Origin of the sequence: Nostoc sp. T09, from assembly GCF_002154695.1 — a bacterium.
In the GTDB taxonomy this organism is placed as follows: domain Bacteria; phylum Cyanobacteriota; class Cyanobacteriia; order Cyanobacteriales; family Nostocaceae; genus Aulosira.
This window is the reverse complement of record NZ_MTAV01000147.1, coordinates 1-48,569: the sequence shown is the minus strand read 5'-3', so window position 1 is coordinate 48,569 and position 48,569 is coordinate 1. Positions and strand designations below refer to the sequence as shown.

Here is a 48,569-nt window from a genome sequence, read left to right as displayed (position 1 = left end):
AGCGAAAAGTCAAAAACAAGGGTAACGCTGTTATTGTAAGTTAAATGTGGAACAGCTTATCTATCCTCGGAGAAGCTGCCTTGAAGGATTCTATGCGCCTTGGTGTTAAAAAATCTTGAACCACCCTTCGGATGATAATCGATGACTCGCTAATATCAGTCGCCTACAGTATTGATTCACTAAGATACACAAAAAATAGACTTTTAATTCGTGCTAGTGTACGCAATTCATTATTGCTACTCAATATTTTGTTTATACGAAACTTATCATATTGAAATAGGATTACCGAAATTTATGGGAAAAAACTGATACAGATTTTTCTCTAAGTTCATCCAGAGTTTTTTCAAACAGCCTCACATTAAAGATTTCATCATTGCCAAATTTTCAATTAGGGTATCCAGAATGTAAAAATTAGTCAGCAAGCAGATAAAGATTATCAATTCATTTTGTAAGGAAATCTTAGAAGTAACTCCCATTACATTTTTAGGACCGCTGAATATGAACTATATAATGAAGCCTTCACTTTCCGTGAAACCCTAAAAATGAACTTTAACTTGCAGAATGTTAGCTCAAACCGTAAGCCTAAAACTTTTAATAATCCAGAGCGTTTTATCGAGGGATGGTATTGGGCAATACCATCTGATAATCTGCGGATAGGTGAAGTTAAGTCTATCACTTTATTAGGCAGGGATCTAGTAATTTATCGGGGTAAAGATAGAAAAGCTGTTACTATTGATGCCTACTGTCCACATATGGGTGCCCATCTTGGTGAAGGTAAAGTTGAGGGTAATGAACTACGCTGTTTTTTCCACCAATGGAAATTTGATCATGAAGGATTTTGTGTTGATATTCCCTGTTTAGATGAACCGCTTCCTATAAAGTTAAAAGCTTGGCCTACCGCAGAGAAATACGGGATGATTTGGGTTTGGACTGGGGAAATTCCATTACAACCTCTACCCTTTGTACCAGAGTTAGAGCAAAAAGAATGTCATGTCGCTATTGTTTCTCATTTTGTAACTAACTGCCATCCCAATGTAGTAATTATTAATGCCATAGATACCCAACATTTCAATACAGTTCATAGATTGCCATTAGAAATTATCTTTGAAAAACAAGAACTGAATCAAAATGCTATTACCTTTAGCAACACTACACGAGGTAGAGAAAGTTCTTTTTTAATCAAGATCATTCGTCCGTTCTACAAAAATGCTGTTACTTATAGTGTTTGTTATTGGTACGGCAGCACTAGCATGGTAACATTGGGTCCCGATTTTCTCCATTTGCATATTATGTTTATCCTCCGCCTCATAGAAGGAGGAAAGACAGAAGGAAGTACTCTATTGATGATGAAAAAACATCACGGAATCCTTGGTTGGTTATGCAATCAAATTGTGCTATGGCTAGCTAATCTTTTAGGTCAACGTTTTCTCAAAGGTGATGCAAAGCTGTTTGAGAAAATGCAGTTTAATTTGAAAACTCCTATCAAAGCAGATCAGCCAATCATGCAGTTTATCAACCATCTTGAAAGACAAACAGCCCTATGTTGGGGAACTTGGCAACAAACGCGTTCTTCCAAGGAGTTGTCGTTCGCGCAGCGTCTCGAAGAGAAGACATCGCTCCATGATGAAGAAAGCAGAGATAATCGAGATAAATGGCGAGATGCACTGAATGACTAATAACAACTCTCTGTAACAATATTGCTATCCTTGAGTACGGTTTTTCAGATACAGCAGATAAAAGCTGAAATTTAAATAAATTTATGGTGAAATTCTTGTATTTTGTTTTTAATTATTTTTTGGGCTACCATTGACATAAAAAGAAGTGGCAAAGCCACTTCGTAATTCCCAGGTAGAACCTAGAAACGAGTATAACCATTCTAAAAACCGGAAATCGTATAAATCGTCACTGATTAACTGTATCTAATCATTTCAGTGCCGATCATTGCAATACCGACTCAAGGCGATCGAGTTCATCGCCTAGATGAGCCAATTTTGCCTCTTCCTGAAGTAGCTGCTGTTCTAATTGAAACTTAATTGCTGTGCCAGCTTCAATTGCTAAACCTTGCCGCATCTGCTTTACTTTCTCAGTACGGGTATTCCATTCAGCTTGTAGTGTATATAATTTCTGCTGCGATCGCCTGCGTTGTCCAGCCGTTAAACCCAGAGAAATTAGGCTAGTTTGTAGACTTGCAGCTTCCCCAGGTAAAAATTTGCTCCCACCAGCATAGTAACTTAGGGGAAAATTATCGCCCAAATCCAGCACCTTATTCACAAATGGGTGTTGTGGACCGGAAGCTCTTTTGGGTACTTGGTCAAATAAGTACACTAAAATATCAAGAATCCGAGCATAGCCATCTTTATTCACCGCAGCTTTCCCTTGCAAGGCTTCCAGCAAGCAATCGGTAAAAGCGCTATAAGGCTGACCTGTATAAGAATATTCATCTTCTCGTGAAGAAGCAACTACAACTCTACCGCTTCCCGTTTCCAGCACATTCAACAATTCCGGCGGTAGGGGTGATTTCACAAACGTTTCCCCTGGTTCCTTCAAAGCCGGAATGCCGCCAGCATGACAGCAATCTAATAAAACTACCAGCTTGCGCGCTGTAATGGCTGCAATTTTTTGGGTAAATTCTAAACCTGATAAAGCAGTATTTGCGCGTTGGCTGGGGTCGTAACCATAGGGGACAAGGAAGTATTCATTGGTGCGCTTGATGCGTCCACCGTGACCAGAGTAATAAATGATGACAGTTGCATCAGGATTTTGATTGACTTGGCTGATGATTTGGTCAAAAGCTGCGAGGATATTTTGCCGAGTTGCAACGGTTTCGGTTAGCAGCGTCACCTGTGCTGGTGGATAAGCCGCACGATTTGGATCAATCAGTACATCTCTTACAGCGGTTGCATCTTTGACAGTGACAGCTAAATCTGCACCTACGCCAATGAGTAATGCATAACCGTTGGAGAAAGTTGCGTTTGTCATACCCTGTTTGATGGTGGTGTTGAATGCGTAGCTGCTTCGCAGCTTGTCGTTAGAGATCGCTCTTTATACTCTATATCTTGTGGCTAAGTGCGATCGCGCTTGTGTTGGTTGATGTGTTTATTGCCAGCGATCGCCTTTCCATACTCTACAACTTGTGGGCTTTCCAGACACAAGTATTACGGAATACGGACAAGATTCCCCATTTATTCATGAAGTTGGGAATCTGGGTATTTCCATTTTACTAAGTTTAAGCTTGCATAAATCCTTGATCCCCGACCGATAAATATACAGGTTGGATGATTTAACTTTCTTACAAAGTACTAATAACTTGGGTTTGATCGCAATCATCTGGAAAGCAATCGCCTTTAGCATTTAACTAATTCCAGCCTAATCAAGTTTATCTATATACAAAGAGAATATTATGTTAGCCAACAACACCGATGAAGTTATCCAATATCTAGATGCTATTATTGCCGAAGCTATAGAAGAACGTAGTCGCAGAGGATTTTTTGCTGCACTCTATCGTCAAGTAACTTTAAAAGTGAAGATAGGCATTAAACATGGCTTTTTTGACGATGCAGCCAGAATGGAGGAATTCACTACGCAATTTGCTAATCGATACTTGCGTGCTTGGGATAATTACCAAAAAAATATAAAATCAACCCGAAGCTGGCAGATGACATTCGACGCAGTGCAAAAACCAGAGTTACTAATTGTGCAACACTTACTATTAGCAATTAATGCTCACATTAATTTAGATTTAGGTATTGTAGGTGCCGAACTTTGCCCTGGTGATAAGCTACAAACTCTACAAGATGACTTTATTAAAATTAACGCCATCCTCAGTGATTTGCTTGAGCCTGTTGAGTTAGTTCTTGGGCAACTGTCACCGCTAATTGAGATATTGGATAAGTTTGGCGGCAGAAAAGATGAAATTATCTTCAATTTTAGCATTCGGAAAGCTCGCCAGGAAGCTTGGAATAATGCGAAAATTCTAGCTTATCAAACCCCCGATCTACAACAAGCTATCATCAAATTAATTGATAGCAAAGTGGCATTTCTCAGTCGCGCGATCGCTAATCCTAGCCGTAGTTTTGATAAAGCGCTTGACCTGATAAAAAAATCTGAGAGTGATGATATTGTTGTTATTATCAATGCTCTAAATAGTATTGTTAATTGAAAATATTACAAACAAAAGTAGGGTGGGCATTGCCCACCACATCTAGATTCTCGGTAGGAATTTTTACTCTATATAATTATTACTTTTACAGAATATTTGAGGATTGCTGTAATACACTACCATTCATATAGTGCATTAATAAACTTGGTATCAAGCTGACTAGATAAAATGTCTGCTTGTATAAAAAGATATTTAAATACTGCAAATAGCTCTGAAAAAAGCTTTTATTTGAATGTCAGTAAACATTAACACACTTGATCGTTAATGCAGGGGTTATCTTGGCGCAAGCATAGCCTAGCAAAGGGTTTGCAGTGCTTAAATTTATTATCTCACTAGAGTGATATTAAGAGCGATACCTACGGTAAGGTACGCTAATGCTTGACAAACATTTATTGAAAATACTTTGCTGTTTCATCAGACAATAAACTAAGAAAATTAAAAAAAAAGTATTGATACGCATTTTGCTCTTAATTACCTGTATGTTTGTTGTGTTTAACAATGCACAACTAAAAAATTTATGAATTTTAATCAAATTGGCCTAGTTACCGTTCAACTGTTAACGCAGTTTGGGCTGAAGCTTATAGGCGCTATTCTCCTGTGGCTTGTCGTCCAACGATTGATTGATTTTGGGCTGAAGTTATTACGACGCAGTTTTCGCAGCCAACACGTCGAGCCAACACTCATTAACTATCTTCTGAATATCATTTCTGTAACATTAAGAATTGTTCTAATAGTGGCAATTCTCGGTTTCTTCGGCGTAGAAACTACCTCTTTTGCAGCGTTATTAGCAGCAGCTGGTATAGCAATTGGTGCCGCCTGGGGTGGACTGTTGGCAAACTTTGCAGCAGGTGCATTCTTAATTGTTTTTCGGCCATTCAAAGTTGGTGACTTCATCACCGCAGCAGGCGTCACAGGAACTGTTACAGAAATAGGACTGTTCACAACTAATATCACTACACCTGATAACGTGTTAACAATTGTTGCGAATAACAAGATCTTTTCTGACAATATCCAGAATTTTTCTGCCAATCCTTACCGTCGGGTTGACCTAGTAGCCCAACTCCACCATGAAGTTAATCATAATGATGCGATCGCACGCTTGAAAGCCAAAATCAGCAAAATTCCTAACGTTCTCCAAAGCCCAGCACCAGATGTAGAAATTATCGAGTTTAACTTTGCAGGGCCAGTACTAGCAGTACGTCCTTATTGCAGCAATGAACATTACTGGCAAGTGTACTTCGACACTAATAAAGCTATACGTGAAACCTTTGGCGAAGCAGGGTATCCAGTTCCAGAACATCGTTATTCAGTTAGCAGTTTATCGCCCAATGGAATTGATCCCATAATCCCAGCATCTCTTAATAGTTGAGACTGCGGTAAAAAGCCAAATAATACAAATTAAAAAGTAGGTAAGGTAGATGCCTTACCTATTTTGCTATTTTATACGCTGTTCCAAGCTTTGATGAAGGCAATCACTGAATATCCACAAGCATTCATCATTACTCCATTTACAGTACCACTGACCGCAGAGCCAACAAAAGGCATCATTTTTGCGACGTTCACTAAAGTTTGCTCACCTGCTTTGGAGATTAACTTGATTCCTAATGCTTTATTAATCTCAGCAAATGTTTTACCAGGGATGGACATCAAAGCTTTTTGAATAGTTTGTGACCCTACTTTAGTCCCTAATTCGTTAGCAAGTTCAGCTAAAGTAATCCCCGCAGCCGCAGCTAAAACTAAGGGACGTGTAGATTGGCTTCTTGTATCAATTCCATAAATAGTAAAAAGAGCAGACGCTAGCTTTACTTGAGAATACAAGGTAATTGCAATTTCAGTTGGTATTCCGGCTAGCCCCAAAAGTCCATTAAAAATACCGTTGCCGACTGACCAGACGGTTGACTCTAAGATCATCAAGTTTGCAATATTATCTTTGTTACCTGTCCAATAGAAATTGTTGGCAAAAGATTGTCCCCACTGCCTACCATCTTCGATAGCATAAGCAATAGTTTCCCCGATGACTGGCATCTGGATGAGCGAGTCAAAATCCATAAGCTTTGCGCCTGATTTACTCTGCAAAATTAGAGGTTAGTAAATTTATTATTCCCAGTATTTACAAAAATATAGCGTTAAATAATACTTTCCCTTAAGTATTAACCGTAATAAAATTAAGTTTGTGTAAACCTGGTTTCCATTTCTGAAACGAACCTGACAAATGCTGTAGAGAAAGGTTAGCTTAACTGTAAATCACAAGCCGCACCAAAGCAGCTATGGTCAAAGAATTAGCAATTCGCACCTCTGGACTGACTAAGCAATTTGATCGGCACGTTGCCGTCAATGATGTTGATTTGGAGATCCAAGCAGGTGAAGTATACGGACTTATTGGGCCGAATGGCGCAGGTAAAACAACTCTCATCCGCATGTTAGCAGCTACTGAGGAGCCAACTACGGGTGAGATTTATATTAATGGCGATCGCTTGCTACGTGACAAAAGCAATCCCACCCTCAAGCGGCGTCTTGGCTATTTACCTGATGATTATCCCCTGTATGAAGATCTGACAGTCTGGGACTACCTAGATTATTTTGCGCGGCTATATCGCTTGCGGGAACCTCGGCGCACTCAACGTCTGCATGAAGTGTTGGAACTGATACAACTTGGAAATAAGCGAAATAGCTTAATTTCTACACTGTCGCGGGGGATGAAGCAGCGCTTGAGTTTAGCGCGCACCATTATTCACGAACCGATTTTACTGCTATTGGATGAACCTGTGTCCGGTCTTGACCCGATCGCCAGGATGCAGTTCCGTGAAATCATCAAGGCTTTGCAAGAAGCTGGAATGACTATATTGATTTCCTCCCACGTCCTCAGTGACTTAGCAGAACTTTGCACTTCTGTGGGAATTATGGAACTTGGCTTCTTAGTAGAAAGTGCCTCACTGCAACAACTTTACCAGCGGCTATCTAAGCAACAAATAGTGTTATCAACTTTGGGGAAACTAGAAGCACTTTTGAGTGAATTAAAAAATCATCCTTTGGTGGAAGAGTGGGAGGTAATACCAGGAAAGAATAGCGCACGAGTGAATTTTTCTGGCAAACAGGAAGATTGTGCCGAGTTATTGCGATCGCTTATTCAAGCTGGTATTCCAGTAACTGATTTTCACTGCACCCAAGAAGACTTAGAAACTATCTTCCTGAAATTAGGGCACAAACAAGCATCTTGATTTAATATCACTTCCCCTCTTTGGATAATTTTTCCTATGACACTCAATTTTATAGACAAACTTGGTGACTGGAATCCCCAACTATTCCGGGAACTTAAAGGACGCCTTAAAGTTTTTAATGTATTAATTGCATTAACAATATCAGTAGTTACTCAACTGGGAATTTTTTTATATCAGCTTGCCGATTTTCCTGGTAAGAAATATCCAATGTTTGGGACATATTGTAATCTCAGTAAAGGTTATCAACAACAACTAAATTTTCTCAATCAAAGCATTTACCAAGTTCAGCAACAAATCAATTTATATAGTGGAAATAAAAATTATGATCTAACAAGAATTCAGGAATTCAAAGCCAAACTTTCATCCCTGACTGATCAACAGTCTAGTCTTGCTAATACTTTACATCAATGGCCTTGCCCACCAGAGCAAGTAAATACGCAACTGTGGTGGCAAGACCACTGGAAGTATATATTTATAACGTTGAGTGTGATGTTTGTATTCACACTTTTAGTTTCTGGTACTTATTTGCTAGTTAATAACTTAGCTCAAGAAGAACATCGTGGTACGTTGAATTTTTTGCGTCTCACCCCCCAATCAGAAGCCAGCATTTTAACAGGCAAGATGCTAGGAGTTCCAGTTGTCATCTACCTGATGGTTTTAGCTGCATTGCCTCTAAATTTATGGGCTGGTATTTCTGCCAATATCTCTGTGATCTCCATTTTTAGCTTCTATATAGTTCTGCTTGCTAGTTGTATATTTTTCTACAGTAATGCAGTTTTATTTAGCTTAATTAATCGTGAGTATAGCGGTCTGAAACCTTGGGTAGCTAGCGGCTTAATTCTGGTATTTTTGTTAATCAATATACAGACGTTATCTGTTAGTGCAGACTTTCACAATATAGGTACTTGGTTGAGACTGTTAAGCCCTTTGGAGATGTTGAATTATATTGTACCTCGAAATAATAATTCATCACTAGAGCAAGTACAGTTTTTCTATATACCGCTTGGCAAAACCAATTTTGGTCTGGTTGGTTTACATTTATTAAATTATGGTGTAGGCATCTACTGGGCTAGGCAAGCAATGAAACGCCGCTTTCATAATCCTAATAGTCCGATTATCAATAAAGTTCAGAGTTATCTGGTAGTCGCCAGTTATCAAGTAATATTTTGGGGCTTTACGTTGCAATACTATAAAAATTATTGCCCCTATTCCAGGAATTATATTGCTAATGCTTGTTATTATGATTTGAATTATCAAATTGGGCAAAGTTGGGGGGTTATAGCACTATTTAACATAGTGCTATTATTGATTTTAATTGGAATTATTTCACCCCACCGACAAACTATACAAGATTGGGCAAGGTATCGACACCAAAAAATTTCTAATTTCCAGAGTTTTTGGCGTAACTCTTGGTTGCAAGCTTGGATTTTAGAAGAAAAAAGTCCAGCATTAATAGCAATTTTCATAAATTTGGCGATCGCAACTACACCACTCATAGTTTGGATCGTACTTGCACCTGTTTTGAATACTCACCATAACAACAGCATATATTGGGTTAATAACCTTGGAAGATTAAAAGCCATTTTAGCTGTGGCTTTATTTATTAGTTTAATGATGATTTACGCCACTTTAGCTCAACTAATGCTGTTGATGAAAACTCCCAAGCGTGCTTTTTGGGCAGTTGGCACTATCAGCGCAGCCATCTTCTTACCACCAATGTTCCTCGGATTACTGGGAATTAGCCCCAAACTGAATGCTGTAGCCTGGCTGTTTTCTACTTTTCCTTGGGCTGGTTTAGAATATGCAGCAACCTTCACAATTTTTAAGGCACTCATATTTGAATTGGGCGTCATAATATTGTTAAACATCCAATTAACAAAGCAGGTGAAGTTAGCAGGGGAGTCTGCAACAAAAGCATTGTTGGCAGGGCGCTAGTAGTAGGGTGGGCATTGCCCACCTCAAGAGGCTTTTACTACATAATCTGCGAGGTTCAAATTCCCAAATATTTCAAGTTAAAGGTGTGTAATTCTTATCCACAACAGCGAATACATAGAGAGTTTTAGCTATGAATATTAACTGGATGAATCAAGTAGGAGAATGGAATCCGCAACTGTTTCGTGAACTCAAAGGAAGACTGAAAACGCGCAACTTATTACTTTCTGCCGCAACCTCGTTGCTGGGTCAATTTCTACTATTTATGTATTTTCAAACCCAGCTACCAACTAAGTTCAATCTGGCATACAGTTCCCCTCACAAATATTGCACAGGAAGATTTGTATATAATGCGCGAGAATGCCTTGCTGATGGATTTGGTAATGTTAGTATCGACTGGCAAGTGTGGTCTTTGGATTTATTCACCTGGCTGAGCATTATTGGCTGTTTTACTCTTTTAGCCGCAGGAAGTTATCTCATAATTAATGATTTAACTGCTGAAGAACGACGTGAGACACTCAATTTTATTCGCCTGAGTCCTCAATCACCTCAAACTATTTTATCGGGCAAAATGTTGGGCGTGCCAATTTTGCTATATATTGGGTTACTGTTAGCTGTTCCTTTGCATTTATGGTCAGCTTTAGCTGGTCAAATTCCATTACATGAGATTTTCAGCTTTTACATAGTTGTGGTTGCTGCCTGCTTTCTCTATTATAGTGCTGCACTGCTATTTGGCTTAGTTGGTTCTTGGCTAGGAGGTTTTCAAACTTGGTTAGGTAGTGGCGTAGTGCTAGGTTTTCTGATAGTAACTATGCGAGTAGCCCTCACAGAAATAACAGATGATTATCCCTTGGTTTTTGCTAGGCTGATTAATCCTTTGTACTTAATTCCAGATATTGCCATTAGCGCCACATTCACATCTGCTAGTTCTAGACTTACTAATTTTCACTGGTTTGCATTTCCTCTGGGAGATAGCTTATTTACAACGCTTGGCTTTGCTCTGTTGATTTACGGGCTAGGAACGTACTTTATTTGGCAATCTTTACAACGTTGCTTTCGCGATCCTAATACCACTATGTTAAGCAAGCGTCAGAGTTATTTATTAACAGCTTGCTTTGCATTGATTACTTTAGGATGTGCAAATTGGCAAAGATTAGTTTTAGAGACTAATCCTGGTTCGTATATGCTAGCCGAAAATATTGTGTGTCTGTTGTTCTTAGATTTTTGGCTGTTTCTATATTTAATTGCTGCTCTTAATCCTCATCGTCAAGCGCTGCAAGATTGGGCACGTTACCGCCGAACCTCTCGTGCTAAAGGATTAGCTGATAACAAGCTAGTTCAGGATTTAATTTGGAGCGAAAAAAGTCCAGGCTTGTTAGCGATCGCCATTAATGCGGCAATTGCTATCATTGCCATCAGCGGATTAATATTACTTTCTCAATGCCCACTTGAGAGCAAAATCAATGCTCTTTTTGCTCTAGCTCTATCTGGTAGTTTAGCTCTGCTTTATGCAGCTTTAGCTCAACTACTTTTATTCACCAAAAATCAGCATAGAGTATTTTGGTCTGCGGCTACTGTCGGAGCAGCAATGGTATTACCAGTGATAATTGTAGCCATATTTGCCTCTTCTTCTAGAAACAACAATGTTCTCTGGTTATTCTCAATAGTCGGACCAATTTTCGCAATCTCTCCAGAAGGAAAGACACTATCGCCGATAACAGCGTTGCTCCCAATTCTAAGTTACTGGAGTTTTATGAGCTTTTTAGTATTTCAATTGCGGCGGAAGTTGCTCAAAGCTGGGGAGTCTGCTACAAAAGCCATGCTCGCAGGCAATTAACTCAGTTCTAGAAATATTCTGATAAATTTTTGTGAAGTCTGGCCAGATTGGCCAGACTTTTTTAACGTCAGTTCGGGTTAAGGAGGTTTATTAAACGTAAAATGCCTGAAACAGCGCAAGCACGTTGACAGATCCTAGAATCAAGCAACGGAGTAATGAGGGTTTCAGATTATCCCGAACTCAGGTTTTTTATGAGCATTTGTGCAGCGAATTGTCGAGGATTTACCTGGTGTAGTACAAATCCGTTCTAGCTGCCGTTGGTGGCAACAGGAAGGCAAAGCAGCATGTATGCGTTGTCCGCAAATCGGGATACTTAAGCTTTTTCTGAGCAACTCCGGCAAGCGGCAGATCCTTTTACGTTTAAGAAAAAGCGGCATTTCAATGTTTCACACTTACTAAATTACTCACATCCTTAGGCATCGTGATTTATCTGAGGTTTTTTATGCGCCCAAGAAATTAATCGCTTTTTGGTGGTTGATTTCACAGATAATGATTTGCGATCGCACTCAAACTCAAAAACCCAGTCATTGTACCTGGGTTTGAGTTGGGGTATGTCCCCGCACTTTAAGTTATAGAAGTTAGCTATAGTTTGCTTGTCTAGTAATGATTACAACGGTGCGCTGGGTGATTTCGGAAAACTCTTAAAATTACTGATGCCCCTTGCAGAAGAAAGGTGTTGACAAAGCTAAATAATCAATTGAGGAATGCGATCGCCTTTGTTGAAGATTTGATAGGTTGGTGGTAATCACTAAAAGTGCTTAAAATCAAAGACTAAAGTCCTAACTATGGCGGAATTTATTAATCATCCTCCTTGTCCCTTTTCCTAGGGGACTGCCTTCTGCCTCCTACAAAGTGAACCATGCAACAAAATAACCAAATCGCTGTTGAATTTCGCGATGTCACCTTTAGCCGCAACCAGCGTCCTTTGGTATCGCATCTCAATTTTTCCATTTCCCAAGGAGAAGCATTAGTACTACTCGGACGTAGTGGTAGTGGCAAAACTACGACGATGAAACTAATTAATCGTCTGTTTACGCCTACACAAGGAGAAGTGTTATTTAATGGCGTTCCTACAACTCAATGGGATGAAATTAAACTGCGGCGCAAGATTGGTTATGTAATTCAAGAAACTGGTTTATTTCCTCACTTCACAGTGGAACGCAATGTTGGCTTAGTCCCAGCTTTGGAAAGTTGGAAACCAAAACAAATAAAAATGCGGGTTTATGAGTTGTTGCACTTGGTAGGGTTAGATCCTGAACAATTTGCTAGGCGTTATCCCCATGAACTGTCGGGAGGGCAAAGACAACGGGTTGGTGTAGCCAGGGCCTTAGCAGCCGATCCGCCTGTATTATTGATGGATGAACCTTTTGGCGCACTCGATCCGATTACACGGTTAGAACTTCAACAGGAATTTCGGCGTTTGCAACAAAACTTAGGCAAAACCGTTGTGTTTGTCACCCACGATATTCAAGAAGCTTTTGTTTTGGCTTCGAGAATTGGTTTAATGTATGACGGAGAATTGGTAGTATTAGGGACAAAGGATGAATTTATGCGATCGCAACATCCCGAAAGCCTTGCTTTTCTGCAATGTCTGCGTTCTCTGCAAGACAGCTTATGAAAGACTTCTTTCTCATCAAGTATGCCCCAGAAATTTTTCAGCATACGCTGGAACATTTATTTATGGTGGGCATTGCAATTGGCATTGCCATCTTAATAGGCATTCCTTTAGGGATTTTAATTACACGCCAAACTCAACTGCGCCAACCAATTCTCGGTATTGCCAATATTCTGCAAACTATTCCTAGTTTGGCTTTGTTTGGTTTATTAATTCCTGTACCGATAATTGGCGGTATTGGCGTAGTCCCAGCAATTGTCGCTTTAACTTTATATTCTTTATTACCGATCATTCGCAATACTTATACAGGAATTACTGGCGTCGATCCAGCGATTCGGGAAGCTGGGCGAGGTATGGGGATGACAGATAAACAATTGTTATTCCAAGTAGAAATTCCCTTAGCGATGGGAGTAATTTTAGCAGGGGTGCGAGTAGCAACTGTAATTGCCATTGGGATTGCAACTATTGCTGCTGCGATTGGTGCTGGTGGTTTAGGTGTATTTATTTTTAGGGGAATTGCGGTAGTGAATAATCAGTTAATTTTGGCTGGGGCAGTTCCTGCGGCAGTAATCGCATTAATTGCTGATTTAGTAATTGGTTGGATTGAAGGAAAATTGCAGCAAGGCAGAAAGCAGAAAGCAGATTGAAAACCCTGAAAATCCCCGAAGATTAATATGAAAAGATTTGTGGTTTTTTGCCTAGTAACATTTGCTTTAGTAGTTGCGATCGCTAGTTGTAGCCCCAATGCAACTAACAGTAGCAGTGGTGATATTATTGTGGCTTCTAAAGATTTTACTGAACAAGATATTTTAGGTGAGATTTTAGCACAACAAATCGAAGCTACTACTAACTTAAAAGTAGCTCGTCGCCCTCGCCTGGGTGGCTCCTTCGTCTGCCATAGTGCAATTACAGCTGGCAAAATCGATGCTTATATTGAGTATACAGGTACAGCCTTTACAGGAATATTAAAACAGAAGGTAGTTAACAACCCAAACATAGTTTATGAGGAATTAAAACAAGCATACGCCCAAAAATTCAACTTAGAAGTAATGCCCAGCTTGGGTTTTGAAAACACTTTTGCAATCATAATCCGAGGTGAAGATGCTAAACGCTACAATCTGCAAACTCTCTCGGAAGCTACTAAATATACACCACAGTGGCGTGGCGGTTTTGGCTATGAATTTTTGGAACGAGAAGATGGGTTTCCGGGTTTGGCGAAAACTTACGACTTACAATTTGCTAAACCACCTCAAATTATGGATTTGGGTTTAATTTATCGGGCTTTAATTCAAAAACAGGTAGATATGGTAGCAGGAAATTCTACTGATGGGCAGATTTCTCGTTTGGGTTTAGTAGTGCTGAAAGATGATAAACAATATTTTCCTCCTTATGAAGCTACGCCAATTGTGCGGCAAGCCACTTTAGAGAAATATCCACAATTAAAAAAAGCGATCGCTCAGCTTGCTGGACGAATTACCGCAGATGAAATGCGGCAATTAAACTATTTAGTGGAAGGTGAATTACGTGATATTAAAGAGGTTGTAAAAGAGTTTCGTAAATTCAAGGGTTTATAGTAATATAAATTCTCTCTGAAAGGTTGTACTTGCTACTAATGCTTGGATTGAATTACTCTTAAAATTTAAATTAACTATTGTCTAAATTTAATATATTTGATACTCACATTTTCTTAATTAGGGCGTTTAGATAATTTTATCAATGTTTATTTGACTTGTTTAAATAGAATTTGAAAAAAGAATGAGACGATACTTTGTAGAGTCGTTACAGGTACTCTATAACCTATCTATGTCCCATATAAATTTTTTAAATAATTATTAACTAAAATTTTATACAAATCATAATTTATATGCCAGAATATACGCTGTGTTGAAGATGAGTTTATCACCTTCTGGCCTAGTACATTTACTGGTAAGTATAAATATTAAAAGTAGCGAGCAAGTATTGACTGATGACAGACAGTTATAAACATTCTCTATCCGCTTTTCGGCAAACTATACAAGTTAAGTTTATTTTAAGTTGGCGATCGCTCCCAATAGGTATAATCGGTAGTTTGATGATTTGGACTGTATCCCTAGCAAAATTACAGGCTGCTGAAACAGATGACAACTGGAATTCGGCTTCACAATTGACACCATCAGTTACCTCAGTTATAAATTGGGAAAATCTGCAAGAAATTCAAAAGATACAGCCTTTTATTTCTAGTCAAATCGATTATAGCTGGAAATCTTTCTCTCAATATACTGAACCAATGGTAACTGTTGCTAGCCTAGACACAATGGACACAGTTATTAACAGCAACATCGAAACTTTTGTGGGTGGATTTTCATATCGATTAGAGCCAAAACCTATTTTGATTGCTGCACCCGAAAATTTTAATCCTGTTCTTCAATTACCACCGCCGCCACCGCCGCCACCAAAATCACCCACACAAGAATCGCCACCAATATCAAAAGAACCTCAGCAACCAGCGTTAGTTTTAGAAAGTATTCAAACAGATTGGCGCGATGAGCATAGTAATTTCCAACAGCATAATCAAATTATTGAACCCAAATTTCAATTTCGGATGCCAAATGGAGAGAAAATTACGTTCAAGACGGGATTTAATACATTTGAACAACCATCAATTGCTACGGTCACTAATATTCCTCTCCAGTTTGGATGGCAAGGCAAAACAGGTCAATATACTATACAAGCATCTGGTGGTATTGATGTCTTCAATCGATTGCCAATAGCATTCAATTTTAATGCTCAGATAGATAGACCTATTTTCATGAATTTAACTACCGATTATAAATTAAAATCAGCTTTATTTTTATCATTAGTTGTAGAGCATGGCCCTTACAAAACGAGTGCCAGAACATTAGAAAGTCAAATTACATCTTGGCGTTCTGGACTAAATGCATATTGGCAGATTGATCCAAATACAAGCTTGTTTTCGTCGTATCGCTTGGGCTTATATAACGATGGTAACTTTGAACAACAGTCTTTTAGTAGGTTAGAGCATAAATTTGGTCAGTTTTGGGCAGCTGCTAATTTATTCGCGTGGAAATATGCAAGCGATCAACAAGAAATCAGCGGCTATTTTTCACCCCTAGGTTTTTTAGTTTATAACGCTGAAGTCGGTTGGGAAGGAAATATATTTTCTTTTTTGCGCTGTCGAGTAAATGCAAATTTAGGACGACAGCAACTTAATGGAAAAGTTACTGGAGGTAATAGCTATCAAACTCGTTGCACAACTCAAATAACACCAAATATAGATTTTGATTTTGGTTATAGTTTCAGTAACGTCCGTAATTTAGATACTGGGGATAGTCCTTATAATAATCAGAATTTTACAGGTCAACTACGAATGAAATTCTAACGAATTTGCACAGATTTTGATGTCAATAAAATTATCTAAACAAAAAGAGAAATTTTGCAAAAAATGATTCTTGCTAACAAAGTTGAGATATGGTATAAATGAGCCTCTAAGATTTTAACAACTTTCTCCTGGTTGCTCACAAGCACCAATACTCACCCAGCTACTCGAACCGTCTTGCCAATGTTCTTTCTTCCAAATGGGAGCATTGTGTTTTAGGGTATCAATAGCATAACGACAAGCTTCAAAAGCCTCACTGCGATGGGGACAACCTACTGCTACCAAAACGCTAATTTCCCCAACTTGCAAACGTCCAATGCGATGATGAATCACCACGCGATTTACATCAGGACAAAGGGAGCGAATATCTGCTGCAATTTGCAAAAATACCCGTAATGCCATTGGTTCGTAGGCTTGATACTCTAAGGAAACCACAGGTTTACCATCAGTTTGATTACGAACCATACCACTCATCACCACAACAGCACCATTTGCCGGATCGTTAGCTTTGGTGTAGATTTCTTCAATAGACAATGGTGCAAGAGTAATAGCAAAGCTATCTTCGTCTCTTTGTTTTAAGAGAGGGTCTAGTGTATTGGTCACAAAAGAGTTCATATAAATATTCTTTGTTGATCCTATCGCTTGAGTGCTGGAAAACTACTACACACTAACGAAGTAAATCTTAACTAGGGATTGAGAAATAGAGAATGAGGGTAATAAAAAATACCATGTCCTCTGTATACTCAACCGGATTTGGGCATCTATTTTGAAAATAAGGCAATCTGAGGTATTAATTCTCGCATAGTAGACACGAGGAAAAAACTATTCTCAGGTGTGCTGATGTAGATAGTTCATAATTGCTAATTAGAATTGATAAACTTTTGCTCCTGTTCTCCTCAAGAGGTAGATAAAAATTTACTTTATGGGATTAATTCTTGAAAATCAATAGCAAATTTGAGGTTAAGAAGCTTAATCTTACGTAAATTTACGTCAAGCTTCAATTCTACAATCATCTTTATAAAGGCAGATTACTATAATTAAAGGTAATTAAAGTTATTTGCTGAATTTTTGAGACAATTCCATAATCAGTGGCTTCATCTAGATTAAATGTATTGCAAGGCTAACTAGCATAAAACTTGCTAATGGAGGCTATCAATTAACAAATTTATATATCTCATTTGGAACCAGAGTCACAAAAGCTTATTACATACTTGTGACAGTTTCTGATACACGATTTGTCATTCCTAACAAAATATTAGATTCAATGTTTGAACCATTTATTATAACCAAAGAATTTGGTAGTGGTACTGGACTTAGTTTGTCTACAGTTATGCGAATTATCAAAGAATATGGTGGTTTTATTAACGTATCAAGTTGTGTAAATAAAGGAACATAATTTAAAGTTTACTTGCCAGCAGTTTATACAGTTGTAACTCAGATGTCAGATGATCAGGAAATGCCGAATGGAAACGGCGAATTACTTTTAGTTGTAGATGACGAAGCTGCCATTAGGGAAATTACTACAACATCTCTTGAAAGCTATAATTATCAAATTATCTCTGCTAGTGATGGCATTGAAGCAATAGCACTTTATGCCCAAAATCAAGATAAAATTAAAGTGGTAATTATCGATATGATGATGCCAAAAATGGATGGAGCAACCACCATTCACACTTTGCAAAAGATGAATCCAAAGTTACCTATTATTGCTGTCAGTGGATTAACTACAAGTAAACAAGTGTTTATAGATAAAACATCTCAGCACACGACATTTTTGTCTAAACCATATACTGTGCAGGAATTATTAAAAACTCTACAATTAGTTCTACGTCAAAAGTAATTAGTTATGTGTTCATAAGTAAATCACTAATAATTGGTATTCTCCATGACATCTGAAGTTTTAGCCGTTAATACAGCCTTTTACCGAGCCTTTGAAAAGAAAGATATCGAGGCAATGAGTGCCTTATGGTCAAAAGGAACAGGTAGTACTTGTATTCATCCTGGACGCAGTGTAATACGGGGTTGGAAGGAGGTTCATTCTTCTTGGGAACAGATATTTAAAAATACCGCTTACATAGAAATTAACTTAGATATCATGGCTACAGAAGTTGCTGATAATACAGCTTATGTTGTGCTGATAGAAAATGTTCTTCAAGTCGTTAGTGGTAAAAGACTAGAAGCACAATCAATAGCTACAAATGTGTTTCAATTTCTCGGTGGAAAGTGGTATTTAGTGCATCATCACGGTAGTCCTATTATGCGCTAAACGACGAAATCAGCAATTCAAAACCTGCCGGAATTAAAACCCCGTTAGACTTACTTTAAACGGGGTTTTATTGCAACTTAATTTGCTTTGTATGGTGAGCATAAAAACTGAATGTAATCATCAGTGCCCACCTTACAGAAAATCGAGTTATTACAACTAGTACAAGCTATGAATTTACCGTTGTTAACCGATTACAAGTCAGGCGGTAAAATGACTTGATCGATCGCATGAATGACACCATTCGAGCCTGTAATATCTGTCTGAGTTACATTGGCTTCATTGACTTTCACACCAGTTGCAGGATCAACTTTGACATTGATCGCACCACCTTCAACGCTTTTAACTTCACCAGATTTCAAATCGCTGGCTAATACCTTACCAGGTACTACATGGTAAGTTAATATTTTGACCAAAACTTCTTTATTCTCAGGCTTCAATAAATCTCTAACTGCATCTTGTGGCAATTTAGAAAACGCAGCATCGGTGGGTGCGAAAATAGTAAAATTATCTTTGCCTTCTAAAGTTGCTGTCAATCCAGCTGCTTTCAATGCCTTAGTTAGAGTTGTAAAGGAAGCATTTGACTCAGCCAGTGCTACCAAGTTCTTGCTTTGAGTATTGCTTGAACCTGCTGGTTGAGTTTGGGTAGGTACGGTTGTTGAAGGTTTTACAGGTGTTGCAGGTGTGGTGGGTGTGGTTTCGGGGACAACGGTTGGAGAGGGTGTAACTTCACCGCCTGTAGTGCGACTACCACGGTTATAAGGAGGCTCATTAAAAATACTTGGGCTAGGATTGACCGTTCTCTTTCTAGGCTTCTGTGCTACAACATTTCTCTTTGAAGTTGTGCCTTTTGCTGCATCTTGTGTAGGCTGAACAGGTACATATTCAGTGTTAGCCTCTATACGTTGACTACGGTTATAGGGCGCTTCGCTAAAAATGGTGGGGTTAGGATTGGTTGCCTCTTTTGCTCCAGAAGGTAATGTAATCAAGAGGCTGCATCCTGCTATTCCGATTATACCTGCCAGATTGGTTAGCAATTGGCTGTAATTTGCCTTCATAAATTTTGTTTGTTTTTATTTTGCACAGGTTACATAAAGACTTATAACATTTTGCTATGCTCAAAATCTAACCTAAGAAGTAAGAAATTTCCCCCAAAATTATCCAACATCATGCTGCGTGGGGATGATGGATTTAATCAAAAATTATGGTAGCAAAAATAGCAAGGTAGCTTTGAAATTCAGGTAATGTCTATTAAGTTAACTTACCTAGTTGACTTTCTTATAGTGCTGAGTGTGTTTTAAATTAGTCAGGGGCAACGCTAATATCTAGAAAGTGCCAGTTAGTTGTGCGAGAAATTTTCCAAACAAAAATCTTGCGACTCTCTGCCGCTAATCACATTCAAAACCCAAAAAATTGTATTTTATTATACTAAATTTTTGTGAGAGTTAAGACAGCTAAAACTTGAAGCCTTACTATAGCGCTTCTCATTTGGATGCAATACATGGTAAAGAAAATTGTTTTTTGGTGACAACTTAAGCTTGGACTCTCAACAAATTTTACTTCCTGTTTCTACCAGGAAATGCATACTTGGCGGCTCTGCTGCTATTCAAAAAGTCAGATTTCTCAATCACTCTTCCTAGCCAGAGACTAGGGAAGAGGTAAAAATGACTATACAATGTGTGTTTATTCCATAAAATCCTAAAAATAAAGATATGTGATATTCTATACTCAACATTTAAAAGATTTAAGCATATTAAAAGTATGAAAGATGAAAACAATATATGCAAATTCAGGAATAAGATGTTAGTTTAAGTTATGCATAACTACTGAAACAATTTAATTATTTGATAATTGCATCCATCAGAAAATATTTTTTTGCTAAGCTAACAAGTTGCTCAAAAAAAGCCTAAAAATTTAACTCTATTGGCAGTTAAGTGAGTACTCAATCAATTAGATTATCAAAACGATTACTGAAACTGAAGATACAATTAGTAAAATTGCTCAATTCACTATTTATAAGGTATGCAAGATGCTGGAATTATACCAATGGGAGTTATCTCAATATTCAGAAAAAGTGCGATTGATTTTGGATTATAAAGGGCTAGATTATCGCAAAATAGAGGTTACACCCGGAATTGGACAGGTAGAACTGTTTCGCCTGACTGGTCAAAAGCAAGTGCCAGTCTTGAAAGATGGTAGTAGATATATTGTTGATTCTACAGAAATCGCTAAGTATTTAGACTTGGAATATCCCGAACGTCCACTCATACCGACAGATCCGAAGAAAAGGGGTGCATGTTTATTGATAGAAGAATTGGCAGATGAGTCGATAGGTGTTAAAGGTCGCAAAGCACTGTTTGCTGCTATTAGTCAAGATCAAAATTTTCGTAAGTCCTTATTACCCACCTCTACACCAGATATACTCAAAAATTTAGTTGAGGGAGTACCGCGAGATCTATTAACAGTGTTAGGTTTTGGGGTAGGTTATAGTCCCGATGTTATTAAGTCTGCGATCGCAGATTTAAAACAAGACTTAGAAGCGTTGACGCTGCTGTTAGCAGATAGTCCTTATTTATTAGGAGATGAACCTAGCTTAGCTGACTTAGCTGTGGCTGGTTTATCGATATTACTGAAGTTTCCTGATGGTCCTTATTTAGATCTACCAGTAAGTCTTCAAGGTAAAGGAGTGCCTGGTTTAGCAGACAATCCAGATTATGCACTATTCTTTGAGTGGCGCGATCGCCTTTATGCCCAATTTCGTAAACCGTTAATTGGAACTTCTCCATCAGCAAGCAGACCAACATCAATTCAAATTGAATAATTAGTCAAAGGTCAGTGGAAAAACAACTGACCACTGACCACTGACTACTAACAATTAATTAACAATTTGTGCTAGAATTTCGTCGCAAGCTTGAACTCTACAACTAAAATGCAACATAAGCTCAGCCCAACATTGATGTAACTAATCAAATGAATTCTGGACAACCTTTAGGTTCAGTTACCCAAGGCTCTCTGACTGGGGGGTTAGAAGTAAGATTACACCCTGATATTTCTGTTGAAGATATGCGGGTGGGTAAGTTTTTAGTTGTGCAAGGAATGCGATCGCGCTTTTTCTGTATGCTGACAGATGTGGCGCTAGGAACTGCTAATGCACGAATTATTGCCGATCCTCCCAATTGGGAAGACACTTTTTTACGTGAAGTTTTAGCTGGAAGTGGTACATACGGCACGATTAATCTCGCGCCCATGTTAATGTTTACCCCAGAAGTAGAGGAATCTTTTTCACTTACAAATGGTAAATCTGTAAATCCTTTCGTACCATCAATGACTGGTTTGGCATCATTTCAACCACAAACCAGTACCACAATGGAATTGCTCCCGGTTAAAACTATTCCCAGCCACTTTAGCCAAGTTTATGAAGCGAGTGAAGAAGATTTTCGCAGAGTATTTGGTTGGGAAGATGATATCCACAGAAAAAACTTCTCCATCGGCAAACCTTTGGATATGGACGTGCCGGTGTGTATTGATTTAGACAGATTTGTAGAACGGAGTAACGGAGTTTTTGGGAAATCGGGAACAGGGAAATCCTTCCTTACACGCTTAGTCTTAGCTGGGATAGTCCGGAAAAACGCGGCGGTAAATTTGATTTTTGATATGCACTCCGAGTATGGCTGGCAAGCTGTCTGTGAAGGAAAGCAATATAGTACAGTTAAAGGTTTAAAACAGCTATTTCCCGGTAAAGTGGAAGTTTACACCCTCGACCCAGAATCAACAAAGCGCCGGGGTGTGCGGGATGCACAAGAACTATATCTCAGTTACGAACAAATAGAAGTTGAAGACGTTAAATTATGCTCTCGCGATTTAGGGTTATCGGAAGCCGCCCTAGATAATGCGAATATCCTTTACGCTGAGTATGGTAAGGCTTGGATTCTTCAGTTGTTGAACATGACTAACGAAGAAATCAAGCTGTTTTGCGAAGAGAAGCGGGGACACCAAGGCTCGATTATGTCTTTGCAGCGGAAACTTTTGCGGTTGGATAACTTGAAGTATATGCGAGCTGCTTGTCCGCAGAACTACATCAATCAAATTTTGCGATCGCTGGAAGCTGGTAAGCATGTAGTTATCGAGTTTGGTTCCCAGTCAGATATGCTGTCTTATATGCTGGTGACTAATATGATCACCAGAAGAATTCACGGGCATTACGTCAGCAAAGCCGAAAGATTCCTGCACAGTGGTAATGTCAGCGATCGCCCCACGCAATTGGTAATTACTATTGAAGAAGCTCACCGTTTTCTTGACCCGGCGATCGTTCAAAGTACGATCTTTGGGACGATCGCTAGAGAGATGCGAAAATATTTCGTAACACTTCTAGTAGTTGATCAACGCCCGTCGGGTATAGATAATGAAGTTATGTCCCAGATTGGAACTCGCATCACAGCTTTGCTCAACGATGAAAAAGACATTGACGCGATTTTTACAGGAGTCTCTGGTGCTAGCAGTCTGCGATCGGTATTAGCGAAGCTGGACTCTAAGCAACAAGCCTTGATTTTGGGTCACGCCGTTCCTATGCCAGTGGTAGTCCGTACCCGTCCCTATGATGCAACTTTCTATGCAGAAATTGGCGACCCAGCTTGGGAAGAAAAGCCAGACGAAGAATTATTCGCTGCGGCTGAACTAGCCAGAGCCGATTTAGGGTTTTAGCTATTTGTCATTAGTCATTTGTCCTTTGTTATTTCTCCCCACCTCTCCCACACTCCCCACACTCCTTCATCTCCTCCTGCCTCTATTTCGTAACATCCCACCATCACAACAAAAAATCAGTTCGGTTATCTCGCTATTCCTTGGCAACTGAAGCGGAGGTTTTCGCGTCACTATAGATATAGTTAGCACTCAAAGGAATTCATTTTTTTTGCCAAACAAACCACTTTGCCCTATAATTAGAAGATTTATCTGGGCTACTTTACTATCCACTAGATTTGTCGTATCATAATAAAAGTAGAACTCATACTGACTTCATATTTTTACAGTTACCATCAGTGACTGACGACAAGAAGAATTCTTGACAACCAGCCAGTGTATTTCTAAAAAACTGCAAAATTTAGGAAGGGTAGGGGAACCTATCTCAGGGATGCACCGTCTTTTCAACGGCTGTATAAATTGATTGCTTATGTTAGCTTCCTATGTTCCGTGATAGATGTACTTCCTTTCCGAATCCGACTTAATTATTAAAGATTCATTGTGTTTACGGAGTAGAGGATAACGCACCAATGCCTACTGTTAACACCCAAACCGAAAACCTAAACACCAAGTTCACGGCTGATATGGTGCGAACCTATCTGCGAGAAATTGGTCGTGTGCCACTTTTAACCCGTGAGCAAGAGATTGTTTTCGGGAAGCAGGTGCAACAAATGATGACGCTACTGGACGCTAAAGAGGCTTTGGCGAAAAAACTGCACCGCGAGCCGAGTTCATCAGAGTGGGCTGACCATGTTCGCCAATCAGAAACTGAGGTGAAACAGACAGTCGCCCAAGGTAAACGGGCAAAGCAAAAGATGATTGAAGCGAATCTTCGCTTAGTAGTCGCTATTGCGAAAAAATACCAAAAGCGGAACATGGAGTTTCTGGATTTGATCCAAGAAGGAACTCTAGGATTAGAACGGGGTGTAGAGAAATTTGACCCGACACGGGGATATAAGTTTTCTACCTATGCCTACTGGTGGATTCGCCAAGCAATTACCAGAGCGATCGCTCAACAAGGGCGTACAATCCGTTTACCGATCCACATTACCGAGAAGCTGAACAAAATTAAGAAAGTACAGCGAGAACTGGCACAAAAATTAGGGCGATCGCCAAATCCTGCGGAAATTGCCCAAGAACTAGAGCTAGAGCCTGTTCAAATTCGCGAGTACCTGAATATGGCACGTCAGCCAGTTTCTTTGGATGTGCGAGTGGGTGACAATCAGGACACCGAACTGCAAGAAATGCTAGAAGATGACGGCCCTTCACCAGAGTATTACACTACCCAAGAATTCTTGCGCCAAGACCTGAACACCTTGTTGGCAGAACTAACTCCCCAACAGCGCGAAGTTTTAGCCCTGCGTTTTGGTTTAGAAGATGGCAATGAAATGTCATTGGCAAAAGTAGGTGAGAGATTAAATCTCAGCCGCGAACGTGTCCGCCAGTTAGAGCATCAAGCGCTAGCTCATCTACGTCGTCGTCGAGCCAATGTCAAAGAGTATGTTGCCAGCTAAAAGCCAACTGCTTTTAATTAAAAATAAGCCTCCTGATTTCAGGGGGCAATTTTTTTATTAATTGTCAGTTATCTTTTGTCTTCCTCATCTCCCTCATCTCACCTATTCTGAGGGAAAAGATTACTCGGCGTTATTGATAATCAAGTTGGTCATGGTATTAATCAGGCGATCGCTTTCCATTGGTAAAATTTCCTTACCATGCATCACATCTTGAGTGATATGGAAATAAACCAACGATCCGAGCATAATCCTGGCTGTAGCCTCTGGGTCAGATATATTAAGTTCTGGATGCGATGCTAGATATTGGCTGAGGGTTTCGAGTACAGGCTTGGTCATTGAACGCACACAAATCTGCGCTAACTCCGGAAAACGACCAGACTCCCCGATGATCACTCGCATAAAAGCAGAGTGTTCATGGTCTTTAACCATTAAATCTAAAGCTCTTGTTCCTAACTCACGCAATACAACTTTTGGTTCTCCTTGGAGGGGTACTGTACCAAAAATTAAGTTGAACTTCTTGCGTGTCAGTTGTTCAATTAAGACTTTAAATAGTCCTTCTTTATCCTGAAAGTGGCTGTAGACAGTTGCTTTAGAAACACCCGCAGCTACCGCTACCTTATCCATGCTTGTGCCAGCATAGCCATGTTTGAGGAACTCCTGCATCGCTCCTTGCAGAATTTGTTCCACTTTATCAACGGAACTATCTCGATCTACTTCGTCAACTTTTATGCGTGCCATTTATTATTAACCTTTCTTATAAACAATTCTATAGATAATTCCAAATACTCTACGCCATTTTGGTTTTGTGGGGAATGAATGGAGGATGAAGGGGTGAAAGAGATTAGGAGATGCGGGGACAGGGAGAAGTAGAGAAATAATCAAGGACAAATGACCCTTGACTAAACTAGTCAGTTTAGTTTAGCATAAATTGAACTGGACGGTTTAGTTTATAGAATCGCCAACTAAGGGGAATACTATGGCGCAAAACTGGAATTTAGCAGCTTTTCGAGCTTCCCAAACTGTTTTTAAGTCACCTGCTATCTTGGCAATAATTACAGCTTTAGTTACAGCAGGAGCTAGTGCTTATACGGTAAATAAGTTTCAGGCTGATTCTGGGAATAAGGCAGAAGTAGCAACGCCTATTCAGCCGGTAGTAAAAACTGTAACTGCCTTGGGGCGCTTAGAACCTAATGGCGAAGTGATCAAACTGTCTGCGCCAACTGCTAATGAAGGAAATCGGGTAGAGCAACTGTTGGTAAAAGAAGGCGATCGCGTTAAAACTGGACAAGTAATTGCGATTATGGATAGTCGCGATCGCTTGCAAGCGAGTTTGGGCGAAGCGCAAAGACAAGTACAAGTAGCTAAATCCCGCCTCGATCAGGTAAAAGCTGGCGCAAAGCAAGGAGAAATTGCAGCGCGTCAAGCTACCGTTAACCGTCTGCAAGTAGAACTAGAAGGAAGCATCAGAACCCAGCAAGCGACAATTAATCGCTTAGAAGCAGAACTGCAAGGACAACAACAAAGTTTACAAGCAACCGTGGCACGGGTAGCCGCTGAGAAGCGCAACGCACAAGCTGACGTGCAACGCTACGAAACTTTATACAAAGAAGGGGCAATTTCCAGCCAAGAAGTTGATCGTAGACGGCTGAGTGCGGAAACCTCTACACAGCAATTTATTGAAAGTCAAGCCACCAAAGTCAGAACTGTTGCCACACTGGAACAGCAAATTAACGAAGCCAAAGCCAACCGCGACAAAACGATCGCAACTTTGCAACAACAAATTAACGAAGCCAAAGCTACCCTCAATCAAACTGCGGAAGTTCGTCCCACAGATGTAGCCAACGCCCAAGCCGAAGTAGACAGCGCTCAAGCTAACGTTGAAAAAATTCAAGCTCAACTAAATCAAGCATATATTCGCGCTCCCAAAACAGGACAAATTCTCAAGATTCATACACGGGCTGGGGAAACCGTTGGCAATGATGGGATTGTGGAATTAGGTCAAACAGACCAGATGTATGCGGTAGCAGAAGTATACCAAAGTGATATTAGTAAAGTGCGGCCGGGGCAAAGGGTAAGAGTCAGCAGCGATTCTCTCCCTGGTGAATTACTAGGAAGCGTCGATTGGATCGGGATGCAAGTACAACGGCAAAACGTGGTTAATGCCGATCCTTCTAGCAATATTGACGCCAGAGTTGTAGAAGTTCATGTAAAGCTAGATCAACCATCCAGCGACAAAGCAGCCCAGTTTACCAATTTGCAAGTTAAGGCGGTGATTGAGCAATGATTGGATTTATCTCTCAACTACAGCGCCGGACGCCTCTAGGATGGTTGCAACTAAATAAGCAAAAAAGTCGTTTTTTAGTAGCACTATCAGGCGTTGCTTTTGCAGATTTACTGATGTTCATGCAGCTGGGTTTTCAGTCAGCATTATTTGACAGCGCCACCAGGCTGCATCAAGTATTACGTGCAGATGTAGTAATTATTAGTAACCAAGCCCGCAACATCTCCTTTATGTCTTCCTTTCCTAGAAGAAGACTGTACCAGGCTGCTGATGTACCTGGTGTAAAATCAGCAGAAGCTTTGTATACCAACAACGTTACGTGGAAAAATCCCCAAACTCACCGTGAGACAGGGATGCTAATTATCGGGTTTAATCCTGACCAGCCTGCGTTTAACCTACCGGAAGTTAACAGCCAATTGCCAACAATTAAACTACCGGATACCGTTTTATTTGATGATGCTTCAAGAGGAGATTATAAACAGGCGATCGCTCAAGTTACTCAAGGTAAACCTGTCACCACAGAAATAGATCGGCGGACGATTAGCATTAATGGCTTATTCACAGTTGGAGCATCTTTTGGTGCTGACGGTAGCTTGCTCACCAGCGACCAGAACTTTTTGCAACTATTTCCCAAACGGCAAGCAGGTAGTGTCAGTATCGGCTTGATTCAGTTACAACCAGGCTATGACCCCAAGGAAGTAGCGAGTGCTTTAAAGTCTTACTTGCCTAAAGATGATATTAAAGTTCTCACCCACGAAGAATTTATTGCATTTGAGAAAAATTACTGGCAAACAAACACTGCGATCGGGTTTATCTTTACCTTAGGTGTATCGATGGGGTTTGTGGTGGGAGTGATTATCGTCTATCAAGTCCTTTCCACAGATGTCAATGCTCATATGAAAGAATACGCCACATTTAAAGCGATGGGGTATAACAATCTCTATTTGCTAGGTGTGGTATTTGAAGAAGCGTTAATTTTGGCAATATTAGGTTTTATCCCAGGGATGACAGTATCTTTAGGGCTGTATGCCTTAACCCGTGGCGCTACAAATTTACCACTGTATATGACCTTGGCAAGAGCGATTCAAGTGCTGACGCTAACTTTTGTAATGTGTATGATTTCCGGCGCGATCGCAACTCGTAAAGTTCAATCTGCCGACCCTGCGGATATGTTTTAAATGTCATTTGTCAGTTGTCATTTGTCCTTTGTTACTACTATGAATAGCAAACCAGTTATTTCCATCCAAAATCTCGACCATTACTTTGGTCAAGGTCAACTTAAAAAGCAAGTTCTCTTTGATATCTCGTTAGAAATTAACGCTGGCGAAATTATCATTATGACTGGGCCATCGGGTTCTGGGAAAACCACATTATTAACTTTGGTAGGCGGATTGCGTTCTGCTCAATCTGGTAGTTTGCAAATATTAGGAAGAGAACTTTGCGGTGCGAATGCAGCACAACTAACCGAAGCACGGCGCAGTCACGGCTATATTTTCCAAGCACACAACTTGCATGGTAGTTTGACAGCAATTCAGAATGTGAGAATGGGATTAGAACTGCACAAGCAGATTTCACCGCAGGAAATGAAAACTCGTTCAGCCGAAATGCTAGAGCAAGTAGGATTAGGAAATCGCCTCAATTACTATCCTGATGATTTATCAGGAGGACAAAAACAACGAGTTGCGATCGCTCGTGCTTTAGTTGGTCGTCCTAAAATTGTCTTAGCAGATGAACCGACTGCGGCGCTTGATAGTAAATCAGGGCGAGATGTAGTTAACCTGATGCAAAAACTAGCTAAAGAGCAAGGTTGTACTATCCTCATGGTGACTCATGACAACCGGATTTTGGATATTGCCGATCGCATCGTTCACATGGAAGATGGTAAGCTGGCAAAGGATTTAGCTGTCGCCGCAGCTTGAACCCAGTACTAAGCAACGAATAGAATGGGCATGATGGTTTCGTGGAAAGTAGAGAACCAAGAAAAAAAAATGCAATCATGAGAATTATGACTGAGTGAAGCGATATTCACATGATTGACCATGACCGATTATTTAAAGAATTAATTTCTACATTCTTCTTAGAATTTCTAGAATTATTTTTCCCCCAAGTAATTGCCTATTTAGAACCAGAATCATTAAAATTTTTAGACAAAGAAGTATTTACCGATGTTACTGCGGGCGAACAATACGAAGTAGATTTAGTCGCCCAAATACGATTTCGAGAGCAAGATACATTTTTTCTCGTCCATATCGAAAATCAGTCATACCCTCAAGCTGATTTTGGACGGAGAATGTTTCGTTACTTTGCGCGGTTGTTTGAGAAACACGCATTACCCATATATCCAATTGTCGTTTTTTCTTACGACACACCGCGCACACCCCAAACCAATATTTACCGTGTAGAGTTTCCCGACAAAACGGTTTTGGAATTTAACTATGGAGTAGTACAACTCAATCAATTAAACTGGCGCGACTTTTTACAGCAAGAAAACCCAGTTGCCAGTGCGCTTATGGCTAAAATGAACATAGCACCTTCAGAACGTCCACGCGTCAAGTCTGAATGTTTGCGTTTATTAGCGACTTTACGGCTCGATCCAGCAAGAATGAAAATGATTTCTGGGTTTGTTGACACCTATCTCAAGCTAAATGCAGCAGAGGAAGAGATTTTTCAAACTGAGATTGCTAAATTTGAATCAGCCAAACAAGAGGTAGTGATGGAAATCGTGACTAGTTGGCAGTTACAAGGAAGACTGGAAATAGTTATGCGTCAGCTTAATAAAAAATTCGGTGCGGTTACACCTAAGTTAGAAGAACGAATTCGACAATTATCGCCTAGTCAATTAGAAGATTTGGCAGAAGCATTGTTAGATTTTACCAATGCAGGGGATTTGGTCGCTTGGTTGAATGGAGTGCAAGGGTAGAATAAGCGATCGCCTGACCAAAAGCGGCATTAGAACCAGCATCTCTGCTAGCATCACTAATCATGTTATGGAGTCTGCCAAACAATCAGACTTTGTTGCTCAAGAATTTGATTTTAACTGCGATCGCACTTATCTATCTGTAGTCTATCCGTAGGGTGGGCACTGCCCACATGATAAAAGCCCTCAAAATCTTGCCTCTTCGCTTTCGTTCGGGAATCGATTTCCAAGCTAATCACATCAGTCTAATTTAGTAGAGTAAAAATTTTGCTTGAAGCTGAAAACTTGAACTTCTAAACTTGGAGGTTGCACCTTTGAACTCGGCGGTTGAGCCTTTGAACTCGGCGGTTGCACCTTTAAACTCGGAAGTTGAGCCTTTGAGCCTGGAAGTTGCGCCTTTGAGCCTGGAAGTTGCACCTTTGAGCCTGAAAGTTGAGCCTTTGAACTCGGAGGTTGCGCCTTTGAACCTGGAAGTTGCACCTTTGAACTCGGAGGTTGCGCCTTTGAGCCTGAACCTTGAGCCTTTGAACCTGGAAGTTGCACCTTTGAACTCGGAGATTGCGCCTTTGAACCTGGAAGTTGCACCTTTGAGCCTGGAAGTTGCACCTTTGAGCCTGAACTTTGAGCCTTTGAGCCTGAAAGCTATTCAAATGAGCATGAACAATCGCACTTTTATCACGGGCGATGAGTTATTTATCAAAAGTCATTGCGAGTGGAATGAAGTTAAAAGAGGCGATCGCACAATTCGAGAATTGCTTTGCAAGGCTTGCAATGACAGTTATATAGCCAGACTCGATATTATCCCAATTCTCCATAAGTAGCTACAGACACCACCCCCGCAACCCAAAGCAAATCCGACTTTCTTTAATTACGAATTAGTATTTGTAGCTTGCAAGCGCAAAAAATGCACCCGTCCGAATTCATCTCCAGCAACAACTCTCTCCCCATCAGGTACAACAGCACAGCAGTATATTGTACTTTCCCCTGTGAAACTGACAATTACTTCCCCGGTTTGCCAATTCCACACTTTCAGGGTGTGGTCACGGGAACCAGAAATCACGTAGTTGCCATCTGGGGTGAAGGCGACTGCTTCTACCACGTGACTATGACCCACCAGGGTACGCACTTTTTCCCCAGTTTGCCAATTCCACACTTTCAGGGTGTGGTCAGAATAACCAGAAATCACGTAGTTGTCATCTGGGGTGAGGGCGACTGCATTTACTAAGGAACTGTGATCCTTGAGGGTACGCACTTCTTCCCCAGTTTGCCAATTCCACACTTTCAGGGTTTTGTCATCAGAGCTAGAAATCACGTAGTTGCCATCTGGGGTGAGGGCGACTGCATTTACTAAGGAACTATGACCTTTGAGGGTACGCACTTCTTCCCCAGTTTGCCAATTCCACACTTTCAGGGTCTTGTCAAAGCAACCAGAAATTATGTACTTGCCATCTGGGGTGAGGGCGACTGTTTTTACTGAGTCAGTATGGCCCACCAGGGTACGCACTTCTTCACCAGTTTGCCAATTCCACACTTTCAGGGTGTGGTCATTAGAACCAGAAATCACGTAGTTGCCATCTGGGGTGAGGGCGACTGCTTTTACCAAGGAACTGTGACCCGCCAGAGTACGCACTTTTTCCCCAGTTTGCCAATTCCAAACTTTCAGGGTGCAGTCAGAGGAACCAGAAATCACGTACTTGCCATCTAGGGTAAAGGCGACTGCATTTACCAAGCAACTGTGACCCGCCAGAGTACGCACTTTTTCCCCAGTTTGCCAATTCCAAACTTTCAGGGTGCAGTCAGAGGAACCAGAAATCACGTACTTGCCATCCGGGGCGAAGGCGACTGCATATACCCCGTCAGTATGACCTGCCAGGGTACGCAGTTGTTCTTCGGTTTGCCAATTCCAGACTTTCAGGGTGTTGTCAGAATAACCAGAAATCACATACTTGCCATCTGGGGTAAAGGCGACTGCATAAATCGAGTAACTATAACCCGCCAGAGTACGCAGTTGTTCTCCGGTTTGCCAATTCCAGACTTTCAAGGTTGAGTCCCAAGAACTAGAAATTACGTACTTGCCATCCGAGGTGAGGGCGGTTGCACTTATCGAAGCGCTATGTTCCGCCAGGATACGCATAAATTCCCCAGTTTGCCAATTCCAGACTTTCAAGGTCTTATCACCGGAACTAGAAATCACGTACTTACCATCCGGAGTAAGGGTTATTGCTGTTATCCAGCCACGATGACCCGCTAAGGTACGTAGATGTTCTCCGGTTTGCCAATTCCAGACTTTCAGGGTCTTGTCAGTGGAACCAGAAATCACGTACTTACCATCCAGGGTGAAGGTGACTGCATCTACTGAGTCAGTATGACCCACTAAGGTATGCACAAGTTGCCCAGTTTCCAAATTCCAGACTTTCAGGTTCTTGTCACGGGAGCCAGAAATCACGTACTTGCCATCTGGGGTAAGGGCTAGTGAATATACCGAGTCACTATGACCAACTAAGGTACGCAGTTGTTCTCCTGTTTGCCAATCCCAGACTTTGAGGGTGCTGTCATCAGAACCAGAAATCACGTACTTGCTATCTGGGGTGAAGGCTACTGCATTTACCGCGCCAGTATGACCCATCAGAGTACGTACTAAAGGGCCACCAGGTACAGTTAAGCTTGCTGTTTGCGGAAGCAAGCAAGAGATTTTACTTTGGTGCGCTTGGGTTAACAATGTCTGAATTTTAGAACTTTCAAAACACAGCAACCGCCCTAATAATTGCCCTGGCAATTGCTGTTTATCTTCATTTAAAATATGTGCCGACAGTCGCAATACACCTTGAATTAACTGTAAATTCTCATCTTGGGGCAAAAAATCATAATCTGCGATCAAAGCATTAATATTGATGTTCTCCAACTTCGTCTGCAACCAGCGAAAATCACACAGCAGTTGTTTTAATTCTCTTTCCCTTCCCCCCAACCGCAAGTGATAGGCTAAATTTTGCCAAATATAGCCGTCATTTTCTAAACTATGCCAGCCTTCAAGGTATTTTTCGCTGTAAGCATTTAAGAGGCGATTGTGTAAACACCCTATCCCCTCACTTTCCTTCGCTAAGGTCGTGTATTGCTTTCTGACATAATCAAACTGCAAGTCATGCAACCGCAAATTTCCCACTTCATCCCGCAAAGCCAGAGATTTACTCACAAATTCATCAATGACATCTTGGGTATCAAACTCATCCAAGCCCAAGGGTTGCCAAAATGTCTGCAAAACTGCTTCCGGTATGGGTTTATCTTCAGGAAATACCGCAAAATCTAAATATCGCTGTTGGCAATTCTCATCCAAAGCCTCCACACTTACCGCGATCGCCTTGAGTAAATCGGGATATGGATAATCGGGAAACTGTTGTTTGATTTTCTCTAAATCAGCACTACGCAGTTTTTCTAAAATATTCTGCCAGCGATTTGGCAATTTCCCCCGCATCATCGCGCCTACCATCGCCAATGCTAAAGGTAAATACCCACATTCGCGCGCTACCTGCAAGGCGACATCATTTTGCAAGGTGGGGTGCAATATCTGGGGTTGATTTGCCCAATCTGCCAAAAGTGCTAACGCCTGTTGTGCATCTAAAACCGCAAGCTGATATTCTTCCCCTCCCAACCCCGTGACTATCGCTGCATCACGGGTGGTAACTAACATTTGACAGCGTTCCCCTAACACATCAAACGGTGTTGCATCATCCAAACGCCAAATATCATCCAAAATCAGCAAGCAAGCTTTCTCGGCAAACAACTCCCGCAACCGCGCTTTCCCCAATCCAATCTCGGTAAAAGCCGCTTGCTTGTCGCCCAACGCAGAGGCAAGATAGGATTGCCAAGTTAAAATCTGGGGCGTTTGCCCAAATGTCACCCAAAACACCCCATCAGGAAACGCCTTTCTGACATCTTCATCCCGCGCCAGTGCTGTAGCTAAGACTGTTTTGCCAATTCCACCCATGCCTTGCACACCCAAACGGCGACTTTTCCCTGTAATCCCCAGAGTTTGCTTTGTTGGCGATAATACTTTGTGTTTTAAGGGTGCAAGTTCTTCGGAACGGGGTAAAAAGTGTGGTGGTAATTCTGGGACGTTGGTAAGATTGCCTAAAGGTTGGTGATGGGGTGTTAAATTGGTTTTTTTTTACTTGAGGAATCAACTCGCCAGATACGCCAGCTAATGCGATCGCACTCCGCGCGATATTAAAAGCAAACTCTACAGGCGAACCAGAATCATATTCGGGATTGTAAGCTAGAAGCGCATCGTAAAATCCCACAACAAACTCAATCGCTGCTTTGTCTTGGATTTGATCGTTCATCCCAATCACATAATTAATCTGTTGGGCGATCGCATCTGCTTGCACTTCTGAGTAACAAGCATTCAACAGCACACATTCTACTTGCTTAGAAAACTGTCCAAACAGCCCAGCTAATGCTTCTCCCGTAACTAGCTGTTCAATTCCTGTTTCATCCTCAAAAGCTAATCCTTGTATCCCTGCACCATGTCCAGAAAAGTGGATAATATTTGGTCGATAATCCAAAATAGCGCGGCGAATATCCCTCGGACGTACTGCCAAATCATACCGCAGGTCAAAATTCTCCCGATTTTGCGCCCTTTGCAAACCTTCCTTAATATCACGCAATTCTTCATCGAGGCGCAATCGTGCCGTTAGCTTGGGATTTGCGGCTAATATCAGGATCTTCTGCGGTTTAATGGTCATTGCCGAAGTTGGGAGTTGCTGTTTTTAAGTATACAGGGCGGGGATTAGGGATGAGAGGATACTCTTTAGCTTTCTTCTCTGCGTCTCTGCGCCTCTGCGTGAGTTAAAAAACCAATCACAGAGAACGCAGAGTTTGAATTATGCAGTCAGTTGTCTGACTTGTTCGGCGGAATCTAGTTGTAATGCCGAAGCCGCGATCGCCTCACACTCACCTATACTTAATTGGGCGATCGCTTGTTTCAATATCGGTATCGCTTGAGGATTCACGCTTAATTCATCCAATCCCAAACCCAATAAAATCGCCGTAGCTGCGGAATCTGCTGCGAGTTCGCCACATAATCCTACCCAAATACCCGCCCCATGACCGGCTTGGACTGTTTGCTGTACCATCCGCAACACTGCTGGATGCAGTGCATCTGTTAAATTTGCGACTCTGGGGTTGTTGCGATCGCCTGCCATGACATACTGGCTAAGGTCATTTGTGCCGATACTAAAAAAGTCTACTTCAGCTGCTAATTGATCGGCGATCGCCACAGCTGATGGCACTTCGACCATAATCCCTACTTCCATCGCTGCATCAAAAGGAATACCAGCTTGGCTAAGTTCCCTTTGTGCTTCGTTTAAAATCGCCTTAGCTGCCCGTACCTCGGTGATAGTGGCAATCATCGGCAACATAATCTTAATATTGTGTCCGGTGCTGGCTCGCAAAATCGCCCGCAACTGCGTTTTAAATAAGTCTGGATGTTCCAAACAGAAGCGAATTCCGCGACAGCCGAGGAAGGGGTTAGTTTCTGGAACTCCTGGCTTGATATAAGGCAGTGGCTTATCACCACCGACATCTAAGGTACGGATAATTAACGGCTGTTGATCTAAAACTTGTGCGATCGCCTGGTATACTTCTAATTGCTCCTCTTCCGTCGGAGCACTTGTCTTACCTATATAAAGGAACTCTGTACGCAGTAGTCCTACTCCTTCTGCACCACTAGCTAAAGCCAATTGAACATCAGCTATGCTACCGATATTGGCAAACACATTTACTTGCCGACCATCACGGGTAATTGCTGGTTGATGTGCTTTGGCTAGTGCTTCCTGTTGAGTAGTTTGCCACGCTTCTCGCTTCGCTTCCAAGACAGTCAAAGTATCTGCTTCTGGTTGTACCCAAGCTTTACCACTCTCACCATCGAGTGCCATTATCGTTCCATCTTCGAGATACAATATCCCTGCATCTACGCCCAAGACGGCAGGAATTCCTAATGTCCGGGCAATAATTGCACTGTGAGATGTGGCACTACCGGAGGTTGTACAAATACCTAAGACTTTGCTGGGATCTAACCCAATCGTGTCCGAGGGAGTTAAATCAGTCGCCACTAAAATAGCTGGTTCAGCTAGTTCTAAGAAATTTCCTGCTGTCCCCGTTAACAAGCGCAGCACCCGTTGTCCCACATCGACAACATCCTCTACTCGTTCTTGCAAGTAAGAATCTTCTAGTTTGTGGTAGCTAGAAGCCACCTCATCCACAACAGCTTGCCAAGCAACTTCTGCATTAAGATGATGTTCGTAAATGCGCTGACGAACTGCTTCTAGGAGTACAGGATCTTCTAAAAACAGCAGATGAGCAACAAAAATCGTGGCTTCTGCATCACCAATTTGAATAGATGCTTGCGAAAATAATGTCTGAATTTGCTGTCTAGCAGTTTCTATCGCTGTTTGTAAGCGTTGCCACTCAGTTTCAACGCTTTCTACCTGGTATTCTGTAGGCGTAACAGAGGCAGGTTGATAATGAACCACAGGTGCGATCGCCACTCCTGGGGAAGCTGCAATTCCTGAAAGTTCGCCAGAAGTTACTGGGGTAAGGTTCTCTATGGCTGGTGCTAATTCTAAAATAGAATCATCTTCGCCAAAGTTATTGGCAATTAATGCTTCCAAAGCAGCCAAAGCTTGATCGGCATCAGCACCAGTAGCAGTAATGACTAACTCGTGTCCTTGACGTACCCCTAAAGTTGCTACTTGGTTAATACTGTCACCCCTGACTTTATTTGTACCTTTGGTAATATTCTGTACCTGGATTTTGGCTTGAAATTTAGCGGCTGTAGTGACAAATTGAGCCGCAGGACGGGCGTGCAATCCCAAGCGATTGCTTACAGTTAGGCGAATTTCTTTGGTTGATGATTCAGTATGAGTTGGGGTAGTAACTGATGGTTGACTATTATCTACTCCGAGTAAAGTAGCTTTTGCAACTAATGCCGACCGTGCTTCCGCCATAACTTGCTGAATATTATGACCTGCTGCGGCTGCAACTACAGCTGCGATCGCACCTTCTACCAGAGGTGCTTCACACAAATGGACTTTTTCCCTTTGTTCTAGCGAAAGGAACTCTAAGGCCATTTCTGCACTCATTAAGGCACTACCCAGATCCATTAACACCAAAACACCATCATTACTAAAAATAGAGGCGATCGCCTCATAAACCTGCATTGGATCTGTACCTAATGGATTTTCAGGATCTTCAATCCCTGCTGCAACAGCCAAGGAGACTTTACCCTGAACCATTTGTGCCGCAAGTTCTTGTATACCAAGCGCTAGTTGTTTACTGTGAGAAACAATAACAATTCCGATCACGGCAGCACCATCAACTCTGTTGAGAGGCCATTGCTGAGCTATTTACCATTTCATACTTTCATTTTGTACCACTAAAAACAGCCTTGATTTCAAAATTGCAATTTTACTATGGACAAGTCGGATTCTGTCGTGAATGAGACAGTTAAAGGAATTCTCAAGATTAAGAATAAAAACTGCGTAGAAGCTCTGCTTCTTGTCACCAGTCATCACAGTTGATGTACACTCTTTTTCATAGTATTTATGTACTATGTAATTAGGAAGACTTGTTGAATTTTGAATTCTGCAAAGCAGTACTATTCTTTTACTTCCGGTTTTCCTGTTATCTGTTCCTCGTTTCTTAAATTTATGAGTAAGTTGATAAATCAAATTGGATTGCTATATTAATGGATAACTTATGATTGTGATTTAAAGAATTGGTCTGACCCCTGTTACTGCGATCGCCCGATTACCTATACAATGACTAAAATTCGGTAAGCTGTTTGAAGACTGCTGATAGATTTTGGTAGGCGATCGCAACATAGGCTCCACCGATAGCCATAACAGTTCAGCTTCCCCAGGAAAATATAGATACTTTATTGAAACTGCCGATTTTTGTTTGATTGTTGATTTTCTTGCTCAGCTTATCAATCAATATGACTGATGATTTTTACTCTGACATAAAAATAAAACATGAGAAAAAAATCTATTACCTATAGTCTACCTCCACCACTAACTTCAAAAATCAAATAGGAGTGCTATAGTTGTCCTGATCCCAGCATCACCTGTAGATAAACACCTTTGACTTTGCGGTGTTTTCTTGACAGTTTACATAGATTTATTTAAATTCACCTAATTATAAAAACTCACCACTAAAGTTGTGGAAGTGTCAAAATTAATCAAGTGAGAATTTTAAGGTTATGTCACCCTTAGTTACATATACCCGGCAGCCCTGGGCTGAAAATTACAGTGAAATCATTGATGTTCGTTCGCCTAGCGAATTTATCGAAGATCACATCCCTGGTGCAATTAATTTACCCGTCTTGAATGATGCCGAACGCGCTGAAGTCGGAACAATTTATAAACAAGTTTGCCCCTTCACTGCCCGAAAAATTGGTGCTGCTTTAGTATCTAGAAATATCTACCAGCATCTTAGTCAACATTTTGCCGCTAAAGATAAAGACTACCGTCCTTTGATTTACTGCTGGCGGGGTGGGCAGCGTTCAGGTAGCATGGCTTTAGTACTGACGCAGATTGGTTGGCGAGTTACTGTCATTGATGGCGGATACAAGACTTATCGTGCTTATGTACGCCAGCAAATAGAACATCTGCCAGAAAAATTTACTTATCGGATGTTGTGCGGTTTAACTGGTAGTGGTAAGACTTACATCTTAGATAAGATGAGTCAGCGTAACGCGCAAGTTTTAGACCTCGAAAGTTTAGCGAATCATCGCGGTTCTCTGTTGGGTGGAGAATTGCAAGGAAAACTTGCATACCAACCTTCACAAAAATACTTTGAAACTCTGCTATTACAAAAACTACAAAAGTTCGATCCTAACCAGCCAGTGTGGATAGAATCAGAAAGTAACAAAATTGGGAAAATTTATTTGCCTCTGTCTCTATGGAAGAACATGAGACAGGCTAGTTATGTAGAAATTCAACTACCGATAACCGCTAGAGTCAATTTTCTTTTACAGGAATACAATCACTTAGTAACTCATCCCGATATTTTAAAACAGAAACTAGAGAAACTTAAATATCGCTGTGGTTGGGAGAAATTAAGCCAGTGGTATCAGTTCATTGATGCTGGTGCTTGGGAAACATTAGTACAAGATTTATTAGATTCTTATTACGATCCAATCTATAAACGCTCAATTAACAGCTATTTTAACAAAGCTGAAAGAGTCTTACATATTGCAGATCTATCTGATAGTAGTATTGATGCTTTGTTGGATTCTTTACTACCGAAGTATGTGTCTCTAAAATGAGAATCTGTTAACAGATGGTGTAATGGATGGTTTCCATAATAATCATCCACTACAACTACAAAAAATATATTCGTAATATTTGCCAACATCAAACACTACTGTTTCTTATATCCACTGGCGAAATTACCAGGATTAATATTAATTAATGGTAATGAACTATTACCACTTTTAGCCATAGGAAAATGTCCATCCCCTTTTTCTATCGCTTGCTTTTGCGACAACTCTGCCGTTAAAATTTGTCGTTGTAATCTTTGTGGTTATGCTTGAGCTTCTCGAGTTACTTTTTGAACAATAAATTCTGCTTGTTTAGCCTCTTTTTCAGCTATTTGTTTCGCTTCAATAGCTTTGCCAAACTCTAGAGAGAAATATCATTTACTATCAAACCATAAGCTGAGAGACTAAAACTCGCTATTGAGCTTTATCAAACTTCATGGCAACGCCTCTTTCTCCATAATTGACAATCGTGATAGGACGGAAAATAATTCCAAAATCAATAAGAATACTCCACGCACAAAGTAATAAATAAATTAAAAAGCATTCGCAGTATCTGTGTTGTTGTTTTACCTAGCTATTTTTTTAAATAAAGATCTAATTAAATAATTACTAAGGTTAAATAAATAATGGTGGCACTTTAACTTTAGCAAAAAGTTACAAAAAAATAAATTACTGGTAATAGTAGATAAACTATTGCTAATAGCGATTTCGGGCGATATAGCCTTTGAATTTTATTAAGTCAAAACTTAAATATGAAGATTTATCAAGAACATGCGTGGCCCCATAACCTAGAAGAAGCGATCGCAATTCAAGAAAAATTGCGAAATCAGATAATTACAGAAGATCAACTGCAAGAACCTATCCAATATGTCGCGGGAGTGGACATGGGTTTTGAAGCTGATGGTACGATTAGCCGTGCAGCAGTCGCCGTGCTGAGTTTCCCCCACTTGCAAGTAGTTGAGACTACCCTAGCGCGTCGTCCTACCACTTTTCCTTATATTCCGGGCTTCCTCTCATTTCGGGAAATCCCAGCTGTACTTGATGCTCTAGAAAAAGTTAAAATTACACCAAACCTGATTCTCTGTGACGGTCAAGGAATCGCTCATCCTCGCAGACTTGGCATAGCTAGCCATCTAGGGTTGCTTATAGATATGCCAACAATTGGGGTAGCAAAATCCTTATTAATTGGCAAGTATGACGAAGTACCAGAAGCAAAAGGTAGCTACCAACCGCTAATACACAAGGGTGAAACAATTGGTGCAGTTTTACGCACGCGCACAGGAGTCAAGCCTTTGTATATATCCAGTGGTCATCGAGTTAGTTTACCTACAGCAATTGACTACGTATTGCGTTGCACAACTAAATATAGACTGCCAGAAACTACACGCATTGCAGATAAGTTAGCATCTTCGAGATAAAGCGAAGATGAGATATATTGTTTTGTTTGAAGTTTTTTCTAAATACTTGCTTGCTCCTGCCTAATCGTGTTAGGAATCGCACAGAAAGGAGTTGAAGTAACTATATAAAAGTTACTAAGTTAGAACGATGAATGCACTAACTTTACAGTGGCACGATGCAGGTCAAGCTAGAACTCAGAACATTTACGAACAACAACCAAGCAAAAATCCTGGCACTGTCCGCATCGGTCGAGATCCACTCCGGTGCGACATTGTTGTCAGTAACCCTACAGTATCCGGTCTGCACGTAGAAATATTTTTTCACCCCCAGCAGCAACGCTTTTATATCCGAAACCTGCGATCGCAAAATCCCCCATTAGTTGATAGACAACAACTAGTCCAAGGTGAATTACCGTTAACAGAGGGCAGCATTATCCATTTAGGTCAAATGGAAGTTAAAGTCACCGCTGTTTCCATTAACAGTATTCCGGCAACAATTTTGACACCACCAATCCCACCAATAGGAAGTACCCATCCCACTAGACCACCAATCAACCAGCAGCCACAGGTGCAAATTAGACATCACCAGCATCCACCAATATCCCCTGCACCGCCACCAGGAGTTTATGGCTTAGAGTGCTCCAAATGTCATAAAGTCTCTCCGCCTGAGAATCTGCAAGTTGGCTGTCCTTGGTGTGGAACATCCTTAGCCGCAGCCGTTAGTGTGTTGGTAGCACCCAATCATTGAAGGGATGAGGAAGGGAGTGTGGGGAGTGTGGGAAGTGTGGGGGGACAAATGACCAATGACAAATGACCAATGACAAATGACAAACTTACAAATTCAATTAAGTTGGGACGATCCAGCTACGGGAGAACGACGAGAACCTAGATTAAGTGTACCGATCGCTTTTGGTCGAGAATTCGTGCGCTTACCAAGCGAACTGAGGGGAGAGCGTGTCTCGCGAATGCTGCTGAATAGTAATGAAGTTTCTCGCTACCATGCTCTAATTGATTGGGAACAAAACCAGCTAGTAGTGAGCGATCAAGGTAGTGTCAACGGTGTATTTGTCAACGGACAACGACAAACACGCAGCGTTTTGGCTAACGGTGACACGGTACAAATTGGTCCCTACACGATCGCAGTGACCTTTAGTATCAACGCACCTGCACCAGTTACTAGCCCTCCTTCAACAATTCACTTTAATCCCAATACCAATCTCCCAGATCCTAGTTTGCCTGCTGCTCCGGCTATAACACCATTAGGAAGCAATTTTCCACCACCAGCATTTCAGGCACAGCAGGTGGTTGTGCAAGCGCTTCACGCTACAGGCTTACCTGTGGATGAATGTGATTATCTTGCGATTGGGGCAGGGCTGGGTAGCTTTATCTGGACGGATTTGCTGCGGATTTGTGGTGTCCGTGCTGACAAAATTGTGGCTTTGGGATTAGAAGCAGAGCCTTACGCCCGTTATAAGCGCCTCTGTTTGAATTCGCAAATTCCTTTATATGAAAGATTAAGGTCTAATTCTGACTCCTGTCCTGACAACATTTGGGGCTGGCCTAGCTATGCTTTAAGAGAAGCTTGGCATGACTTTACTCAAGGTAAGCCCAACTCAGCATTCAAATATTTATGGCAGGTGTTTGCCGAACCAACATTTGTAGATACTTATACTCCCCGTGCAGGTAATGTTTTTAATTCCATCGACCGGGAAGGAAAGCGTATTGGCTGGCAACAAATATATCGTTATGGACGAGTTAGGGCAATTCGCAAAACTGAGGATGGGAGATATTGTGTAGCCTATTCTCGCGGTCCGAGAAATTATGCTTTTTTAATTACACGTTATTTGCACTTGGCAACAGGCTATCCAGCCATTCAGTTTTTGCCAGATTTACAAGCTTATAGAGAAAAATATCAAGACTTTAAAGCTGTTGTGAATGCTTATGAGGAACACGATCATGTTTATCAGCAGCTAGAGCAACAGGGTGGTACTGTGTTACTGCGAGGGCGGGGAATTGTGGCTTCGCGGATTGTGCAGCGAATTTATGAAGCGCGCAATAAAAACCGGAATATTACAGTTTTGCACTTAATGCGATCGCCTAAACCCCAAGGTAACAAATTCCAAAAAGCCACGCGCTTAGTGAAAAATCATTACGAATTCCAGCCCTTTAACTGGCCTAAAGCTTGTTGGGGCGGTGAATTGCGGGTAATGCTAGAAAAAGCTAGCCCCGATGAACGCAAAAGCTTACTAGCAGATTGGGGTGGCACTACTACCGCCGATCGCCACGACTGGCAGTATATTACCGAACAAGGGTTAAGAGAAGGCTGGTATCAAATTACTTTTGGTGAAGTGCTGGGTGTGGAACAGGGTAGCCAAAACCGAACTATTACCCATATCCGCGAAAAGGGTCTGGGAGAAATGAAACTGGAGGCTGACTTTATTGTTGATGCCACTGGCTTAGATGCCAAAGTACAGACCAATCCCCTCTTAGATGACTTGGTGAAACATTACAATCTGCCACTCAATCACCTGGGGCGGTTGGTTGTGGCGAACAATTTTGAGTTAGTAGAAATGCGTAATACTAAAGGTCAAATGTATGCTGCTGGGGCAATTACTCTCGGTGGTCCTTATGCCGCAGTTGATAGTTTCTTAGGCTTGCAGTATGCCGCATTAGTCGCCGTTGATGGACTTGCTGCTGCCCGTGCCCCTGGAGTGCAGCGTTTGAATACCCTAAGTTCTTTTAGCCAGTGGTTGAAGTGGGTATTTAATCAGCCTCCCACTTAGTGCCAAGTTTTGAGTGCTGAGTGGACAAAAATGGAGATGAAATCATTGCACAGTAGTCAGTTAACAGTGACTTGAAAGTACAGAGTTTTGCGCTTCTGGTTTAACTGATAACTCAGTACTCTTGACTCAGAACTGTTTTGGTGACAGCTAACAAAACTATAGGCGATCGCCCACCATTGATTTATGAAACCCGATAATTCCCATAATCCATTCCTCAAGCTCAAAGTTCGTAATTTATTTGTGCGGGGTTTACTATTATCACTTGGTTTTGGTATTGCCTTAGGGGTTCTTCAAGGAATTACTGCTGTCAAATTTAACGCCCAAATCGTAACATTAATCCTCTATATTTTGATTTTTGGATTCCTTTGCCTTTGGTCACTAGAAGACTTCGACCGCTATGGAATTGACATGAAATATGTCCTAGGACGAGTACCAAATAGGCATAAATGGCTGCCGATGGTCGGGTTAGTCTTATTAATTATTCTGTTTTTCCTCAGTGCCTATTTGGTGTCATTTTATTTACTATCATTGGCAGCGCCTACTTTTGTAGAAAGTGTTATGCGCCAAGTTGCCACCAGTCCATCTGCTCGCACTACTTCACCACCGTTTTATAATCTCCTGGCTGCAATCGTATACATAATAGTCGCGCCAATTACTGAGGAATTTCTCTTTCGAGGTATTATTTTGCAGCGCTGGGTAAGTAAGTGGGGTATTCAAACTGCCTTGGTAGCTTCTGGGGTGCTGTTCGGAATTTTACACGCCAATGTACTGGGATTGACCCTTTTCGGCATCATCATGGGGGTTTTATATATCAAAACCCGCACGCTCATTGTACCGATCGCCTGCCATGCGTTCAACAATTCGCTAGCAGTAGGAATGGGGTTGTTATCCAGTGGTTCAAAAACTACTACTTCAGCAGCGAACCTTTTAGAACAATTACGTTCTAGTTGGTGGATTGGCATTGTACTCATGCTGATTTCACTGCCTTTGCTAGTTCGCTTTCTCTATCGCAACTGGCCTCGCAAAGATGATTTAGTTCCTTACTTGATCAACTCTTCCCACGGTAGAGAGTAGAAAGATACTCTGTAATGGTGTAGAAATGTATAGAATCTTGTAAAGATATAAAATATAGTCTTTTTTAAGATGCAAACATTCGAGCGACCTTCCTCAATGCAGCTGTCTGTACCACCAAACCATTGTCAGCCTTTGAAGATTATCGCACTGGGGGATAGCTTAGTATATGGCTTTGGCGATCCGGACAAAGGAGGCTGGGTCGAACAACTACGGCGACAGTGGATGTTACCGGATAGTACTGGTCATGTTCTTTATAACTTGGGAGTACGAGGCGATCGCACCCAGCAAGTTGCCCAAAGGCTAGAAGTAGAATTTCGCCATCGAGGTGAACTGCGAAATCGTGTCCCCGACTTGATTATTTTATCGGTAGGGGTAAATGATTCAGCGCGGTTGGCGCGTCCCAATGGAAGAAATTATACAGATTTTGCTTTATTTGAATCGCAAATAGCCGAGCTACTAGAACAAGCACAACAACTCTGCCCTGTAGTATTTGTTGGTATGGTTCCAGTTGATGAAACCAAAATGCCATTTCTCGATTGCTTCTACTACAATCATGCCGATCAGTACCGCTACAAAGAAGCCACTAGAATTGCTTGCAATAAACGCCGAATTCCCTATCTCGATATTTTCGACCAATGGATAGAACGCGGTGAACTTTGGAGGTGCAAACGCATCAGTGACGATGGACTTCACCCCAACACCATAGGCTATCAAGCTTTATTAGAGGATGTTATCAATTGGGAAGCACTTGCCACCTATCATTCTCCCGTAGCAATTTAAACAATATTTCCCATTTTTACGGAAAGCTCCACAATCTTGTGGAGTTTTTTAATATGAGTATGATAAAGCTCAATTAAACTCAGTACTCAGCATTGTTATGACTCCAACTTTATTTGGTCGGTGGCAAACTCGATTATTACTATTGGTAACTGTAGGCGTATTAGTCTCTTTACCTTTTGCAGTAGGTTTAATTGGGCCAGGCTCTAACTCAGTTTATTTCTGGATACTTGCCTATGTTGCTATCTTCGGCTTGGGTTGGGATGTACTTTATAACTATCTGCAAAAATTCCGTTGGGATAGGGACTGGCCCGCAGCTTATCAACTCTTGGCAGGAATTTGGGAATTTATCTTCCTCTTCTGTGGCGTAAAACTGTTTGGCTTTTTACCAATACCCGTACCTAAAGAAGAACTACCACCACAAGTCTTGCTCTTGCATTACAGCATCGTATGGCTAGCAGTTTTCATTGCCTCCCAAAGCCTCATGCGTATCATATTTCCACGTTGGCGTTTCCACGGTGGGGAGTGGCTATAAGGAATAAGGTAAGGGAGTAGGGGTGTAGGGAAATAAATAACTATTCAACCTTGACTATTTCGGCAGTAAAAACCCCATTTTAAAATGTGTTTAATATTACATAAATACCCAAAATCCTTATAGAGAGGGAATATTTGTAGTTTTCTAAAGTATAATTAAGAAAAAGATAACAAAAACTCAGCAGTAAAGTAGGCTGAAATATTGCCACAAAAATTATCCAGAAATGGGTAAATCTTTATTGTGTTTTATAAGAACTATCGGTATCCGGTACTTGCAATCAGCAAGTAATGTTGGAAACCAACAAAAAAAGTGTAAATTTCCCAGTTGATGAGGCAAATAAAAGCGTGGGTCAGTATCAATCTGCTCAGCTAAGGCGCTACAATCCAGACGCGATCGCTCGTTACTATAGTTACCGTCCCTGGCTGGCGTGGGGACGTTTACTAACAATTATCTGGTCTTTTGCTGGATTTATTCTGAGTCTGAAGTGGGATGAATGGCAAAATCAAGTAGAGCAGAACAAGAGGAAACGCGCCACTCAGTTACGAGAACTGCTCACTCGCCTTGGTCCTACTTTTATTAAAGTTGGTCAAGCTCTATCGACCAGGCCCGATCTGATACGCAAAGACTTCTTAGAAGAATTGATCAAGCTGCAAGACCAATTGCCAGCTTTCGATAATGTACTAGCCTATCAGATTATCGAGACTGAACTCGATCGCCCAATTCACGAAGTATTTGCCGAACTGTCACCTAAACCGGTAGCAGCGGCTAGCTTGGGCCAAGTTTATCGTGGTCGCTTGCTCAGTGGCGAAGAAGTAGCAGTGAAGGTGCAACGCCCTAACTTACGACCAATTTTGACACGTGACCTGTATCTGTTACGTTGGGCAGCAAGTTGGCTAGCGCCTTGGTTACCCCTCAATCTCGGTCACGACCTCACCTTAATTGTGGACGAGTTTGGCACCAAGTTATTTGAGGAAATCGATTACATCAATGAAGGTCGCAATGCGGAAAAATTTGCACATAACTTCCGTGATGACCCCAGTGTCAAAGTTCCGAGTATTTATTGGCGTTATACCAATAGCCGTGTTTTAACCTTGGAATGGATTAACGGCTTTAAGCTAACAGATACGAAAAGTATCCGCGAAGCAGGTTTAGATCCAGAGGAAATCATCAAAATTGGTGTCACCTCAGGTTTACAACAGCTATTAGAATACGGTTTCTTCCATGCTGATCCCCATCCAGGAAATTTATTTGCCATGCCCGATGGTCGGATGGCTTACATAGACTTCGGGATGATGGATCAAATGGAGGAAACCACCAAAGAAACTCTAGTTGATGCCTTAGTGCATCTGGTGAATAAAGACTACTTAGACTTAGCCGCAGACTTTGTAAAGTTGGGCTTTCTGACACCAGACACAAATATTTGTCCAATTGTGCCAGCACTAGAATCAGTGTTAGGCAACGCCATCGGCAAAAACGTTGGGGATTTTAACTTCAAAACGATTACCGATGAGTTCTCGGAATTGATGTACGAATATCCTTTCCGAGTTCCAGCGAAGTTTGCTTTGATTATTCGTTCGCTAGTCACCCAGGAAGGTATTGCTCTCAGCCTCAATCCTAATTTCAAAATTATTGAGGTCGGTTATCCTTACATCGCACGACGGTTGCTGACAGGAGAATCTCCCGAATTACGGCGACGGTTACTAAATGTGCTGTTTAAAGATGGTAAATTCCAGTGGCAGCGGTTAGAGAATTTGATTGCGATCGCGCGTACTGATGATAGCTTTGATGTCTTGCCTACAGCACAGATGGGTTTGCAATTTCTCCTATCTGAGGAAGGTAAGTTTCTCCGTAAGCAATTGGTGCTGGCCCTCACTGAAGATGACCGTCTGCATACAGAAGAAGTTCAACGCCTGTGGAACCTAGTAAAAGATGACTTACAGCCAAATCGTTTGTTAAATGTAGCGATCGGCTTGTTAACAGAGTTATCTAGAGAAGGCGCAGCGGCCATTCTGCCAAAAGCTACATCCTTTATTGCTTTTGGTGGTAATGGGGTACAAGGTCAAAACTAACAAGTAAAAACGCCCAATTACTTTTAAATTTTCTTACAAATTAGGAGTGTTCATGTACTATTACCCTCTGCATCCACCATATTTCCTACTACTTGTTGGTTTTTTAACAGCATTAACTTCTGGCATAGCCTTATCTGGTACTCTAAAGGTAATTGTTCAGAAATGGCCAAGTGCGCGGTCAGAAAATACTAAACCGCGTTCCTCTTTAAAACAACTCATTGTGCCATTTATTGGTATTACTGGTGGTATTTGCCTATTTCTCTCCTCAGGTTTCGAGATATTTGGCTTTCCCACTCTCCTCGCTTTAGGAGTGGGCTTACCAGTTGGTTTACTGACTTGTTTGCTACTTTGGTTACAATTAGGAAGTATGCTGGAATTTGCAGAGCGCCGTGGTATGCAAGCTCTAGATTTAGATTCTTTATCTTAGAGTTCCAACTTTAGAGCCTATTTATAAAGTAAATATTCAGTAGTGGCGTGGCAAGGCTAAAATGTTGCAATAAAAAATGTTTGTAATTGCGCTTTAGCGCCTTCCAATAAATAAATCTAATGCACAACTTTAGGCTTGCCACGCCAGTAGGGTGTGTCATGGCTGTGAAAGGATTTGAGGCTTTAAGATAATGAAAATTAGCCGTAACGCACCATTTTTATCGGTGCGTTAAGCGTTGGCTATAACGCACCCTACTGGACTGAGACAGCTAAAATGTTGCATCTGAAGGGGTGACATAGAAGCTACAAAGCAGACTGGATAAAGGACATAGCACGTAAACCC

At 41.1% G+C, this 48,569-nt stretch carries 38 protein-coding genes and 1 pseudogene; 31 read left to right on the top strand and 8 right to left on the bottom strand.

Translation table 11 applies throughout. The annotated features are described in order from the left end of the window. Positions 1-542 precede the first annotated feature (542 nt). Positions 543-1,676, top strand: a complete 1,134-nt coding sequence (locus BV372_RS26525) for an aromatic ring-hydroxylating dioxygenase subunit alpha (RefSeq protein WP_086689479.1) — start codon at positions 543-545, stop codon at positions 1,674-1,676. A gap of 262 nt (positions 1,677-1,938) precedes the next feature. On the opposite strand, the gene BV372_RS26520 is transcribed toward BV372_RS26525, so the two are convergent. Next, on the bottom strand, positions 1,939-2,979 hold the full coding sequence (locus BV372_RS26520; protein WP_086689478.1) for a caspase family protein: 1,041 nt from the start codon (positions 2,977-2,979) through the stop codon (positions 1,939-1,941). A 421-nt stretch (positions 2,980-3,400) separates the two neighbouring features. Between BV372_RS26520 and BV372_RS26515 the strand changes: the two genes are divergently transcribed. Then, entirely contained in the window at positions 3,401-4,159 is a 759-nt protein-coding gene (locus BV372_RS26515; protein WP_086689477.1) for a DUF5995 family protein, read from the top strand. Between the two features lie 517 nt (positions 4,160-4,676). Continuing rightward, the gene (locus BV372_RS26510; protein ID WP_086689476.1) at positions 4,677-5,528 is read left to right on the top strand and encodes a mechanosensitive ion channel family protein; all 852 of its coding nucleotides are present in this window, start codon (positions 4,677-4,679) and stop codon (positions 5,526-5,528) included. Between the two features lie 71 nt (positions 5,529-5,599). Here BV372_RS26510 and BV372_RS26505 read toward each other — a convergent pair whose 3' ends face one another. Next, positions 5,600-6,208, bottom strand: coding sequence for a hypothetical protein (locus tag BV372_RS26505; protein WP_086689475.1), 609 nt, complete (start codon positions 6,206-6,208; stop codon positions 5,600-5,602). A 218-nt stretch (positions 6,209-6,426) separates the two neighbouring features. Here BV372_RS26505 and BV372_RS26500 point away from each other — a divergent pair, with 218 nt between their 5' ends. From BV372_RS26500 to BV372_RS26465, 8 genes are all read left to right on the top strand, one after another. Next, positions 6,427-7,377 (top strand): ABC transporter ATP-binding protein, encoded by a 951-nt coding sequence (locus BV372_RS26500; protein WP_086689474.1) that lies wholly within the window; start codon positions 6,427-6,429, stop codon positions 7,375-7,377. 36 nt (positions 7,378-7,413) lie between these two features. Next, on the top strand, positions 7,414-9,312 hold the full coding sequence (locus BV372_RS26495; RefSeq protein WP_086689473.1) for an ABC transporter permease subunit: 1,899 nt from the start codon (positions 7,414-7,416) through the stop codon (positions 9,310-9,312). Between the two features lie 130 nt (positions 9,313-9,442). Further along, complete coding sequence (locus BV372_RS26490) at positions 9,443-11,146, top strand: hypothetical protein (RefSeq protein WP_086689472.1); 1,704 nt, start codon at positions 9,443-9,445, stop codon at positions 11,144-11,146. Positions 11,147-11,347: 201 nt separating this feature from the next. Next, a complete protein-coding gene (locus BV372_RS37900; protein ID WP_256973461.1) occupies positions 11,348-11,545 on the top strand; it encodes a hypothetical protein in 198 nt (65 codons plus the stop codon). 460 nt (positions 11,546-12,005) lie between these two features. Beyond that, the gene (locus BV372_RS26480; RefSeq protein ID WP_086689471.1) at positions 12,006-12,764 is read left to right on the top strand and encodes an ATP-binding cassette domain-containing protein; all 759 of its coding nucleotides are present in this window, start codon (positions 12,006-12,008) and stop codon (positions 12,762-12,764) included. Further along, the gene (locus BV372_RS26475) at positions 12,761-13,408 is read left to right on the top strand and encodes an ABC transporter permease (protein WP_086689470.1); all 648 of its coding nucleotides are present in this window, start codon (positions 12,761-12,763) and stop codon (positions 13,406-13,408) included. Before BV372_RS26480 ends, BV372_RS26475 begins: the two co-directional genes overlap by 4 nt. Positions 13,409-13,435: 27 nt before the next feature. Beyond that, positions 13,436-14,335: a glycine betaine ABC transporter substrate-binding protein gene (locus tag BV372_RS26470; RefSeq protein WP_086689469.1), complete on the top strand. Its 900-nt coding sequence runs from the start codon at positions 13,436-13,438 to the stop codon at positions 14,333-14,335. Between the two features lie 392 nt (positions 14,336-14,727). Next, positions 14,728-16,140, top strand: coding sequence for a hypothetical protein (locus BV372_RS26465; RefSeq protein WP_086689468.1), 1,413 nt, complete (start codon positions 14,728-14,730; stop codon positions 16,138-16,140). A 114-nt stretch (positions 16,141-16,254) separates the two neighbouring features. Here the strand turns inward: BV372_RS26465 and BV372_RS26460 are convergent, their stop codons facing one another. Beyond that, positions 16,255-16,752: a molybdenum cofactor biosynthesis protein MoaE gene (locus tag BV372_RS26460; protein ID WP_179198245.1), complete on the bottom strand. Its 498-nt coding sequence runs from the start codon at positions 16,750-16,752 to the stop codon at positions 16,255-16,257. Between the two features lie 589 nt (positions 16,753-17,341). Between BV372_RS26460 and BV372_RS26455 the strand changes: the two are divergent. Both BV372_RS26455 and BV372_RS26450 read left to right on the top strand, forming a co-directional pair. Next, positions 17,342-17,977: pseudogene (locus BV372_RS26455) on the top strand (response regulator); the annotation flags it as partial. 45 nt (positions 17,978-18,022) lie between these two features. Beyond that, a complete protein-coding gene (locus BV372_RS26450) occupies positions 18,023-18,403 on the top strand; it encodes a nuclear transport factor 2 family protein (protein ID WP_086689467.1) in 381 nt (126 codons plus the stop codon). 191 nt (positions 18,404-18,594) lie between these two features. On the opposite strand, the gene BV372_RS26445 is transcribed toward BV372_RS26450, so the two are convergent. Then, complete coding sequence (locus tag BV372_RS26445) at positions 18,595-19,458, bottom strand: fasciclin domain-containing protein (RefSeq protein ID WP_086689466.1); 864 nt, start codon at positions 19,456-19,458, stop codon at positions 18,595-18,597. Positions 19,459-20,429: 971 nt separating this feature from the next. Between BV372_RS26445 and BV372_RS26440 the strand changes: the two genes are divergently transcribed. The 3 genes from BV372_RS26440 (at position 20,430) to BV372_RS26430 (ending at position 24,651) form a co-directional block, all read left to right on the top strand. After that, the gene (locus BV372_RS26440) at positions 20,430-21,221 is read left to right on the top strand and encodes a glutathione S-transferase family protein (RefSeq protein ID WP_086689465.1); all 792 of its coding nucleotides are present in this window, start codon (positions 20,430-20,432) and stop codon (positions 21,219-21,221) included. Between the two features lie 149 nt (positions 21,222-21,370). Then, a complete protein-coding gene (locus BV372_RS26435; protein ID WP_086689464.1) occupies positions 21,371-23,101 on the top strand; it encodes an ATP-binding protein in 1,731 nt (576 codons plus the stop codon). Between the two features lie 566 nt (positions 23,102-23,667). Next, positions 23,668-24,651, top strand: a complete 984-nt coding sequence (locus BV372_RS26430; protein ID WP_086689463.1) for an RNA polymerase sigma factor, RpoD/SigA family — start codon at positions 23,668-23,670, stop codon at positions 24,649-24,651. 120 nt (positions 24,652-24,771) lie between these two features. Here BV372_RS26430 and BV372_RS26425 read toward each other — a convergent pair whose 3' ends face one another. Then, positions 24,772-25,389, bottom strand: coding sequence for a TetR/AcrR family transcriptional regulator (locus BV372_RS26425; RefSeq protein WP_086689462.1), 618 nt, complete (start codon positions 25,387-25,389; stop codon positions 24,772-24,774). Positions 25,390-25,627: 238 nt separating this feature from the next. Here BV372_RS26425 and BV372_RS26420 point away from each other — a divergent pair, with 238 nt between their 5' ends. The 6 genes from BV372_RS26420 to BV372_RS35475 all read left to right on the top strand — a co-directional run bounded on the left by BV372_RS26420 (position 25,628) and on the right by BV372_RS35475 (position 30,670). Further along, positions 25,628-26,935, top strand: coding sequence for an ABC exporter membrane fusion protein (locus BV372_RS26420; RefSeq protein WP_086689461.1), 1,308 nt, complete (start codon positions 25,628-25,630; stop codon positions 26,933-26,935). Then, positions 26,932-28,110 carry an ABC transporter permease DevC gene (devC, locus tag BV372_RS26415; protein ID WP_086689460.1) on the top strand — a complete coding sequence of 393 codons (1,179 nt, stop codon included), beginning with the start codon at positions 26,932-26,934 and terminating at the stop codon, positions 28,108-28,110. Before BV372_RS26420 ends, devC begins: the two co-directional genes overlap by 4 nt. Before the next feature lie 39 nt (positions 28,111-28,149). Then, complete coding sequence (locus tag BV372_RS26410; protein ID WP_086689459.1) at positions 28,150-28,851, top strand: DevA family ABC transporter ATP-binding protein; 702 nt, start codon at positions 28,150-28,152, stop codon at positions 28,849-28,851. Between the two features lie 110 nt (positions 28,852-28,961). After that, positions 28,962-29,852 (top strand): DUF4351 domain-containing protein, encoded by an 891-nt coding sequence (locus tag BV372_RS26405; protein ID WP_086689458.1) that lies wholly within the window; start codon positions 28,962-28,964, stop codon positions 29,850-29,852. Further along, positions 29,836-30,006, top strand: a complete 171-nt coding sequence (locus BV372_RS36690) for a hypothetical protein (protein ID WP_179198244.1) — start codon at positions 29,836-29,838, stop codon at positions 30,004-30,006. The genes BV372_RS26405 and BV372_RS36690 overlap by 17 nt, the downstream gene beginning before the upstream one ends. A gap of 157 nt (positions 30,007-30,163) precedes the next feature. Next, complete coding sequence (locus BV372_RS35475) at positions 30,164-30,670, top strand: hypothetical protein (protein WP_143845298.1); 507 nt, start codon at positions 30,164-30,166, stop codon at positions 30,668-30,670. Positions 30,671-30,717: 47 nt separating this feature from the next. Here BV372_RS35475 and BV372_RS26395 read toward each other — a convergent pair whose 3' ends face one another. From BV372_RS26395 to ptsP, 3 genes are all read right to left on the bottom strand, one after another. Next, positions 30,718-33,840, bottom strand: a complete 3,123-nt coding sequence (locus BV372_RS26395) for an NB-ARC domain-containing protein (protein WP_256973462.1) — start codon at positions 33,838-33,840, stop codon at positions 30,718-30,720. Continuing rightward, a complete protein-coding gene (locus BV372_RS26390) occupies positions 33,782-34,588 on the bottom strand; it encodes a CHAT domain-containing protein (RefSeq protein WP_086689456.1) in 807 nt (268 codons plus the stop codon). The genes BV372_RS26395 and BV372_RS26390 overlap by 59 nt, the downstream gene beginning before the upstream one ends. Before the next feature lie 138 nt (positions 34,589-34,726). After that, on the bottom strand, positions 34,727-37,207 hold the full coding sequence (gene ptsP, locus BV372_RS26385) for a phosphoenolpyruvate--protein phosphotransferase (RefSeq protein ID WP_086689455.1): 2,481 nt from the start codon (positions 37,205-37,207) through the stop codon (positions 34,727-34,729). 896 nt (positions 37,208-38,103) lie between these two features. Between ptsP and mnmH the strand changes: the two genes are divergently transcribed. The 9 genes from mnmH (at position 38,104) to BV372_RS26335 (ending at position 48,227) form a co-directional block, all read left to right on the top strand. Then, complete coding sequence (gene mnmH / locus BV372_RS26380; protein ID WP_086689454.1) at positions 38,104-39,171, top strand: tRNA 2-selenouridine(34) synthase MnmH; 1,068 nt, start codon at positions 38,104-38,106, stop codon at positions 39,169-39,171. Between the two features lie 746 nt (positions 39,172-39,917). Further along, the gene (nfi, locus tag BV372_RS26370; protein ID WP_086689453.1) at positions 39,918-40,583 is read left to right on the top strand and encodes a deoxyribonuclease V; all 666 of its coding nucleotides are present in this window, start codon (positions 39,918-39,920) and stop codon (positions 40,581-40,583) included. A gap of 127 nt (positions 40,584-40,710) precedes the next feature. Beyond that, complete coding sequence (locus BV372_RS26365) at positions 40,711-41,310, top strand: FHA domain-containing protein (RefSeq protein WP_086689452.1); 600 nt, start codon at positions 40,711-40,713, stop codon at positions 41,308-41,310. Positions 41,311-41,386: 76 nt separating this feature from the next. Beyond that, positions 41,387-43,345 carry an FHA domain-containing protein gene (locus BV372_RS26360; protein ID WP_086689451.1) on the top strand — a complete coding sequence of 653 codons (1,959 nt, stop codon included), beginning with the start codon at positions 41,387-41,389 and terminating at the stop codon, positions 43,343-43,345. Positions 43,346-43,528: 183 nt separating this feature from the next. Further along, positions 43,529-44,419: a CPBP family intramembrane glutamic endopeptidase gene (locus tag BV372_RS26355; RefSeq protein ID WP_086689450.1), complete on the top strand. Its 891-nt coding sequence runs from the start codon at positions 43,529-43,531 to the stop codon at positions 44,417-44,419. Positions 44,420-44,488: 69 nt separating this feature from the next. After that, complete coding sequence (locus BV372_RS26350) at positions 44,489-45,199, top strand: GDSL-type esterase/lipase family protein (protein WP_179198243.1); 711 nt, start codon at positions 44,489-44,491, stop codon at positions 45,197-45,199. A 97-nt stretch (positions 45,200-45,296) separates the two neighbouring features. Further along, entirely contained in the window at positions 45,297-45,731 is a 435-nt protein-coding gene (locus tag BV372_RS26345) for a hypothetical protein (RefSeq protein WP_086689448.1), read from the top strand. Positions 45,732-46,075: 344 nt separating this feature from the next. Then, positions 46,076-47,800, top strand: a complete 1,725-nt coding sequence (locus tag BV372_RS26340; protein ID WP_086689480.1) for an AarF/ABC1/UbiB kinase family protein — start codon at positions 46,076-46,078, stop codon at positions 47,798-47,800. 52 nt (positions 47,801-47,852) lie between these two features. Then, on the top strand, positions 47,853-48,227 hold the full coding sequence (locus tag BV372_RS26335; protein WP_086689447.1) for a hypothetical protein: 375 nt from the start codon (positions 47,853-47,855) through the stop codon (positions 48,225-48,227). The last annotated feature ends 342 nt before the right edge of the window (positions 48,228-48,569 follow it).

What these genes read in the sequence shown, in the direction of transcription:
- BV372_RS26525 (WP_086689479.1), top strand. Translation starts at nt 543, where the DNA reads ATGAACTTTAACTTGCAGAATGTTAGCTCAAACCGTAAGCCTAAAACT.
- BV372_RS26520 (WP_086689478.1), bottom strand. Translation starts at nt 2,979, where the DNA reads ATGACAAACGCAACTTTCTCCAACGGTTATGCATTACTCATTGGCGTA.
- BV372_RS26515 (WP_086689477.1), top strand. Translation starts at nt 3,401, where the DNA reads ATGTTAGCCAACAACACCGATGAAGTTATCCAATATCTAGATGCTATT.
- BV372_RS26510 (WP_086689476.1), top strand. Translation starts at nt 4,677, where the DNA reads ATGAATTTTAATCAAATTGGCCTAGTTACCGTTCAACTGTTAACGCAG.
- BV372_RS26505 (WP_086689475.1), bottom strand. Translation starts at nt 6,208, where the DNA reads ATGGATTTTGACTCGCTCATCCAGATGCCAGTCATCGGGGAAACTATT.
- BV372_RS26500 (WP_086689474.1), top strand. Translation starts at nt 6,427, where the DNA reads ATGGTCAAAGAATTAGCAATTCGCACCTCTGGACTGACTAAGCAATTT.
- BV372_RS26495 (WP_086689473.1), top strand. Translation starts at nt 7,414, where the DNA reads ATGACACTCAATTTTATAGACAAACTTGGTGACTGGAATCCCCAACTA.
- BV372_RS26490 (WP_086689472.1), top strand. Translation starts at nt 9,443, where the DNA reads ATGAATATTAACTGGATGAATCAAGTAGGAGAATGGAATCCGCAACTG.
- BV372_RS26480 (WP_086689471.1), top strand. Translation starts at nt 12,006, where the DNA reads ATGCAACAAAATAACCAAATCGCTGTTGAATTTCGCGATGTCACCTTT.
- BV372_RS26475 (WP_086689470.1), top strand. Translation starts at nt 12,761, where the DNA reads ATGAAAGACTTCTTTCTCATCAAGTATGCCCCAGAAATTTTTCAGCAT.
- BV372_RS26470 (WP_086689469.1), top strand. Translation starts at nt 13,436, where the DNA reads ATGAAAAGATTTGTGGTTTTTTGCCTAGTAACATTTGCTTTAGTAGTT.
- BV372_RS26465 (WP_086689468.1), top strand. Translation starts at nt 14,728, where the DNA reads ATGACAGACAGTTATAAACATTCTCTATCCGCTTTTCGGCAAACTATA.
- BV372_RS26460 (WP_179198245.1), bottom strand. Translation starts at nt 16,752, where the DNA reads ATGAACTCTTTTGTGACCAATACACTAGACCCTCTCTTAAAACAAAGA.
- BV372_RS26450 (WP_086689467.1), top strand. Translation starts at nt 18,023, where the DNA reads ATGACATCTGAAGTTTTAGCCGTTAATACAGCCTTTTACCGAGCCTTT.
- BV372_RS26445 (WP_086689466.1), bottom strand. Translation starts at nt 19,458, where the DNA reads ATGAAGGCAAATTACAGCCAATTGCTAACCAATCTGGCAGGTATAATC.
- BV372_RS26440 (WP_086689465.1), top strand. Translation starts at nt 20,430, where the DNA reads ATGCTGGAATTATACCAATGGGAGTTATCTCAATATTCAGAAAAAGTG.
- BV372_RS26435 (WP_086689464.1), top strand. Translation starts at nt 21,371, where the DNA reads ATGAATTCTGGACAACCTTTAGGTTCAGTTACCCAAGGCTCTCTGACT.
- BV372_RS26430 (WP_086689463.1), top strand. Translation starts at nt 23,668, where the DNA reads ATGCCTACTGTTAACACCCAAACCGAAAACCTAAACACCAAGTTCACG.
- BV372_RS26425 (WP_086689462.1), bottom strand. Translation starts at nt 25,389, where the DNA reads ATGGCACGCATAAAAGTTGACGAAGTAGATCGAGATAGTTCCGTTGAT.
- BV372_RS26420 (WP_086689461.1), top strand. Translation starts at nt 25,628, where the DNA reads ATGGCGCAAAACTGGAATTTAGCAGCTTTTCGAGCTTCCCAAACTGTT.
- devC (WP_086689460.1), top strand. Translation starts at nt 26,932, where the DNA reads ATGATTGGATTTATCTCTCAACTACAGCGCCGGACGCCTCTAGGATGG.
- BV372_RS26410 (WP_086689459.1), top strand. Translation starts at nt 28,150, where the DNA reads ATGAATAGCAAACCAGTTATTTCCATCCAAAATCTCGACCATTACTTT.
- BV372_RS26405 (WP_086689458.1), top strand. Translation starts at nt 28,962, where the DNA reads ATGATTGACCATGACCGATTATTTAAAGAATTAATTTCTACATTCTTC.
- BV372_RS36690 (WP_179198244.1), top strand. Translation starts at nt 29,836, where the DNA reads ATGGAGTGCAAGGGTAGAATAAGCGATCGCCTGACCAAAAGCGGCATT.
- BV372_RS26390 (WP_086689456.1), bottom strand. Translation starts at nt 34,588, where the DNA reads ATGACCATTAAACCGCAGAAGATCCTGATATTAGCCGCAAATCCCAAG.
- mnmH (WP_086689454.1), top strand. Translation starts at nt 38,104, where the DNA reads ATGTCACCCTTAGTTACATATACCCGGCAGCCCTGGGCTGAAAATTAC.
- nfi (WP_086689453.1), top strand. Translation starts at nt 39,918, where the DNA reads ATGAAGATTTATCAAGAACATGCGTGGCCCCATAACCTAGAAGAAGCG.
- BV372_RS26365 (WP_086689452.1), top strand. Translation starts at nt 40,711, where the DNA reads ATGAATGCACTAACTTTACAGTGGCACGATGCAGGTCAAGCTAGAACT.
- BV372_RS26360 (WP_086689451.1), top strand. Translation starts at nt 41,387, where the DNA reads ATGACAAACTTACAAATTCAATTAAGTTGGGACGATCCAGCTACGGGA.
- BV372_RS26355 (WP_086689450.1), top strand. Translation starts at nt 43,529, where the DNA reads ATGAAACCCGATAATTCCCATAATCCATTCCTCAAGCTCAAAGTTCGT.
- BV372_RS26350 (WP_179198243.1), top strand. Translation starts at nt 44,489, where the DNA reads ATGCAAACATTCGAGCGACCTTCCTCAATGCAGCTGTCTGTACCACCA.
- BV372_RS26345 (WP_086689448.1), top strand. Translation starts at nt 45,297, where the DNA reads ATGACTCCAACTTTATTTGGTCGGTGGCAAACTCGATTATTACTATTG.
- BV372_RS26335 (WP_086689447.1), top strand. Translation starts at nt 47,853, where the DNA reads ATGTACTATTACCCTCTGCATCCACCATATTTCCTACTACTTGTTGGT.